Origin of the sequence: Brevibacterium sp. LS14, from assembly GCF_012027885.1 — a bacterium.
Classification (GTDB): domain Bacteria; phylum Actinomycetota; class Actinomycetes; order Actinomycetales; family Brevibacteriaceae; genus Brevibacterium; species Brevibacterium casei.
In genome coordinates this window covers 1-57,047 of the sequence record NZ_SJXG01000011.1, presented here as the reverse complement: position 1 = coordinate 57,047, position 57,047 = coordinate 1, and the positions used below count along the sequence as shown (strand labels likewise).

General features: G+C 68.2%; 50 protein-coding genes and 1 pseudogene (1 of these 51 running past the window's edge). 14 read left to right on the top strand and 37 right to left on the bottom strand.

What is annotated here, in order from left to right:
• The 3 genes from EZE58_RS01770 to EZE58_RS01760 form a co-directional block, all read right to left on the bottom strand.
• A protein-coding gene (locus EZE58_RS01770; protein WP_167559678.1) for a VOC family protein crosses the window boundary here: on the bottom strand, nt 1-107 show its 5' portion. Its footprint begins 325 nt before the window's first position; 107 of the gene's 432 nt are visible here — the first part of the coding sequence; the start codon lies at nt 105-107; the stop codon falls past the left edge of the window.
• Nucleotides 108-122: 15 nt separating this feature from the next.
• Nucleotides 123-836 (bottom strand): DJ-1/PfpI family protein, encoded by a 714-nt coding sequence (locus EZE58_RS01765; RefSeq protein WP_205772028.1) that lies wholly within the window; start codon nt 834-836, stop codon nt 123-125.
• A gap of 475 nt (nt 837-1,311) precedes the next feature.
• Complete coding sequence (locus EZE58_RS01760) at nt 1,312-1,533, bottom strand: hypothetical protein (protein WP_167559674.1); 222 nt, start codon at nt 1,531-1,533, stop codon at nt 1,312-1,314.
• 138 nt (nt 1,534-1,671) lie between these two features.
• Here EZE58_RS01760 and map point away from each other — a divergent pair, with 138 nt between their 5' ends.
• The 3 genes from map (at nt 1,672) to EZE58_RS01745 (ending at nt 4,305) form a co-directional block, all read left to right on the top strand.
• Nucleotides 1,672-2,439, top strand: a complete 768-nt coding sequence (map, locus tag EZE58_RS01755; RefSeq protein ID WP_063249262.1) for a type I methionyl aminopeptidase — start codon at nt 1,672-1,674, stop codon at nt 2,437-2,439.
• 35 nt (nt 2,440-2,474) lie between these two features.
• Nucleotides 2,475-3,851, top strand: coding sequence for a DNA repair protein RadA (gene radA, locus EZE58_RS01750; protein WP_095376681.1), 1,377 nt, complete (start codon nt 2,475-2,477; stop codon nt 3,849-3,851).
• Between the two features lie 61 nt (nt 3,852-3,912).
• Nucleotides 3,913-4,305 carry a VOC family protein gene (locus EZE58_RS01745; protein ID WP_223290026.1) on the top strand — a complete coding sequence of 131 codons (393 nt, stop codon included), beginning with the start codon at nt 3,913-3,915 and terminating at the stop codon, nt 4,303-4,305.
• Between the two features lie 56 nt (nt 4,306-4,361).
• Here the strand turns inward: EZE58_RS01745 and EZE58_RS01740 are convergent, their stop codons facing one another.
• A complete protein-coding gene (locus tag EZE58_RS01740) occupies nt 4,362-5,138 on the bottom strand; it encodes a hypothetical protein (RefSeq protein WP_240941046.1) in 777 nt (258 codons plus the stop codon).
• Between the two features lie 36 nt (nt 5,139-5,174).
• On the opposite strand from EZE58_RS01740, the gene EZE58_RS01735 reads away from it, so the two are divergent.
• Together EZE58_RS01735 and EZE58_RS01730 are read left to right on the top strand one after the other, a co-directional pair.
• Nucleotides 5,175-6,221 carry an A/G-specific adenine glycosylase gene (locus tag EZE58_RS01735; RefSeq protein ID WP_095376679.1) on the top strand — a complete coding sequence of 349 codons (1,047 nt, stop codon included), beginning with the start codon at nt 5,175-5,177 and terminating at the stop codon, nt 6,219-6,221.
• 125 nt (nt 6,222-6,346) lie between these two features.
• Complete coding sequence (locus tag EZE58_RS01730; RefSeq protein ID WP_095376678.1) at nt 6,347-7,222, top strand: alpha/beta hydrolase; 876 nt, start codon at nt 6,347-6,349, stop codon at nt 7,220-7,222.
• A 25-nt stretch (nt 7,223-7,247) separates the two neighbouring features.
• Here the strand turns inward: EZE58_RS01730 and EZE58_RS01725 are convergent, their stop codons facing one another.
• The 15 genes from EZE58_RS01725 to EZE58_RS01655 form a co-directional block, all read right to left on the bottom strand.
• A complete protein-coding gene (locus tag EZE58_RS01725; protein WP_009380675.1) occupies nt 7,248-7,826 on the bottom strand; it encodes an amino-acid N-acetyltransferase in 579 nt (192 codons plus the stop codon).
• 183 nt (nt 7,827-8,009) lie between these two features.
• Nucleotides 8,010-10,547, bottom strand: coding sequence for an ATP-dependent Clp protease ATP-binding subunit (locus EZE58_RS01720; protein WP_063249268.1), 2,538 nt, complete (start codon nt 10,545-10,547; stop codon nt 8,010-8,012).
• Between the two features lie 547 nt (nt 10,548-11,094).
• Complete coding sequence (locus EZE58_RS01715; RefSeq protein WP_009380677.1) at nt 11,095-11,430, bottom strand: Lsr2 family protein; 336 nt, start codon at nt 11,428-11,430, stop codon at nt 11,095-11,097.
• The gene (locus EZE58_RS01710) at nt 11,396-11,641 is read right to left on the bottom strand and encodes a hypothetical protein (RefSeq protein WP_095376677.1); all 246 of its coding nucleotides are present in this window, start codon (nt 11,639-11,641) and stop codon (nt 11,396-11,398) included. The genes EZE58_RS01715 and EZE58_RS01710 overlap by 35 nt, the downstream gene beginning before the upstream one ends.
• A 3-nt stretch (nt 11,642-11,644) precedes the next feature.
• Nucleotides 11,645-13,204, bottom strand: coding sequence for a lysine--tRNA ligase (gene lysS / locus EZE58_RS01705; protein WP_063249269.1), 1,560 nt, complete (start codon nt 13,202-13,204; stop codon nt 11,645-11,647).
• A 65-nt stretch (nt 13,205-13,269) separates the two neighbouring features.
• Nucleotides 13,270-14,160: a DUF2520 domain-containing protein gene (locus EZE58_RS01700; RefSeq protein WP_009380680.1), complete on the bottom strand. Its 891-nt coding sequence runs from the start codon at nt 14,158-14,160 to the stop codon at nt 13,270-13,272.
• On the bottom strand, nt 14,157-15,914 hold the full coding sequence (locus EZE58_RS01695; protein ID WP_095376676.1) for a PH domain-containing protein: 1,758 nt from the start codon (nt 15,912-15,914) through the stop codon (nt 14,157-14,159). Before EZE58_RS01695 ends, EZE58_RS01700 begins: the two co-directional genes overlap by 4 nt.
• Nucleotides 15,915-15,916: 2 nt before the next feature.
• The gene (locus EZE58_RS01690) at nt 15,917-16,399 is read right to left on the bottom strand and encodes a PH domain-containing protein (RefSeq protein WP_095376675.1); all 483 of its coding nucleotides are present in this window, start codon (nt 16,397-16,399) and stop codon (nt 15,917-15,919) included.
• Complete coding sequence (locus EZE58_RS01685) at nt 16,396-16,857, bottom strand: DUF3180 domain-containing protein (RefSeq protein ID WP_009380683.1); 462 nt, start codon at nt 16,855-16,857, stop codon at nt 16,396-16,398. The genes EZE58_RS01690 and EZE58_RS01685 overlap by 4 nt, the downstream gene beginning before the upstream one ends.
• Before the next feature lie 18 nt (nt 16,858-16,875).
• The gene (folK, locus tag EZE58_RS01680; RefSeq protein ID WP_197932344.1) at nt 16,876-17,775 is read right to left on the bottom strand and encodes a 2-amino-4-hydroxy-6-hydroxymethyldihydropteridine diphosphokinase; all 900 of its coding nucleotides are present in this window, start codon (nt 17,773-17,775) and stop codon (nt 16,876-16,878) included.
• Entirely contained in the window at nt 17,772-18,614 is an 843-nt protein-coding gene (gene folP, locus EZE58_RS01675) for a dihydropteroate synthase (RefSeq protein WP_095376674.1), read from the bottom strand. Before folP ends, folK begins: the two co-directional genes overlap by 4 nt.
• 3 nt (nt 18,615-18,617) lie before the next feature.
• Entirely contained in the window at nt 18,618-19,232 is a 615-nt protein-coding gene (folE, locus tag EZE58_RS01670) for a GTP cyclohydrolase I FolE (RefSeq protein ID WP_009380926.1), read from the bottom strand.
• Nucleotides 19,232-21,391, bottom strand: coding sequence for an ATP-dependent zinc metalloprotease FtsH (gene ftsH / locus EZE58_RS01665; protein ID WP_095376672.1), 2,160 nt, complete (start codon nt 21,389-21,391; stop codon nt 19,232-19,234). Before ftsH ends, folE begins: the two co-directional genes overlap by 1 nt.
• 189 nt (nt 21,392-21,580) lie before the next feature.
• Nucleotides 21,581-22,132 (bottom strand): hypoxanthine phosphoribosyltransferase, encoded by a 552-nt coding sequence (gene hpt / locus EZE58_RS01660; RefSeq protein WP_009380922.1) that lies wholly within the window; start codon nt 22,130-22,132, stop codon nt 21,581-21,583.
• 39 nt (nt 22,133-22,171) lie between these two features.
• Nucleotides 22,172-23,446, bottom strand: coding sequence for an MFS transporter (locus tag EZE58_RS01655; protein WP_095376671.1), 1,275 nt, complete (start codon nt 23,444-23,446; stop codon nt 22,172-22,174).
• 202 nt (nt 23,447-23,648) lie between these two features.
• Between EZE58_RS01655 and EZE58_RS01650 the strand changes: the two genes are divergently transcribed.
• Complete coding sequence (locus EZE58_RS01650; protein WP_217987204.1) at nt 23,649-25,022, top strand: amidohydrolase family protein; 1,374 nt, start codon at nt 23,649-23,651, stop codon at nt 25,020-25,022.
• Between the two features lie 162 nt (nt 25,023-25,184).
• Here EZE58_RS01650 and tilS read toward each other — a convergent pair whose 3' ends face one another.
• From tilS to dacB, 3 genes are read right to left on the bottom strand one after another with little or no spacing between them, the layout of a single operon-like run.
• Nucleotides 25,185-26,219 carry a tRNA lysidine(34) synthetase TilS gene (tilS, locus tag EZE58_RS01645; RefSeq protein ID WP_009380919.1) on the bottom strand — a complete coding sequence of 345 codons (1,035 nt, stop codon included), beginning with the start codon at nt 26,217-26,219 and terminating at the stop codon, nt 25,185-25,187.
• An 8-nt stretch (nt 26,220-26,227) separates the two neighbouring features.
• Nucleotides 26,228-27,244 (bottom strand): zinc-dependent metalloprotease, encoded by a 1,017-nt coding sequence (locus EZE58_RS01640; RefSeq protein WP_009380918.1) that lies wholly within the window; start codon nt 27,242-27,244, stop codon nt 26,228-26,230.
• Nucleotides 27,241-28,743 (bottom strand): D-alanyl-D-alanine carboxypeptidase/D-alanyl-D-alanine-endopeptidase, encoded by a 1,503-nt coding sequence (gene dacB / locus EZE58_RS01635; protein ID WP_205772020.1) that lies wholly within the window; start codon nt 28,741-28,743, stop codon nt 27,241-27,243. Before dacB ends, EZE58_RS01640 begins: the two co-directional genes overlap by 4 nt.
• 123 nt (nt 28,744-28,866) lie before the next feature.
• Between dacB and EZE58_RS01630 the strand changes: the two genes are divergently transcribed.
• Nucleotides 28,867-29,355, top strand: a complete 489-nt coding sequence (locus EZE58_RS01630) for an inorganic diphosphatase (protein ID WP_009380916.1) — start codon at nt 28,867-28,869, stop codon at nt 29,353-29,355.
• A 32-nt stretch (nt 29,356-29,387) separates the two neighbouring features.
• Here the strand turns inward: EZE58_RS01630 and EZE58_RS01625 are convergent, their stop codons facing one another.
• The 3 genes and pseudogenes from EZE58_RS01625 to lysX form a co-directional block, all read right to left on the bottom strand.
• A complete protein-coding gene (locus EZE58_RS01625) occupies nt 29,388-30,233 on the bottom strand; it encodes an alpha/beta hydrolase (RefSeq protein WP_009380915.1) in 846 nt (281 codons plus the stop codon).
• The gene (locus EZE58_RS01620) at nt 30,223-30,921 is read right to left on the bottom strand and encodes a DUF998 domain-containing protein (protein ID WP_009380914.1); all 699 of its coding nucleotides are present in this window, start codon (nt 30,919-30,921) and stop codon (nt 30,223-30,225) included. Before EZE58_RS01620 ends, EZE58_RS01625 begins: the two co-directional genes overlap by 11 nt.
• A gap of 50 nt (nt 30,922-30,971) precedes the next feature.
• Nucleotides 30,972-34,180: pseudogene (gene lysX, locus EZE58_RS17300) on the bottom strand (bifunctional lysylphosphatidylglycerol synthetase/lysine--tRNA ligase LysX).
• Nucleotides 34,181-34,389: 209 nt separating this feature from the next.
• Here lysX and EZE58_RS01610 point away from each other — a divergent pair.
• Nucleotides 34,390-35,034 carry a VOC family protein gene (locus EZE58_RS01610; protein ID WP_009380913.1) on the top strand — a complete coding sequence of 215 codons (645 nt, stop codon included), beginning with the start codon at nt 34,390-34,392 and terminating at the stop codon, nt 35,032-35,034.
• Between the two features lie 114 nt (nt 35,035-35,148).
• Here EZE58_RS01610 and EZE58_RS01605 read toward each other — a convergent pair whose 3' ends face one another.
• From EZE58_RS01605 to EZE58_RS01555, 11 genes are all read right to left on the bottom strand, one after another.
• A complete protein-coding gene (locus EZE58_RS01605; protein WP_167559670.1) occupies nt 35,149-37,674 on the bottom strand; it encodes a PhoX family phosphatase in 2,526 nt (841 codons plus the stop codon).
• A 232-nt stretch (nt 37,675-37,906) separates the two neighbouring features.
• Nucleotides 37,907-38,674, bottom strand: a complete 768-nt coding sequence (locus tag EZE58_RS01600) for a CPBP family intramembrane glutamic endopeptidase (protein ID WP_009380911.1) — start codon at nt 38,672-38,674, stop codon at nt 37,907-37,909.
• 21 nt (nt 38,675-38,695) lie between these two features.
• Complete coding sequence (locus EZE58_RS01595) at nt 38,696-42,259, bottom strand: efflux RND transporter permease subunit (protein WP_009380910.1); 3,564 nt, start codon at nt 42,257-42,259, stop codon at nt 38,696-38,698.
• A gap of 195 nt (nt 42,260-42,454) precedes the next feature.
• Nucleotides 42,455-43,708, bottom strand: a complete 1,254-nt coding sequence (locus EZE58_RS01590) for an MFS transporter (protein WP_167559669.1) — start codon at nt 43,706-43,708, stop codon at nt 42,455-42,457.
• Nucleotides 43,705-44,646: a nitroreductase family protein gene (locus EZE58_RS01585; RefSeq protein WP_009380908.1), complete on the bottom strand. Its 942-nt coding sequence runs from the start codon at nt 44,644-44,646 to the stop codon at nt 43,705-43,707. The genes EZE58_RS01590 and EZE58_RS01585 overlap by 4 nt, the downstream gene beginning before the upstream one ends.
• A complete protein-coding gene (gene msrA, locus EZE58_RS01580) occupies nt 44,647-45,177 on the bottom strand; it encodes a peptide-methionine (S)-S-oxide reductase MsrA (protein ID WP_009380907.1) in 531 nt (176 codons plus the stop codon).
• Nucleotides 45,178-45,219: 42 nt separating this feature from the next.
• The gene (locus EZE58_RS01575; RefSeq protein ID WP_009380906.1) at nt 45,220-46,410 is read right to left on the bottom strand and encodes a hypothetical protein; all 1,191 of its coding nucleotides are present in this window, start codon (nt 46,408-46,410) and stop codon (nt 45,220-45,222) included.
• Nucleotides 46,411-46,530: 120 nt separating this feature from the next.
• On the bottom strand, nt 46,531-47,196 hold the full coding sequence (locus EZE58_RS01570) for a peptide deformylase (RefSeq protein WP_167559667.1): 666 nt from the start codon (nt 47,194-47,196) through the stop codon (nt 46,531-46,533).
• Nucleotides 47,197-47,200: 4 nt separating this feature from the next.
• Nucleotides 47,201-48,004 carry a CoA ester lyase gene (locus EZE58_RS01565; protein ID WP_167559665.1) on the bottom strand — a complete coding sequence of 268 codons (804 nt, stop codon included), beginning with the start codon at nt 48,002-48,004 and terminating at the stop codon, nt 47,201-47,203.
• 11 nt (nt 48,005-48,015) lie between these two features.
• Nucleotides 48,016-48,615: a MaoC family dehydratase gene (locus EZE58_RS01560; RefSeq protein WP_167559663.1), complete on the bottom strand. Its 600-nt coding sequence runs from the start codon at nt 48,613-48,615 to the stop codon at nt 48,016-48,018.
• 86 nt (nt 48,616-48,701) lie between these two features.
• Nucleotides 48,702-49,877 carry an MFS transporter gene (locus EZE58_RS01555; protein WP_167559661.1) on the bottom strand — a complete coding sequence of 392 codons (1,176 nt, stop codon included), beginning with the start codon at nt 49,875-49,877 and terminating at the stop codon, nt 48,702-48,704.
• 152 nt (nt 49,878-50,029) lie between these two features.
• On the opposite strand from EZE58_RS01555, the gene EZE58_RS01550 reads away from it, so the two are divergent.
• From EZE58_RS01550 to EZE58_RS01525, 6 genes are all read left to right on the top strand, one after another.
• Nucleotides 50,030-50,614, top strand: coding sequence for a TetR/AcrR family transcriptional regulator (locus EZE58_RS01550; protein ID WP_009380901.1), 585 nt, complete (start codon nt 50,030-50,032; stop codon nt 50,612-50,614).
• A gap of 36 nt (nt 50,615-50,650) precedes the next feature.
• The gene (locus EZE58_RS01545) at nt 50,651-51,286 is read left to right on the top strand and encodes a histidine phosphatase family protein (RefSeq protein ID WP_009380900.1); all 636 of its coding nucleotides are present in this window, start codon (nt 50,651-50,653) and stop codon (nt 51,284-51,286) included.
• Nucleotides 51,287-51,415: 129 nt separating this feature from the next.
• Nucleotides 51,416-51,583: a hypothetical protein gene (locus tag EZE58_RS01540; RefSeq protein WP_162909042.1), complete on the top strand. Its 168-nt coding sequence runs from the start codon at nt 51,416-51,418 to the stop codon at nt 51,581-51,583.
• Nucleotides 51,580-53,022, top strand: coding sequence for a cytosine permease (locus tag EZE58_RS01535; protein WP_009380899.1), 1,443 nt, complete (start codon nt 51,580-51,582; stop codon nt 53,020-53,022). Before EZE58_RS01540 ends, EZE58_RS01535 begins: the two co-directional genes overlap by 4 nt.
• A 65-nt stretch (nt 53,023-53,087) precedes the next feature.
• Nucleotides 53,088-53,909, top strand: coding sequence for an HAD-IIA family hydrolase (locus tag EZE58_RS01530; protein ID WP_009380898.1), 822 nt, complete (start codon nt 53,088-53,090; stop codon nt 53,907-53,909).
• 190 nt (nt 53,910-54,099) lie between these two features.
• Nucleotides 54,100-55,482, top strand: coding sequence for a DUF2254 family protein (locus EZE58_RS01525; RefSeq protein ID WP_167559659.1), 1,383 nt, complete (start codon nt 54,100-54,102; stop codon nt 55,480-55,482).
• Between the two features lie 21 nt (nt 55,483-55,503).
• Here EZE58_RS01525 and cls read toward each other — a convergent pair whose 3' ends face one another.
• Nucleotides 55,504-56,943 carry a cardiolipin synthase gene (gene cls, locus EZE58_RS01520; RefSeq protein WP_346773167.1) on the bottom strand — a complete coding sequence of 480 codons (1,440 nt, stop codon included), beginning with the start codon at nt 56,941-56,943 and terminating at the stop codon, nt 55,504-55,506.
• Nucleotides 56,944-57,047 lie beyond the last annotated feature (104 nt).

Sequence of the window (57,047 nt, the reverse complement as noted above, 5' to 3'; positions counted from 1 at the left end):
TCCCAACCGAGTACGCGCTGATACCATTCAAGACTTCTGTCGAGGTCAGTGACAGTCAACGAGAGGTGATGGAGGCCGGTGACGGGTGGGGTGCTCTGATCGTCCATAGCGGGTGCCTTCTTTCAGGATTCGTGGGGGTCTGCAGCGGACCGGCGTTCGGAGAGGTATTCGACTGCGAGCCGACCAAGGGCATTTGCCGCCTGAGGGCTGTCTCCGGAGACGAAGTTGCGATCGCGGTGTACGAGACCGGAGACGTCATGGTTGATCACCGTAATGCCCTGTGCTTGCAGTGCTTCGCCGACGTACCAGGTCATCTCTCCCGGCAGATAGCCACTGGTGATGCTCGGTTCGGAATCGACTTCGTCGGGATAGGCTGCGGTCTCAAACCCCGCGAAGGGATTCTCCTGTCCGCCGAGACCCCCTGCCGCCAGAGCCGCGGGTCCATGACAGATAGCAATAAGGGTGCGGTCGCGATCCTGGATCCAGCGCAGTACGCGAGCGACTTCCGGGCTCTGCGGCAGACCGATCATCGCACCGTGTCCACCGGGGAAGTAGATCGCTGTGTACTCGTCGAGGTCACGATCGCTGATCTCGGAGAGCGTCAGCGGGTTCGCGAACTTGGACTCGAAGCGTTCGTAGATGCCCTCGACTGCTTCATCCTCGGACGGAAAGGCCCAGTGCTCGAATTTGACCATGCGGCCGGAGAGCGTAGCGACGTCGATGTCGTATCCCGCTGCCTCGAGATGGAGGAGCGGCACGAGTGTCTCGATCGGATGGTTGCCGGTCGAGAACCACATGTCTCCCTTGATCGGCAGGTACCGCTCGTCAGTGCCCACCATGAGGATCCGTCCGACCGATGGATTGTCCGGAGGTGAACTCGGACCATCGTAGTCAGTGACTTGCGGAGCATGGGCCAAGGATGTCGTCGAAGGAAAGTACGCTCGGCGTTCGGCGGGGTCCGGATTGTCTCGTGACGCCATCTCAAAGCTCCAATGCGTAAGGTCCGTTGCCCATCCACCTTAGGCACACCCGCATCCGGATGAAAAGGGCTCTTGCCGAATATCTGCACCGCTTCAAGGTGCGAACCGAATGGACGATGACAGGGGATCCTCGCGCAAATGTCTGGGCCCACCGGAGACCATGCCGATGGTTTCCGAGAATCCTTTCATCACCGGAACCCGACGCCAGGACGTCGCATGATCTGCGGTTGTCGTCTGGCTGGTCCTGACAGGCTGCACCGCGATCAGCATCCTCAGCTTGCGAACCGCTCTTCGCCCCCGGCGGGTTCGGACACGTGGTCGCTGACTTGCCTCAGCTGCTCATCGAGGCTGAGTCCTCGCCACGTCTCCGGCGGGAGTGGAAGCGCTTCCAATGGTCATAGAGAGTTGCGGCCAGGCCGCCCAGGGAAACGAGCGGGAAGACGATGAGCCACAGCGGCCACCACTGCTCTCCGTTGCGCAGCGCTTCCTCTCCGTTGAGCAGCGAGAGCGCCAACGACGTTCCGAGGGAGAAGGCGACGATGAGATTCCTCATGGTCGCGAACTTATCGGTGTCCACGTCTCGACTCAACCACCTTCGTTGACGCGATGATGCCACCGGCAACCCGCCGCGCCCGCATCTGCCCCGGAGAACTAGAATTGCCGGTGAGCACAGACGACAAGGAGCACACCCGTGATTGAGCTGAAGACACCCGCCGAGATCGACAAGATGGCGGTGACCGGTCGCTTCGTGGCGAAGACGCTGACCGAACTGTCTGAGACAGCCGAACCGGGCATGAATCTCATGCACCTGGAGAAGCGGGCGCGCAGACTCATCGAGGAGGCCGGCGCGAAGTCGTGCTATTGGGACTATGCCCCGTCCTTCGGCTCGGGCCCGTTCCGCAACGTCATCTGCCTCTCCGTCAACGACGGCGTCCTCCACGGCAAGCCGCACGACTACGTCATGCAGAACGGTGACCTCCTCACCCTCGACTTCGCCGTCTCCATCGACGGCTGGGTCGCCGACGCCGCCCGCTCGGTCGTCGTCGGCGAGGGCAGTGACGAGGACCAGCGCCTCATCGACTCGACTTGGGCCGGGCTGGAAGCCGGCATCGGCGCCGCCCAGCCGGGGGGCCGCCTCGGCGACATCTCGCAGGCGATCGGGGACGTCGCCGACGAACAGCGGATCCCGGTCAACCTCGACTTCGGCGGGCACGGGCTCGGGCACACGATGCACGAGGACCCCCACGTCGCCAACCGCGGCAAGGGCGGCCGGGGCATGGTGCTCAAGCCGGGCCTGACGCTGGCGATCGAACCGTGGTGGTCGTTCACCTCGAAGAAGCTCAAGGTCGACGAGGACGGCTGGACGCTGCGACTGGCCGACGGCTCGAACGGCGCGCATTCGGAGAACACCATCGCCATCACCGAGGACGGCCCGAGAGTGCTCACGACGCTCGACTGAGCGTCCGTGTCCGTGCCGCATGCCAGACTGATCCCATGTCCTACACCTGCACCGAATGCGGCTACTCGACCGTCAAATGGCTCGGCCGCTGCCCCGAATGCCAAGCCTGGGGAACGCTCGAGGAGAAGGGCCAGACCGCCTCGACGGTGAAGACGAAGGTGAAGAAGTCGAGCGGCGCGAAGTCGATCACGAAGGTCGACTCGACGCTCGCGGTGGCACGCAGGACCTACGTCGATGAGTTCGACCGCGTGCTCGGCGGCGGGATCGTCCCCGGCGGGGTCATCCTGCTCTCCGGTGAGCCGGGGGTCGGCAAGTCGACGCTGCTGCTCGACGTCGCAGCCCGGGCCGCGAAGTTCGAATCGACCGTCCTCTACGTCACCGGCGAGGAGTCGGCCGGACAGGTGCGCCTGCGGGCGAACCGGATCAACGCCCTCGAGGAGAACCTCCTGCTCGCCGCGGAGACGGACCTGGGAACCGTGCTCGGCATGATCGAAGCCGAAGACCCCGACCTGCTCATCGTCGACTCGATCCAGACCCTGGCCTCCTCCGAGGTCGACGGCGTTCCCGGCGGTGTCACGCAGGTGCGCGAAGTCGCCGCCGCCCTCATTCGCGAAGCCAAGGCCAGGTCGCTCTCCACGGTGCTCGTCGGACACATCACGAAGGACGGCACGATCGCCGGACCCCGTCTGCTCGAGCACTTGGTCGATGTCGTCTGCACGTTCGAAGGCGAGAAGCACTCCCGACTGCGCATGCTCCGGGCGGTGAAGAACCGCTTCGGACCCACCGACGAAGTCGGGTGCTTCGACATGGAGGAGAACGGGATCAGGAGCCTCGAGGACCCCTCCGGCCTCTTCCTCTCCCGCAGCACCGGCTCGAATCCCGCCGGAACGTGCCTGACCGTCACCCAGGAGGGCAAGCGTCCACTCCTCGTCGAGGTCCAATCCCTCGTCACCGAATCAGTCGCCGGGCAGGCGCGTCGATCCGTCTCCGGCGTCGACTCCTCCCGAGTGGCGATGATGCTCGCCGTGCTCAGCCAGAACATCTCGACGACGAGCTTCGCGAAGTCTGACGTCTTCACCGCCACGGTCGGCGGAGCCAGACTCGCCGAACCCGCCAGTGACCTGGCGATCTGCCTGTCCCTGGCATCGGCGGCGAAGGACAGCGCCCTGTATGCGAAGTTCGTCGCGATCGGTGAGATCAGCCTCTCCGGTGAGATCCGCAACGTGCCCAACATCGGCCAGCGGCTCAGCGAGGCGGCGAGACTGGGCATGAACCGCGCAATAGTCGCCCGCGGCGCCCTGCGCGGGGTAACCGTCCCCGACGGCATGGTCGTCAAAGAGTGCGAGCATATCGCCGAGGCGGTCGCCACCGTCGTCAAGGACAAGTCAGAGGACCCCGCGGACAGCAAGTGAGCTTGCCTCCGTCTCGAAGAAAGTCCGGGACAACGGAGAGAAAACAGGGCATGCTTGGAAGATGACGACCACAGTGTTTCCCACGCTGAGGACCACCGACATGGAGGCCACGACCACCCTGCTCGTCACCCTCGGCTTCACCGAGCGACTCACGGTTCGCGACGACGAGGACCCGAGTCTCATCCTCCACGCCGAATACGCACTCGGCGACACCGGAGGCATCATGGTCGGTTCGGTGCGCCACGACGGTTCGGCCCTCGACAGCGTCGGTGGAGCCTCCATCTACGTCGTCGTCGCGACCGAGAGGGAGGTCGACCGGCTCTACCGGGAGATCATGGAACTCGGCCATGCGATCGTCAGACCGGTGGCCACACAACCGCACGGCGGCAGGGAGTTCGACTTCCGTGACCACGACGGCAATTCGTGGGGCGTGGGGTCCTACCGCGGGGCTTGAGGCCCGTCCTGGACTAGAATCCTCAGACCCGTCCGGAAGCAGAACCCTCAGGCCCGTCAGGGCGAAGAATCCTCCGAGCCCGCAGTCTCTTTCGGAGAGGCGTCCTCGGACTTCTTCTTCTCCTCGTCCTTCGCCTTCTTCTCCTCGGCTTCCTTCTTCTCCTTGGCCTTGGTCGCCTCATCCTTCTCGAGCTCGAACTGCGCAGGAGCGCTCTCCTTGTCGCCGAGCTTGACGACGAGGGCGTACTTCCCCGGGGCGAAGCCCTTGTCCGTCTTGTTGCAGTTCTTGTCGACGCGGACCCGATTCCATTCGAACTGCGCAGTCTTCTGCGACTGCGGCGCGAACTCCGTCGGCGCCTCGGCGTTCTCGTCATCGTCGGCGGCGCAGTACTTCGACGACCAGACGACGTCGGAATCCTGCATGACGACGAATTCCTGCTGCTTCGTCCCCACCTCGATGAGGCAGGTGGCCGTGTGGTTGTTCGCCACCGTCATCTCGAACTTCGGCTTCGCGTTCTCGTCGTAGCTCTTCTTGTCGACCTTCGCGCTCACAGCGACGGCCTTCTCCGGGCACGCACCGCTGGCTGCCTTCTCGTCCGGCACGGGAGCCTGTGGGGTGGGTGAAACGGTGGTCGGGGCCGGCTCGGCCGTCCGCTCTCCCCCACCGCCGGTCAGAACCTTCGTGATCCCGACGACGCCCAGGACGAGGAGACCGATGACGACGAGGCTGAGCACACCGAGCGTGATCCGACGCCGACGGTAGACGTGCGCAGGCAGCTTCCCGCTAGACTGGCGGGGCTGCTTCGGCTGCGAACCACGATCGGAAGGAGTCATCGCAATGAGCCTAGGCAATTGCGAATGAGCATCCAAATGACACACCGCACCACGTCCCAAACTGGGATCACCCCCACAGATGCGGCCTTCCCGGACGTGCCCGAGGCTGACATCGCCGAGGTTCGGGCGACGATCATCGACTGGTTCGCCACCGCCGAAAGACCCCTTCCCTGGCGAGATCCTGAGACCACCGCCTGGGCGGTCCTCGTCAGCGAGATCATGTCCCAGCAGACTCCTGTCGCCCGCGTCGAACCCCGGTGGCGGGCGTGGATGGCGAAGTGGCCGACCCCGGCTGATCTCGCTGCCGCCCCCACCGCCGAGGTGCTCCACAGTTGGGATCGTCTCGGCTACCCCCGCAGGGCGCTGAGGCTGCAGGAGGCCGCCCGAGTCATCGCCGAGGAGCGGGACAACCGAGTCCCTGAGACCGCCGCCGAGCTCGAGGCCCTGCCCGGCATCGGGTCCTACACCGCGGCCGCGGTCGCCTCCTTCGCCCACGGCCAGCGCACGACCGTGCTCGATACCAATGTGCGCAGGGTCCTCATCCGGGTCTTCGCCGGCCGAGACCGGCCCACCACCTCACCGAGCAGGCGGGAGACTCAATGGGCCGAACAGTTCGTGCCTGCCGTCGACCATGTGCGGTGGAACGCCGGGGTGATGGAGTTCGGGGCCCTCGTGTGCACCGCCCGCAGTCCGAAGTGCGACGACTGCCCCCTCGCCGAGGTGTGCGCCTGGAATCGCTCAGGACGCCCCACTTCGGCGACGAAGCCGAGGACCCAGAAATGGGCCGGGACGGACCGACAGCTGCGCGGGGCGATCATGGACGTCCTCAAGGCCCGACACGAAGAGACCCTCGACGAGGCGGCGGACGATCGACACGACGGCGTCCCCTTCGACCTCCTCACCGCCCCCACGGCGGCCCTCGATGAGGACATGGTCGAATCCCTCGGAACGGCCACCTCGGCGAAGCTGAGGAGGATGCGCGACCTCAGCGCCGACGCAGAGCGGATCGCGCGGCTGGCAGCCGATCTCGTCTCGGACGGCCTGGCCGCACGACACGGGGATCGTCTCAGCCTGCCGCGGTGACGGACCGGCCGCCGGCCACGGTGCGGACACGGGACACGGACATCGGAGTCCTCGACTCCTCCGGACCCTCACAATTCCCTCAACGCACCTTGCCTCGTGCGCGGATCCTGTTGTTAGATGAGACCATGGACGCGCGCTTCATCACCGTCGACGACAATTCGTTCCACTGCCTGGTCAGCGAGCCTGCTGACGACAGCGCTGAAGCAGTGATTCTGCTCCACGGCTGGCCGCAGACCGCAGGTTGCTGGCGCGATGTCATTCCCAGACTGCACGGACCGGACGCGGATGCCCGGTACCGTGTCGTCGCACCCGACCTGCGCGGCTATGGGCTCAGCGACAAACCGGCGGACGGCTACGACAAGCGGAGCATGGCCTGGGACATCCTCGGCATCATGGACTCCCTCGGCATCGACCGCGCCCATTTCGTCGGCCATGACCGCGGCGGTCGAGTCGCCCATCGACTCGCCCTCGACTCGCCCGAGCGGGTCGCCACGCTCACCGTCCTCGACATCGCCCCCACCCATGCGATGTTCACCAACGGCCGGATGCGGACGGCTGAAGGCTACTTCCACTGGCTCCTCCACATGCAGAAGGACCTCCCGGAGGCGCTCACCGCAGGCAGGACCGCTGAGTACCTGCGCTACTTCTTCGAACGCTGGACGGTCCGCCGAGACCGGCTCGATCCGCACATCGACGACTACGTCCGCGCCTTCGAGCAGCCCGGGGCCATGCGGGCGGCCTTCGATGACTACCGCGCCACCCACGAGGATGTCGCCGTCGACGAAGAGGACTTCCGCGCGCAGCGGAAGCTGACGATGCCGGTGCTCGCACTGTGGGGTGCCGGCGGTCTGGCCGCGAACACGGACATCGCCACCGTGTGGGAGTCCTACACGGAGCAGGTCGACGGACGCGCCATCCCCGACTGCGGCCACTTCATCCCCGAGGAGGCACCGGAGACCCTGGTCTCCGAGCTCCGGGAGTTCTGGTCGCAGTCCCGCTGAGCCGCGACCCGGGATCGGCAGCTGCCTAGAGGTACTTGATCATCCGGGTGTTGCCCAGTGTGTTCGGCTTGACCCTGGCGAGGTCGAGGAACTCGGCGACGCCCTCGTCGGCGGAATGGAGGAGTTCGACGTAGACCTCGGGCGAGACGGGGATGCCCTTGATCGGCTCGAACCCGAGGGACCCGAAGAACCCGGTCTCGAAGGTGAGACAGAAGACTCGGTTGACGCCGATCTCGACGGCGTCGGCGAGCAGCTGGCGGATGAGCGCCTTGCCGACTCCCCTCCCCCGGTAGTCCGGGGAGGTCGCTACGGTGCGCGCCTCGGCGAGGTCGGCCCAGATGATGTGCAGTGCCGCGCAGCCGGCGAGGATCTCCGAACCGTCAGGCTGCTCGTCGACGACGAGCCAGAACTCCTGGAGGGACTCGAAGTAGGTCACGGTGTCCTTCGCCAGCAGGATCCGCTGTTCGGCCAGAGGCTCGACGAGCGCTTCGATGCCCTTGACGTCTGATGTCCTCGCCCGGCGCAGGCGCAGCCCGCTCGGCAGCCCATGCGGCTGGTGGTGGTCTGCGGCGACGAGTCCGTGGTCGAAGGCGGCTGAGCTCATGCCCTCATTCAACACCATCGTCGGCGCAGGACTCATCGTTGTCCGCACCCGAGGCGGGGGCGGGCTGAGCTCCTCCGCAGACAGCGAAGCGGCCTCGGGGCGAAGAACCGTGGTTCTTCGCCCCGAGGCCGCTTGCGGTGGGCGTCGGTTCGGTCAGCCGATCAGATCAGCCGACCGCTTCGCTCAGGACGCTGAGGATCCGGACGATCCGGCACCTGCGAGCTCCTCACCGGAGGTCGAATCATCGCCTCCCGACGTCGGGAACGTCTCCGTCTCGACGCCGTCGAAGGTGAACTTCGCATCCTTGCCTTCGCCCTCGATGTCGACCTTGATCGTCTGACCGCGGCCGATCTCCTTGAACAGGATCTTCTCCGAGAGCTGGTCCTCGATCTCGAGCTGGATCGTCCGACGCAGCGGACGGGCACCGAGCACCGGATCGTAGCCGCGATCGGCGAGGAGGTTCTTCGCCGCATCGGTGAGCTCGACCTTCATGCCCTGATCGGCCAGACGCGTGTCGAGGCGCTCGAGGAAGAGGTCGACGATCTCGATGATCTCCTCCTTGTTCAGCTGCGGGAACACGATCGTGTCGTCGACGCGGTTGAGGAACTCGGGACGGAAGTGCTGCTTGAGCTCTTCGTTGACCCGCTGCTTCATCCGGTCGTAGTTGGTCTTGGTGTCACCCTCGACCTGGAATCCCATCTGCAGACCGCTGGAGACGTCGCGCGTACCCAGGTTGGTCGTCATGATGATGATCGTGTTCTTGAAGTCGACCTCACGACCCTGCGAGTCGGTGAGTCGGCCGTCTTCGAGGATCTGCAGCAGCGAGTTGAAGATGTCCGAGTGGGCCTTCTCCACCTCGTCGAAGAGGACGACCGAGAACGGCTTCCGGCGCACCTTCTCCGTGAGCTGACCGCCCTCTTCGTAGCCGACATAGCCGGGAGGCGAACCGAAGAGACGCGAGACGGTGTGCTTCTCCGAGTACTCCGACATGTCGAGGCTGATGAGCGAATCCTCATCCCCGAAGAGGAACTCGGCGAGTGCCTTCGCAAGCTCGGTCTTTCCGACACCTGTCGGGCCGGCGAAGATGAACGAACCGGATGGCCGCTTCGGATCCTTGAGGCCGGCGCGCGTGCGACGGATCGCCCGCGAGATCGACTTGACCGCGTCGTTCTGGCCGATGATGCGCTTGTGCAGCTCGTCTTCCATCCGCAGCAGACGCGAGGACTCCTCCTCGGTGAGCTTGAAGATCGGAATGCCCGTGGCCGAGGCGAGCACCTCGGCGATGAGATCGGCATCGACCGTGGCAGAGGTGTCCTTGCCGCTCTTGCGCCACGCCTCGGTCTGCTCCTCCTTCTCGTGCTGGAGCTTCATCTCCGAGTCGCGCTCTGAGGCGGCGAGTTCGAAGTCCTGCGCGTCGATCGCTGCTTCCTTGCGGTGACGAGCCTCGAGGATCTTCTCCTCGAGGTCGCGGATCTCCTGCGGCACCGACAGACGCGAGATGCGCAGCTTCGCACCCGCCTCGTCGATGAGGTCGATCGCCTTGTCCGGCAGGTACCGGTCGTTGATGTAGCGATCGGACATGTTCACCGCCGCGGCCAGCGCACCCTCGGTGATCGTCACCTTGTGGTGGGCTTCGTACTTGTCGCGCAGACCCTTGAGGATCTCGATCGAGTGCGCGAGCGAGGGCTCGGGCACCTGGATCGGCTGGAAGCGGCGCTCGAGAGCGGCATCCTTCTCGATGTGCTTGCGGTACTCGTCGAGCGTCGTCGCACCGATCGTCTGCAGCTCACCGCGGGCGAGCATCGGCTTGAGGATCGAGGCGGCGTCGATCGCACCTTCGGCGGCACCCGCACCCACGAGGGTGTGGATCTCGTCGATGAAGAGGATGATGTCTCCGCGGGTGCGGATCTCCTTGAGCACCTTCTTCAGGCGTTCCTCGAAATCACCGCGGTAGCGGGACCCGGCGACGAGCGACCCGAGGTCGAGCGTGTAGAGCTGCTTGTCGGTGAGGATCTCGGGGACCTCGCCGTTGACGATGGCCTGGGCCAGACCCTCGACGACGGCGGTCTTGCCGACGCCGGGCTCACCGATGAGAACGGGGTTGTTCTTCGTCCGGCGGGAGAGGATCTGCATCACGCGCTGCATCTGCTCGTGGCGGCCGATGACCGGGTCGAGCTTGCCCTCGCGGGCGGCGGCGGTGAGGTTGCGGCCGAACTGGTCGAGGACGAGCGAACCCGACGGGGTGCCCTCCTCGCGTCCGCCTGCGGCCACGGGCTCCTTGCCCTGGTAGCCGGAGAGGAGCTTGATGACTTCCTGACGCACACGCCCGAGATCCGCGCCGAGCTTGACGAGGACCTGAGCGGCCACGCCCTCTCCCTCGCGGATGAGGCCGAGCAGGATGTGCTCGGTGCCGATGTAGCTGTGGCCCAGCTGCAATGCCTCGCGGAGGCTGAGCTCGAGGACCTTCTTCGCGCGCGGGGTGAACGGGATGTGCCCGCTCGGCGCCTGCTGGCCCTGCCCGATGATCTCCTGCACCTGATCGCGCACCTGCTCGAGGGAGATGTCCATCCCCTCGAGTGCCTTGGCTGCCAGGCCCTCACCTTCGTGGATGAGGCCGAGCAGGATGTGCTCGGTGCCGATGTAGTTATGCTTGAGGAGTTTGGCCTCTTCCTGGGCGAGCACCACCACTCGGCGGGCTCGGTCAGTGAACCGCTCGAACATATTCACCCTCCTGGAGTCTTCGTATTCTGTAGAGCGTAACGACCCGCCCCCTGGATCTATTGCACGTTTCGCCCTCAGCCGAAACCGTTCGGCTGAGGGCGAAATCGGTTGCCGAACACACCCGCGTTCCCGGCCGCACCCATGCGTCCTGCCGTCTTCCGGACACCGCCGAGGCGGTCGACCGATGTCCGATCCCTCACCGACCGTTCGGAGCGGGGATCCGAACGGATGCCCGCTGGATGATTTCACCGCTGTTCCGCATCCGGAACCGGGGTGACGACCGATCTTGCGGACTGGACTTAACTCGGCGGTAATGTCTGGCGACAGGTTCTATTTGACCGTTCGCGCTCAGCTCATTCACAAGAATCGTTGGAACTTCTCAAAACATTCCCATTCCCCGGATTCCCGAATTGCGAGACGATCGGGCACCGCGAATAACGCTGTAAACAGAGAACCGCGGGAACGACGATCCTCTCGTCGCTCCCGCGGTGCCCTTCTATTGTCCGCATCGGACCGACCGCCTTATCGGCGGAGTCCGACCGGGTATTCAGTTCTCGGCGGCTTCGTAGGCCTGCACGATCTCCTGCGGAATGCGTCCGCGGTCACCGAGCTGGTAGCCGTTCTCCTGCGCCCATTCGCGAATCTTGGCGGTATCGCGCTTGGGTCCGGAACTCGACGATCCTCCGCGGCGTCCACGTGAGCCGGGATTGGCCACGCGGCGCGCTTTGGCGATGTACGGGGCGAACGTCTCCCTCAGCTCTTCGGCGTTCTTCGTCGAGAGCTCGAGTTCGTACGTGCCCTGGTCGAGGCTGAAGCGAACGGTCTCCGCTGCTTCCGAGCCATCGAAATCATCCGTGAGGACGAGTCGCATCTCCCGTGCCATGTTCACCCTTTTCGTGTTCAGAAGACTTTACGGGTGTAAGCATAACATCTGTTTCCGCATTAGCGTCCAATTCGCTAACCTCATGTTCGGAATAGAATTTCTCGATCTGCTCGCGTTCGCGCCGATCCGCGCGAACAATGTTGCGCATCACGTACCAGAAGAGCAATCCGACGCATATCGAGGGAAGCAGGGCTTTGATGAGGTCGAGCACGACTCAGCCTTCCTCTCGGGATTCCGAATTCGCGGTCGCGATCGGTTTGGTGAAGGGGAAGAGAATTGTTTCTCGAATACCGAGCCCGGTGAGCGCCATGAGAAGTCGGTCGAGACCCATTCCCATTCCGCCCGTCGGGGGCATTCCATGCTCCATGGCCATGAGGAACTCCTCGTCGAGGCCCATCGCCTCGTCGTCGCCGCGGGCGGCGTCGGCGGCCTGGGCTTCGAAGCGCTCGCGCTGGATGACGGGGTCGACGAGCTCGGAGTAGCCGGTGGCGAGTTCGAACCCGCGCACGTAGAGGTCCCATTTCTCGACCACGCCGGGCTTCTCACGGTGTTCGCGCACCAGGGGTGAGGTGTCGACGGGGAAGTCGGTGACGAACGTCGGCGCCCAGAGCCTGTCCTTGTAGAAGTGCTCCCACAGCTCCTCGACGTATTTGCCGTGGGACCGGAAGACCCCGCCGAGGTCGACGTCGTTGTCCGCTGCGATCTTCTCGAGCTCCTCGATGCCCGTGAGCGGGGTGACCTCGACCCCGGACTCAGCGGAGAGGGTCTCGTACATGCTCACGACCGCCCACTCGCCGCCGAAGTCGTATTCGGTTCCGTCCTCGAGGGTGACCTGGAGGGAGCCGGTGGCGTCCTGGGCCGCGTTCTGGACGAGCGTCTTCGTCAGCTCGGCGATCGAATGGTAGTCACCGTAGGACTGGTAGGCCTCGAGCATCGCGAACTCGGGCGAATGCGTCGAATCCGCTCCCTCGTTGCGGAAGTTGCGGTTGATCTCGAAGACGTTCTCGATGCCGCCGACGATCGCCCGCTTGAGGAAGAGCTCGGGGGCGATGCGCAGGTACATGTCGATGTCGTAGGCGTTCATGTGGGTCTTGAACGGCCTGGCCGCCGCTCCGCCGTGCATGACCTGGAGCATCGGGGTCTCGATCTCGATGAAGTCCTGCTCGGCGAAGGTCCGGCGCAGGGAGGCCATCACCTGGGCGCGGGTGCGCATCGTCTCCCGGGCGGCGTCGCGGGTGATGAGGTCGAGATAGCGCTGGCGCACGCGGGTGTCCTCGGCGAGCTCGGTGTGCAGTCCCGGCAGGGGGCGCAGCGCCTTCGAGGCCATCGCCCACGAGTCGGCGAGCACCGAGAGCTCACCGCGCTTGGACTTGATGACCTTACCGTGGAGGAAGAGGAAGTCGCCGAGGTCGACGTCGGCCTTGAAGTCCGCGAGACGGTCCTCGCCGACCTCGCGCAGCGAGAGCATGCCCTGCAGGCGGGTTCCGTCACCGGACTGGAGGGTGACGAAGGCGAGCTTGCCGGTGGTGCGGACGAAGACGACACGGCCGACGACGCCGACGACGTCGTCGGTCTCGTCTCCGGCCTCGAGATCGGGGTGGGCGGCGTGCACCTCGGCGAGGGTGTGGGTGCGGGGCACCGAGACGGGGTAGGCCTCGGTGTCGGAGTCCAACATCCGCTGCCGCTTGTCCTTGCGGATCCGGATCTGCTCCGGATCGAGGTGCTCCTGCTGGGATTCTGCGGCTTCGGGGGCGATCGACTCAGTTTCTGCCATGGGATCAAGGCTACCGTGCGCCCGCCCCGCGGGGGAATTCGCGTGAGCCCGACGAGACCCCGGTCTCAGTCGAGGAGAGCGAGGATCTCCTGGGCCTGCGCCTCGGTGATCCGACCGAGTGCAAGCGCCTTCGCCGTCGTCGACCGGGCCAGTGCGATGTAGCTGTTGCGGGTCGCCGGACTGGAGACGCTGAGACTGTATTCGCTCAGGGCGGCCAGGTGCGCGGCCAGGGTTCCCGCGTCGCCCCGGCTGACCGGACCCGTCAGGGCCTTCGCACCGTTCTGCAGGGTGTTGGCGACGCTGGCGTCGACGAGGGCGGTGAGGACCCGGGAGGGATCGTCGACCCCCGCCTCGGTGAGCATGTCGAGGGCTTCGGAGATGATCGTGATCGTGTGGTTCGAGGCGTGGGTGATCGCGGCATGGTAGAGCGGACGGTCGGCCTCGGCGATCTCGATCGGCTCCGCTCCCATCTCGACGACGAGGGCCTCCCCGACCGGGCGAATGGGTGCCGGGGCGGTGACGGCGACCGTCGACTGCCGCAGCCGCGGCAGGTCGAGGGCGGTGCCGGTGAAGGTGAGCGAGGGGTGGAGGGCGATGGGCAGGGCTCCGACGCCGGTCGCGGGTTCGAGGACGTCGGTGCCGAAGCGTCCGGCGCAGTGGACGATGATCTGTCCGGCATGGATGCGCCCGAGGGCGGCGAGACCGGAGACGAGGGAGGAGATCTCATCGTCGGGGACGGCGACGAGGAGGAGCTCGGCGCGTTCGGCGATCCGGTCGGGTGGGAGGACCGGAACCCCGGGCAGCATCTCCTCGGCCCTCTCCAGGCTCGTCGCCGAGGTGGCGCTCACCCCGATGATCGCGTGCCCGGCCGCCCGCCAGGCGGCCCCGATCACGGCACCGACCCGCCCTGCGCCGATGATGCCGATGCCCAGCCGCGGTGCGTCGGGGACGCTCATCGGCCGATCCCCGTCCCGCTGCGGACCTGCTCGTCGTAGCGCTGCCGGGCGATGCGGGTGCGGTCGGCGTGCTCGGCGAAGAACGCCAGAGCATCCTCGGTGGCCTGATGGGTGACATGGGGTTTGATGGGCCCTGCCGTCGAATGGACGGCGACCGTGGCGAGCCCGAGGGCCCGCTGGAGGGGCCCCTGCTGGAACTGCATCGACTGCACGCGCTCATGCGGGACGAAGTCGACTCGGCGTTCGAAACGGCCGAGGCGGATGATCAGCAGCGCATCGGTGAGCGCGAAGGCGCGACGCCTCCACACGAGCGGATCGATCCACCGTGAGGACCGCGGCTGCCGATGGAACTCCGCCTCGGCGGCGGCTGCCTCAGCACCGTCCGCGACCGGACCGTGCATCGCGGCGAGGATGAGGCTGCGCACGCTCACTCCACCGGAAACCCGGGGTTCGGGCAGCGCGAGGCCGATCATCGTCAGCGCCTGGTCGAGGTCGCCGACGGGCAGGAGCAGGTTCGACTCACCGGACTCGCCGGAGCTGGCGATGTTGTACTCGGCCTTCCACCATCCGGCCTTCCGCCACAGGAGCGGCTGGTGGAGCGCCACGGCCTGCACCCGGTCGAGCGGGATGACCTTGCGCGAGGTCGAGGCGAGACCGTGGCTGACGGCGAGCCCGGAGTCGGTGAGGCGGACGACGAAGTTCGCATTGTTGAGGTCCTTCTTCACCGAGGCGAAGGCGGCGATGCCGGCGGGCAGGACGCCGAAGAGCATCGGCACGGCGGCTTCGCGGACGCCGCTGATGAAGAGGATGATCGCTGCGACGATGACGGCGACGAAGATGAGGACGCCGATGAGGAAGTCCGTCTTGAGCAGGGAGGCGATGACCACCCGGTGGACGGGGACGCGGATGATCTCGCCCTCGTCCTTGACCTGGGCCGACACCCCATAGGGAGCGAGCATGTCGTTGAGGCTGCCTTCGGCCTCCCCGAGCGCGTCGCCGGCCATCGTCGAGAGCCGTTTGGTCAGCCGCACGCCGACGCTGTCGCCGGCGCGTTCGGGGGCTGAGAGGTCGATCGTCGGTGCGCGGGTTCCGTCTCCCCCGTCACCGGGAATTCCCTCGCCGAGGCTGTCCCCCGTCTCCGTCGCACCCTGGCCCTCCCCGGGGCCCGGGGCATCGGCGGGCGCGGCGGCCTGTTTGACGTCGCGAACGGCGGCGAGAAGTTCATCGCGCAGCAGGTCGGCGCGCTTCCTGCTGAGGTACTTCAGCGACACGTTCGATCCCTTGCCTCCGGCGACGTCGAAGACGAGTTCGGCGAGTCCGAGGAGGCGCGGCAGGAGCTTCTGCTGGAGGTCGATCGACTGGACGCGGTCGAGGCGGGCTTTGCGCACCTTCTTCGCGAGCAGACCGGAGCGCGCGTAGATCGCCTCGTCGTCGACGCGGTAGCCCATGACCCGCCACGCGAGCCAGCTGTAGAGGGCGCCGATGAGGACGATGAGGACGATTCCGCCGATGACGGCGAGGAGCACGAGCTGGTGGGAGCCGAGCCAGGCGGCGAAGGAGAGGTCGATCGCGTCGCCGCTGGCGAGGTCGCTGATGGCCTGCTGGATGAAGTTCTGACCCACGTAGCCGCCGGTGACGATGATGACGACGATGATGCCGAGGCTCTCGAGCAGCGGCGTGAGCGGGTGGACACGGTGCCAGACGTCGGGGGCGGCCACCTCGGCGAGGGTGTCGGTCCCGTTCTGCGATGCCATGCTCACAGGCCTGCCAGGTTCGCCTGCCCGAGGCCCGCGAGACTGTCGCGCAGGCGGTCGGCGTCGGCACGGGGCAGGCCGGGGATCGTCGCATCGGTGGCGGCTGAGGCGGTGTGGAGCTTGACGGTGGCGAGGCCGAACATCCGGTCGATCGGGCCGGTGTCGACGTCGACGAACTGGAGGCGCCCGTAGGGCACGACGGTGGTGCGTCGGAAGAGGATCCCCCGGCGGATGAGGAGGTCGTCATCGCGTTCGGCATAGCCGATGACCTTGGCCTGACGGTAGAGGACGACGAGGTAGACGATCGTCCAGATGAGGACGGCGACCCACGGCAGGTGGAGCCACGGCTGGTCGCGGATGAGCACGGGCAGCGCGATCGCGGCGGCAAGGAGCGGGACGAAGAAGCACAGGGAGGCGATGGTCTCTTTGAGCCAGTACTTGGGGCTGACTCGGGTGAAGACGACGGCGTCCGGAGTGGCTGTCATGCGGCTTCGGCTCCTGGAGGGTCTTGGGGCGGGAGAGTACAGAAGATCTCGACGATGATGCCGACGATCATCAGCGCGGCCGCGGCCGCCATCGCCAACAGCATACCGGCAGCCAGATCGTTGCGGATGCCGGGCGCGGAGAGGAAGTAGTACGCGGCGTTGCCCACGTACCATCCGGCCAGTCCGGCTCCGGTCAGGGCGCTGGCCTTGGCCATCACCGCCACGCGCGCAGCCTGGAGGGGGTCGATCTCGCGGGTCCGGTCACCGTCGTTCCATCGCTTGATGGGGTACCCGAGGACGAGGAGGACGGCGGAGAGGATGAGCATGCCGATGATCGCGAACCACGGCTGACCGGGCAGGGCGAGGCCCTGGGATTCGAGCAGGACGTCGACGACGACGCCGAGCAGGGTGCCGGCGGTCGCCCAGAGGACGAGGGTGCCCGGTGTCGTTCGCTGCATGTATCCCAGTCTTGCAGATCAGGCGTCTGCGCGCTCGATCCCCTGGTCGTCGAGGGAGGCGATGGCCTCGGCGATCGGTCGCGGCCCCGTCGGTGAGTCGACGACGGTGTCCGGGGCGATCTCCGCCCAGGGCACGAGGACGAAGGCCCGCTCGTGGGCGCGCGGGTGCGGCAGGGTGAGGGCGGCGGAGTCGAGGACGACGTCGACTCCCCGGACGGTGTAGGCGATGACGTCGATGTCGAGCGTCCTCGGCCCCCATCGCAGCTCACGGGTCCGTCCGCAGGCGACCTCGATGCCCTGGCAGACGGCGAGCAGTTCGCGTGGGGGCAGGGTCGTCTCGACGATGACGCCGAGGTTGAGGAAGTCGTTCTGCTCGACCCCGCCCCACGGTGCGGTGCGGTAGAGCGAGGAGCGGGAGGCGACGCTGATGCGCGGGTGCCGGTCGAGGGCGGCGACGGCCTCATCGAGGGTGGTCGCGGCCTCGCCGAGGTTGGCACCGAGGCTGAGGTAGGCGCTGGCCGACGCGGGGTCCGATCCGTCGGCCCGCGCTGCCGTCTCCCGGGACCGGTCGACGGTGACGGTCACGTCGGCGAAGGTGCGTTCGATCGGGGCACTGGGTTTGTGGACGACGACCTCGACACGCTCGGTCAGGGTCAGGCAGTGGGCGGCGATCGCCTCGGCGAGGGTCTCGATGAGGTCGAACGTGTTGTCCTCGACGATGCGGGCGACATCCTCGGCGAGTTCGCCGTAGTGGATGGTGTCGGCGATGTCGTCGGTGGCCGCAGCCGCCGCCGTCGACGCGTGGAGGGTGACGTCGATGACGAAGTCCTGGCCGTCGCGCTTCTCGAAGTCGAAGACGCCGTGGTTGCCGCGCACGGTGAGTCCGCGCAGCGCGATCCGGTCCGGCAGCCCGCTCACCGCTGCGTCCACGGTGAGGGCGCGGAACCGGAGTGGTCGGCGATGGCGCCTGCGACCCGGCACGCCAGCGCCGAGGAGGCCGGGTCGTGGACGCGCACGGCCCACGCTCCGGCCTGGGCGGCGAAGGCGGAGATCACGGCGGTCGCCTCGTCCTTCTCAGCCTCTCCGGCCTGGGCCGGATCCTCAGGTGAGACGAGAGAGGCGATGAAGCGCTTGCGGCTCGCGGCCACGAGCAGGCGCTGATCGAAGACGGCGAACTCGCTCAGCCCGGCCAGAATCTGCCAGTTGTGCTCGGCGTTCTTCGAGAACCCCAGACCCGGGTCGACGATGATGTCGGCGGGGTCGACGCCGGCGGCGACGGCGGCGTCGATGCGGGTGCGCAGCTCGGCGATGACCTCGGCCACGACGTCGTCGTAGTGGAAGCTCGCATCCGCCCGGTCGAGGTAACCGCGCCAGTGCATGAGGACGATGGGAACGCCGGTGTCGGCTGCGACGGAGAGCATCGCGGGATCGGACAGGCCTGCCGAGACGTCGTTGATGATCTGCGCCCCGGCGTCGATGGCGGCCGCGGCCACGCGTGCGCGCATCGTGTCGACGCTGATGCGGGCCCCTGCGCCGGCGAGCTCGCGGACGACGGGGATGACGCGACGCAGCTCCTCGGCCTCATCGACGCGGGTGGCTCCCGGCCTCGTCGACTCTCCGCCGATGTCGAGGATGTCGGCTCCGGAGGAGAGGAGGTCGAGCCCGTGGGCGACGGCCGAGGACTGGTCGAACCAGCGGCCGCCGTCGGAGAAGGAGTCGGGCGTGACGTTGAGGACGCCCATGATCTGCGTCGCCATCGCTCAGCCTCGGAGGATGAGGCTCATCGCCTCCGCCCGGGAGGCCGGTTCGCGCAGCTGGCCGCGCACCGCCGAGGTGATCGTCGAGGCACCGGGTTTGCGCACGCCGCGCATCGTCATGCACAGGTGCTCGGCTTCGACGACGACGATCGCGCCCTGCGGTTCGAGGTGCTTCATCAGGGCGTCGGCGATCTGACTCGTCAGCCGCTCCTGCACCTGCGGGCGGCGAGCATAGACCTCGACGAGGCGGGCGAGCTTCGACAGACCCGTGACTTTGCCGTTCTTCGCCGGGATGTAGCCGACATGGGCGACCCCGTGGAAGGGGACGAGATGGTGTTCGCACATCGAGTAGAGGTCGATGTCGCGGACGAGGACCATCTCCTCGTGGCTGATGTCGAAGGTCACCGAGAGGATCTCGGCGGGGTCCCGGTGGAGGCCGGCGAAGATCTCCTCGTACGCCCGGGCCACGCGGGCCGGGGTCTCCTGCAGTCCCTCACGGTCGGGGTTTTCGCCGACGGCGAAGAGGATCTCGCGCACGGCCGCGGCGATGCGGTCATGGTCGATCGTCGGTCGTTCCTCAGCGGTCTCGCCGAGGTCGCTGAACACGTAGTCGGTCATCAGCGGTCGCTTCCTGGGTCGTAGCCTCCACCCGTGGACGGACCGATCGGGCCGGTGGGCCCGGTCGGTCCCGAGGGGCCGGTCGGACCGTTCGGGTCGACGGGTCCCGGCGGGTTGTGCGGAACGTCGGGGCCGTTGGTGCCGGTGGGTCCGGCCCCCGGCAGGTCGGTCGTGTCGGGACCGGGTCCGCCGCTGTGGCCCGTCTCGCCGTTGCCGCGGCCGCTGGCGGGCGCCGGCGGGACGATGGGTCCGCGGTCGGAGACGGGACGCTCGTCGTTGGCCAGCCACACGTCGCGGCGGGGGCGCTTGACGACGGTGGCGAAGATCGCCTCGAGTGCCGCCTGGTCAAGGGTTTCGCGTTCGAGGAGCTGGTAGGCGAGGCTGTCGAGGACGTCGCGGTTGTGGGTGAGCACCCAGTAGGCGTCGGCGTGGGCGGTGTCGATGAGCAGCCGCACCTCTTTGTCGATGGCCGAGAGCGTCGAATCGCCGTACTCGTCGCCGCCTCCGTAGCCGCGCCCGGCGAAGGGCTCGGACTGGTCGTCGCCGATCTTGACCATGCCGAGCTTCTCGCTCATCCCGTACTGGGTGACCATCTTCCGGGCGATGTTCGTCGCCTTCTCGATGTCGTTGCTCGCCCCGGTCGTCGGGTCGTGGAAGACGACCTCCTCGGCGACGCGTCCGCCCATCGCATAGGCGAGCTGGTCGAGGAGTTCGTTGCGGGTCGTCGAGTACTTGTCCTCGGTCGGCAGCACCATCGTGTAGCCGAGCGCGCGACCGCGCGGGAGGATCGTCACCTTCGTCACCGGGTCGGTGTCGTTCATCGCCGCCGCCACCAGCGCGTGCCCGCCCTCATGGTAGGCGGTGACGAGGCGCTCCTTGTCGTTCATCAGGCGTGTGCGCTTCTGCGGTCCGGCGATGACGCGGTCGATCGCCTCGTCGAGGATGCGGTTGTCGATGACCTTCGCGTTCTCCCGCGCGGTGAGCAGGGCGGCTTCGTTGAGGACGTTGGCGAGATCGGCGCCGGAGAAGCCGGGCGTGCGCTTGGCGATCTGTCCGAGGTCGACGTCGGGGGCCAGCGGCTTGTCCTTCGCGTGGACCTCGAGGATCCGCTTGCGGCCCTTCATGTCCGGGGCCTCGACGGGGATCTGCCGGTCGAAGCGGCCCGGGCGCAGAAGCGCGGGGTCGAGGACGTCGGGACGGTTGGTCGCGGCGATGAGGATGACGTTGGTCTTCACGTCGAAGCCGTCCATCTCGACGAGGAGCTGATTGAGCGTCTGCTCGCGCTCGTCGTGGCCACCGCCCATGCCGGCGCCGCGCTGGCGGCCGACGGCGTCGATCTCGTCGATGAAGATGATACAGGGGGCGTTCGCCTTCGCCTGTTCGAAGAGGTCGCGGACGCGGGAGGCGCCGACGCCGACGTACATCTCGACGAAGTCGGAGCCGGAGATCGAGTAGAAGGGCACTCCTGCCTCGCCGGCGACGGCCTTCGCGAGCAGGGTCTTGCCGGTTCCGGGCTGGCCGTAGAGGAGCACGCCCTTGGGGATCTTCGCGCCCACGGCCTTGAACTTCTCGGGTTCGGCGAGGAACTCCTTGATCTCCTCGAGCTCTTCGAGCGCCTCGTCGACTCCCGCGACGTCCTTGAACGTGACGTCGGGGTTCTCCTTGTTGACGAGCTTGGCCTTCGACTTGCCGAAGTTCATCATCTTCCCGCCGCTCATCTGGGAGATGAGGAACCAGAAGACGATGAAGATGATGACGAAGGGGATGAGTGTGCCCAGCAGCGACATCAGCCAGCTCTGCTGCGGCACCTCGTCGGTGTAGCCCTGCGTCGGGTTCGACTCGGTGATGGCCTCGACGACCTCGTCGCCGCGCTGCTCGACATAGTAGAACTGGACCTTGTTCCCGAAGTCCTGACCGTCGATCTTGAGGTCGTCCTTGAGGGTGAGGTCGACGCGCTGGTCGCGATCGACGATCTTGACCTGTTCGACCTTGTCGTCGGCGAGGAGCTTGAGTCCCTGTTCGGTGTCGATCTGGCTGAACCCGACCCGACTGAAGAGGAGCGCACCGATGGAGACGACGAGGAGTGCCATGACGATCCAGATCAACGGACCCTTCGTCGCCTTGGTGAGCAGGGGACGTCGCTTGTTGGACTCGGCCATAGATCCTCTCAGGAATTCAGTCTCGACAGCCCGGCCAGGCCGCCGCGGCTGCCTGGGAGCATCCCCCACAGCCTAGTACGTACCTCTGGGATAGCGGGAATCCGTGAGGTTTTGTTCCCAGGCCAGGTCAGCTGTCAGCGAACGCGGGGTTCGCGTTCAGCTGTGTGCGTCGACCGGCGGCGGGTTCGCTCAGCTGTAGACGTGCTGGGCGAGGGTCGCGACGAACGGGACGTTGCGGTACTTCTCCGCGTAGTCGAGCCCGTAGCCGATGACGAACTCGTTGGGCACGTCGAAGCCGACGTACTTGACGTCGATGTCGACCTTGACGGCTTCGGGCTTGCGCAGCATCGTGCAGATCTCGACGTCGGCGGCTCCGCGCGAGCGCAGGTTCTGCACGAGCCACGAGAGGGTGAGGCCGGAGTCGATGATGTCCTCGACGATGAGGACGTGGCGTCCGGTGAGGTCCGTGTCGAGGTCCTTGAGGATCCGCACGACGCCTGAGGACTTCGTGCCCGACCCGTACGAGGACACCGCCATCCAGTCCATCGTCACCGGGGAGTGCAGGGCGCGGGCGAGGTCGGCCATGACCATGACCGCTCCCTTGAGGACGCCGACGAGGAGGATGTCCTTGTCCTTGTAGTCCTCATCGATGGCGGCTGCCAGTTCAACGAGTCGGGCGGCTATCTGTTCTTCCGAGACGAGCACTTCTTCGATGTCATTGCCGAGATCGTTGATGTCCACTGCAGTCGGTTCTCCTCGTGTGGGATGGGTGTGCCTCCATTATGGGTGACGGACGTCCCCTACAGCCACCTCGTCCTGGCCGGTCTCGGCGAGTTCGTCGTCGACGGTGCCGGGCGCGGCCGAGAGGTACCCGGTGACCCCCATGAGGGCGGAGACGACGATGAGGAGGACGAGCGGAGGCGTCCACGATCCGCTCGCTCCCAGCAGGGCGCCGACGGCGAGCGGGCCGAGGGCGGCGAGGACGTACCCGGTGGATTGGACGAACGCCGAGGTGCGCGCCGTGATCGAGACGTCACGGGTGCGGCTGGTGATGAGGGCCAGCGCGGCCGGGAACGCGAATCCGCCGTAGGAGAGCAGGACCGCCCAGAGGACCGGCGCCGAGGCGGGGGCGAGGAGGAGGCCCGTGTAGCCCGCGACGGCGCTGGCTGAGAAGGAGACGAGGAACGCCCGCGGGGCGAGGCCGCGCATGATGATCTGCGGGGCGAGGAAGCCGCCGGGCAGACCGCCGAGGGTGACGATCGTGAGCATGATTCCGGCGGTCACGGCGTCGAGGCCGGCGTCACGGTAGATCTGCGGCAGCCACCCGAACTGGACGTAGGCGTTGACCGACTGGAGGCCGAAGAACATCGCCATGTACTTCGCCTTCGCCGTCGAATGGATGTGCCGCCTCGGCGCGGGTGTCTCCCCCCGCTCACGCCGCGGACGAGGGAGGACGGGCACCGAGCCCGTCGCGCGCAGGACCGCCCACGTCGCCAGGGCGGCGAGCGGGACGAGCATCCATGCGCCGAGTCCGATCCGCCAGTCGCCGAAGTGCTCGGCGAGCGGCGCGGTGAGGAAGGCGGGGACCATCGCGCCGAGGCCGAGGGAGACGGTGAAGGTCGTCGCCCCGAGGTGGACGCGGTGCGGGAAGCGGGTCTTGACGAAGACGGGGAGGATGACGTTTCCGAACGACATCCCGGCCAGTGCGGTGACGGTGAGGAGAGCGAAGGGCAGGGATGAGTCGACGAGGACGCGGGCACCGATCCCTGCGGCGATGAGCGCACACGAGACCGCGAGCGAGGCGAAGAGGCCGACGCGGCGCAGCAGCGGCACGGCGAGGAACCCGCACAGGGCGAAGATGAGGCCGGGCAGGGCGGTGAGCAGGCCGGTCTGCCATTCGGCGAGGCCGTAGGCGGTCTGCACCTCGGCGAGGACGGGGCCGAGTGAGGACGCGGCGGGGCGCAGGGATGAGGCGATGAGGACGAGACAGGCGAGTGCGAGGATGTCGAGCCCGGGACCTGTGCGCGGATGCTCGGTCCAGGGGGTGCTCGTCATGCGCTCATCCTCTCACTCGGTCTCGTCTCGGGTCCGCGGCGTCCGCGCTCCGGCACGGGGGTCTCCGGCGGTGCCGGATCCGGGGTGACTGCCGGGACGTTCGGCGGGGGCCGGTGCCGGGATGTTCGGCGGGAGCCGGTGCCGGGCGCAGGCGGTGCCCACCGCCGGTTCCCACCGAACCGAATAATGGTATACCGTTTGGGTGGATGCGTCGAACGCAGTCGCCGCAGCGGCGACGGGCCCGAGCTCGACGCCGGTTGCCGCCCCGACGAACGAAACGGAGTCCCCGATGCCCATCACCGTGAGGAATGTCAGGATCGCCCCCCGTCGCCCCGACGAGGCGGCCGTCGACGTCGTCGTCGACGACGGCCGGATCGCCGCGGTCGTCCCGAGCGACGGGGCGCCCGGTTCGGGCGACGCCGGTGCCGCATCGGATACGGGCGACGCCGATGCCGCATCCGCGCACGAGATCGTCGACGGGAGGGGCCGGGTGCTGCTGCCCGGGCTCGGCGACGTCCACGCGCACCTCGACTCGAACCGGATGGGGCAGACGTTCCGCCCGCACACAGCCGACGGAACCCTGCACGGCTACATCATGAACGACCGGCGGAACTGGCGCGACGGCGAACGGACGGTGCGCGACCAGGCGAGCTATGCGATCGCTGCGATCATCGCCTCGGGCGGGTCGCGGATCCGCTCGCACGCCCAGGTCGACTCCGACACCGGACTCGAGCGCTTCGCCGGGGTCCGCGACGCCCTGTCCGCGCATGCTGACGTCCTCGACTCGCAGATCGTCGCGTTCCCGCAGGCCGGAATCGTCCGGGAGAAGGGCGTGGCCGATCTGCTCGACGCGGCACTGCGGGAAGGGGCCGATCTCGTCGGCGGCCTCGACCCCGTCCAGTACGACCGCGACCCGGTCAGGCACCTCGACATCGTCTTCGGTCTCGCGGAGAAGCACGGCAAGGGCGTCGACATCCACCTCCACGAGGGCGGGACCGCAGGCGTGTACTCGTTCGAGGAGATCGCCCACCGGACGACGGCGCTCGGCCTGCAGGGGAAGGTGACGATCTCCCATGCGTTCGCGCTCAACACGAACCCCGAACCGGTCGTCCGTGACCTCGTCGAACTCCTCGCCGAGGCGGGAGTGTCCCTGACGACGGTCGCCCCGGCCAAGGGGAGCCTGCCGCAGAGCCTGCTCTCCGCGCATCGGGTCGCCGTCGGCCTCGGCGAGGACGGTCAGCGCGACTACTGGAGTCCCTACGGCGACGGTGACCTGCTGCGGCGGACATGGCAGCTCGCCTTCACCAACGGCTTCCGCCGCGATGAGGACATCGAGCACTGCCTCGACATCGCCTCCCGCGGTGGAGCGCAGGTGATGGCCGGTGCCCGCCCCGATGGCACCGCACTGGTCGACGATGCGACCTTCGGCCTCGGCGTCGGGGCGCCCGCGGACTTCCTGCTCGTCGATGCGGACACGGTCACCTCGGCGATCATGGACTGCCCGACCGATCGGGACGTCTTCAAAGGCGGGCGCCTCGTCGCCTCCGGCGGGGAGCTCCTCGGCGGCCTTCGCTGACCGCCCCCGCGCGGCTGAGCCTCTCCGCGCATCCCGCACCCGCAGCGTCAAATCCACCGTCTGCACATGTAGGACGTGACGCTCCGTGGAGGACGTGCGGCGCTCAGGGTTGTCTGTGACGTTGCGGGTTGTCCGTGACGCCGCAGGCGCGGATTCCTGGCGTCAGCCGCGGGCGGCCTTCGCGGCCGGTCCGAAACGCACAGTGCCGGCTCCGCCACCGCCGCCGACGACGACCTCGGTGTCGCCGGGCAGCGAAAGGTGCCTCCCCGCTCCCCCGCCGTGTCGCGCATCGGCACCCTGCCGGATGAGCGAGGTGAGCTCGGCGATGCGTACCGCGCCGAAGCTCTGCGCGGGCACCCCGAGGGAGATCAGCCATTCGCGCAGGACGCGGGTGAGCAGAGCATCGTCGAGGTCGGCGAGCTCGGCCAGCCGGAGTTCGCGGCGACCACGGACGGCTGCGACCGCCTCGGCGGCGGATGCGTCGAGGAAGTCGGCGTCTGCCCGGCACAGCTGCGCGGTCCGGGCGAGGTTGTCGGTCACCGGCTGACCGAGATCGGCCTCGAGGGAGGTGAGCAGGGACCGGACGCGGACGCGCGCATAGGCGCGGTCGGCGTTCATCGGGTCGTCCCAGACGGTGATGCGCTGTGCTGTGCACGAGGCCTCGGTCGTCGCCCGGTCGATGTCGAGCAGCGGTCGCAGCACGGACCCGGTGCGCACCGCCATTCCCGCCAGCGAGCGTGTCCCCGAACCGCGCAGCAGCCCGAGCAGCACCGTCTCGGCCTGATCGCTGCGCGTGTGCGCGGTGACGATCCATGCGGCGCCGACCCGCGCCCGCACCTCCTCCAATGCCGCGTACCTGGCGTCGCGGGCGGCGGCTTCGAGGCCTTCGGGTCCGGCGGTGACGTCGACCCGCACCGCCTCGGCAGGCACGCCCCACGACTCCGCGGTCGCCACGACCTCGGCGGCCACCTCGGCGGATCCGGGCTGGAGTCCGTGATCGACGGTCACGGCACGGGCCTCGACCTCGCCGCGCCGGTGGAGGAATGCGCACGCGTGGAGGAGCGCCATCGAATCCGCTCCCCCGGAGACGGCGACGACGATCCGGGGCACGGAGCCGGCACCCAGCCCGGCGCGCACGACGTTGCGGATCGCCCCGCTCGCCGGATCGAGGGTCGGACGGCGTGCGTGCTCAGCCATCGCGGGCCTCACCCGTGGACGCGGTCGAGCCACAGCCGAGGCGTGTGGATCTCCGCGCTCGTGGGCAGGTTCGCCGGGCTCGAGTAGACGGCGCCGAAGCCGGTCTGCCCGACCTCGTTGCGGACCTCGCGGACGAACTTCGCCCCGTCGCGGTACTGTGCGAGTTTGAGGTCCATCCCGAGCAGGTTGGAGAGGAACCCGCCCTGTCCGGCGTCGCGGCGCGCCTCGAAGCGGCGGCGCAGCTTCCGCACGCTGGGGATGGCGCTGAGGCCGACTTCGTCCATGACGACGTCGGCATGTCCCTCGAGGAGGCTGAGGATCGCCGAGGCGTCGGTGAGTGCCGTGCGCATCCCCTCGTCCCGGATGAGATCGACCATGCTCGCCTGTCCGCGCACGATCCGCCCGAGGACGGCGAACACCTCGGCGAGCGTCGAGAGTCCCGGGGCCGAGAGCGGGGTGGCCACCAGCTGGGAGAGCAGACCCCGCATGTGCTCGCGCAGCCACGGTGCGGTGGCGAACTGGACCTGGTGTGTGGCTTCGTGGAGGGCGACCCACATCCGGAAGTCGCGGGGTCTGACCTTCATCGCCTCCTCGGCGATGAGGATCGAGGGCGCGACGAACATCAGGCGACCGGCGTCCGTGGCGAACGGATCGTACTGGCCGAGCACCCGCGTCGAGAGCAGGGAGAGGACCCCGGCGACCTCGGCTCCGGCCGCCCTGCGCGCCGCCGGACCGGGGGCGACCGGCAGCGCGGAGACGTCGACCATGCCGTTGAGGGACTCGGCGTTGGCCTTGATCCAGCCGACCTGGTCGAGGACGAGCACCGCACCCGCCCCGAGCCTGCCCCGCACATCGTCGGCGTGGGCGGGGTCGAGGAGGAAGGCGTCGACGACGAGGTCCTGGGCGGTGAGCGCGTTCTCCTTCATCTCCGCCACGAGCGCCTCGACCTCTCCAGGTGCAGGCAGCTTCGCGGCGGAGACGACCTCCTTGGCCGTCCGGACGGCGAACCTCTCGTCGACGATCATCGGCACCCGCAGTCGGCGAGGGCGGAGACGAGATCGTCGACGGTCTTTCGGGCCTCGAGGATCTTGTCCTTGTCGACGCCGTCGATCTGGACGCTGAAGACGAGGTACCGACCGTCGGCGTCGAGGACTCCCCCGGCCAGCGAGGTCACCGTCGAGAGCGTCCCGGTCTTCGCGTGCACCGTCCCTGCGGCGTTGACGTCGTCGCCGAAGCGGTCGGTGAGCGTGCCGGTCAGGCCCCCGACCGGGAAAGAGCTGATGAGGCTCGAGAGCGAGTCCTTCGCCGTCACCGAGGACTGGAGGACCGTGGTGAGGTCGTGCGGGCTGATCCGGTTGCCGTAGTCGAGCCCGGAGGTGTCGTTGAGCTGGGTCTGCCCGAGGTCGACGGTGTCCTCGAGGGCGGCGATGACGCCCTTGGGTCCGTTCTCGAGGCTGCCGGGCATCCCCTGCGCGATCGCGACCTCGTTGCCGAGCACCTCGGCGACGACGTTGTCGCTGTGGACGAGGGCGTACTCGACGATCTCGGAGATCGTCGCGGACTCGACGGACGCGAGCGTCTCCGCGGATTCCCCGGACCCGGCGGTCTCCCCGGACCCAGCGGATTGCTCCGACTCAGTGTTCGCCTCGGCGGGGGCAGCCCCGGTGACGGTGATCCCTGCGGTTTCGAGCTCGGTGCGGAAGGCGTCGAAGGCGACCTGGGCCGGCTTGTCGCTGCGCGCCCGCCACGCGTTGTTCGGGTCGCCGAGGTATCCGCTGTCGACCATGAGCGGCTGGATCGGGGTGATGACGCCCTTGCCGATGTCCGCGCGCTCCCAGCCGGGGCTGAAGTCGGTGCCGGGGTATCGACTCGTGTCCAGGCGCAGTGCCACCTCGGTGGTCTTCCGCTCCTTGAGCGCCGCCGCAGTCTCCTGGGCCAGGGTCGTCAGTCCGGCATGGCCGTTGACGGATCCCGGCTGGGACACGCCGCCGCCGAGGAGGACGTCCCCGCCTCCGACGAGCGAGACCGTCCCCGTGGCCGGGTCGAACGTCGTCGTCGTGGTCAGCCGCTCGTCTCCGCCGATGGCCAGCAGCGCCGCCGAGGCGGTGAGGACCTTCGTCACCGACGCCGGCGTCCGGGCCCTGTCCCCGTCGGCGGCGAAGAGGACCTTGTCGGTGAGACCGTCGCGGACCTCGACGCCGAAGCCCTTGACCTTCGAATCGCCGAGGATGCGCTCGACCTCCGGTCCCACCTTCGTCGGGATCGGTGCGGTGTCGTCGAGCGCCGAGGCGGGGGCCGGGACGTCGCGTCCCTGCGCTTCGGGTGTGGGAACGGGGTCGACTTCGATCGCGGGCTCGGTGGTGAGGAATCCGGGGACGACGTCGGCGGCGTCGGCGACGCCGTAGCCGAGCGCTCCGGCGAGGAGGACGCCGGCACTCACCCCTGCTGCGATCCGACCCCGCCTGCGCGTGCGGCGGGGACCGTCCGCGGAGTCCTGCGGACGGTGATCGGAGGTGGGGTTCAAAAGCGGGCTCCCATTCGTCTCGGCGGCGGGCCCTCTCTGGGCCGAGGAGGAGGGCTGAGGATGTCTCGGCGGGGACTTGTAGGCTCTATCCTAGTGATGCCACCCTAACGCGTAAGGAGCACTATGGAACTCTTGGCCACCATCGAGATCCCTCGAGGTTCGCGCAACAAGTACGAAGTCGATCACGAGACCGGCCGGGTCAAGCTCGACCGCTACCTCTTCACGTCGATGCAGTACCCCGCGGACTACGGTTTCATCGAGGACACTCTCGGCAACGACGGTGACCCCCTCGACGTGCTCGTCCTCCTCACCGAACCCCTGTTCCCGGGTGTGCTCGTCGACGTCCGCCCCATCGGCATGTTCCAGATGGAGGACGAGGCCGGCGGCGACGACAAGGTCCTCGCGGTTCCCGCCGGCGACCCCCGCTGGGACTCCTACCAGGACATCGGCGACGTCGACAAGTTCACCCTCGACGCGATCGAGCACTTCTTCACCCGTTACAAGGATCTCGAGCCGGGCAAGTTCGTCAAGGGGTCGAATTGGGTCGGCCGGGAGGCCGCCGAGGCCGAGGTGACCGCCTCGATCGAGCGCTTCAAGAAGGACGCGCACTGATCGGCCTCTGAGCCTCTGGAGCCGAGCTCACCTCAGCTCACCTCATCGACCGCCTCGACGATCATGTCGGGGCGGTCGATCATCATCAGGTGCCGGGAATCGCGGATCTCATGACGGACGAGATCGGCGAAGGCCGCCTCGAGGATGCGGGAGCGGCTCCGGCTCGGCAGAGGAGGTGCGAGCAGCGCCGAGGTCCTGGCCCGGACCGGCTCGATCCGGCCCCGCAGCGATTCGAGGTCGGCGGCCTGGCTGCGGTAGCTCAGCCATTCGGCGATCGCGGCCCTGAGCGTGTCCGGATCCGTGTACGGATCCTTGAACGCCTCGGGATCGAGGGCGCGACCCGAACCGCTCTGCCGGAGGAATCCCTGATGAGAGAGCCAGGAGGCGGCCTCACCGATCTGCTCACGGGTGACGAGCGCCCCGAGGACCGGCATCCATGTGGCGAGCGAGAAGCGGCCGGCCGGGCCCCGGAACCGGTAGTCCTCGATCGAGGGGTCGACGAGGACGATGCCCGCCACGCGCTCGGGACGCAGCCGGGCGAAGGCCTCGGCCCGGAACGCCGCCATGGAATGGGCGACGATGACGACCCGGGAATGGCCCGCGATCGCCCGCTCCATCGCGGCGAGCTCGCCGGCGAGGTCGGGCAGCGTGCCCGGCCACCGGGTGCCGGCGAAGCCCGGACGGTCGAGCGCGATGACGTCCCGGTCGGGCATCTCCGCGATGACGGGCAGCCAGCCGGCGGCGGCGAGCGCACAGCCGTTGAGGAAGAGGACGGGATCCTTCCCCTCCCCCGCCGAGGCGGTCGCCGGGCGCTGGTAGACGGTGAAGCCGTCGACGACGGCGCGCGACCACCGCGCGAACTCCGGCTCAGCCGACATCGCTCGCCTCTCTCCGCTTCTCCGGGGACCTGTCGGCCTCGCCTCGGCCGACGACGGCGAGGTAGCCCAGGTGCGCGCTCCACGCGGCGATGGTGAGCACGGCGATCGCCTGCACATAGCCCTGACCGGAGCGCCACACGGCCTCGATGATCACCGAGGCGAGGTTGGTGACGAGGAGGACGACGAGCACGGCGACGACGCCGCGACCGTAGGGTGTGCCCAGTCTGCCGCGACGACGCAGGGCGATGACCGCGATGACCATGCTCGCCAGGGCGGCGAGCGCGACGATCGTCGAGGCGATCGTGTGGAGGAGGAAGTCGGCGCGCAGCGGGTTCGCCGTGTACTCGGCGTAGCAGACCGGATCGAAGGTCTGCGTGCACGGCAGGGCGGCGATCGCGTCTCCGATCGTGGCAAGCCCCGTGAGGCCGATTGCGATGGCGAGCGGCACCGTCGCCCGACCGAAGCGGGAGCGCCACCCGCGCACACCGAGGACGGCGATGAGGACCATGAGGGTCCCGGCGATCGCGTCCCCGCTGCGGAAGACCCAGGAGGCGGGCTGATCCATCGCGGCGAGCTCGGAGAGGTAGCCCGACAGCGGCTGCGGGTGAGGGCTGAGGAAGAGCAGCACCCACGAGTCGTAGGTGATGAGCACCCCTGCCGCGAGCAGGATTGCGAAGATCCGGCGCATCTGTCTCCGTTCGTCTCTCTGCGGTCCGGGCAACCGTCGTCGGGCGCGGCTCAGTGGCCCTTGGGCTTGGCCAGCGGGAAGGTGATCGTCGAGCGGATAGTCTGCTCGGTGAGCAGCATGACGAGCCGGTCGAGGCCCATGCCCATGCCGCCGGCGGGCGGCATCCCGTATTCGAGGGCCGTGAGGAAGTCCTCGTCGAGCTGCATCGCCTCGGGGTCGCCGCCGGCTGCCGCCAGGGACTGCGCGGTGAGCCGCTCACGCTGGAGGACGGGGTCGACGAGCTCCGAATAGGCGGTGCCGAGCTCGGAGCCGAAGATGATGAGGTCCCACTTCTCGGCGAGCATCGGGTCGGTGCGGTGCTGCCTGGTCAGCGGGGAGGTCTCGGCCGGGAAGTCCGTGTAGAACGTCGGCGCCACCGTCGATCCCTCGGCGACCTCCTCGTAGATCTCCTGGAGCAGCATGCCCCAACCCCACTTCGGATTGACGGTGAGCCCGGTTCGCGCTGCGATCCTCCGCAGGGTCTCGATCGAGGTGGCCGTCGAGACCTCCTCGCCGATCTTCTCCGAGATCGCGTCGGTGAGCGAGACGGTCCGCCATTCCTCGGCGAGGTCGATCTCGTGTTCGACGCCGTCGACGGTGCCGCGCACGACCGTGGTGCCCAGGGCCGCCTCGGCGGCGTTGATGACCATCGTGCGGGTGAGCTCGCGCATCGTGTTGTAGTCGCCGCCGGCCTGATAGGCCTCGAGCATCGAGAACTCGGGGTTGTGGGTGGCGTCGACGCCTTCGTTGCGGAAGTTCCGGCCCATCTCGAAGACCCGGTCGAACCCGCCGACGAGGAGGCGCTTGAGGTAGAGCTCGGGGGCGATGCGCAGGTAGAGGTCGAGGTTGTAGGCGTTGATGTGGGTGAGGAACGGCCGCGCGTTCGCGCCCCCGTGCACCGTCTGGAGAATCGGGGTCTCGACCTCGAGGAAGCCGCGGGACTGGAGGGTCTCGCGGATCGTGCGGAACGTGTTCGAGCGGATGACCATGAGGTCGCGCTGGCCGGTGTTCATCGTGAAGTCGAGGTAGCGCTGACGGACCTTCGCCTCGGGATCGCTCAGTCCCTGCCACAGGCTCGGCCAGGGCTGCAGGGACTTCGCCGACATCGTCCATGAGGTGACGAGGAACGACGGGGTCCCGTTGCGAGAGGTGCCCTCGCGCCCGCTCACGGAGATCCGGTCGCCGCGGGAGACCCACGCGGACAGTCGCCTCAGCGACTCCTCACCGAGCACCTCGCGTTCGCACACGAGCTGGTGGTCATGTCCCTCGCTGCGCAGGTCGAGGAAGACCACGCCGCCGTGATCGCGGATGCCGAGCACCCGCCCGGTGAGGACGGTGCCTTTCGCCGCCGCCGGTGCCGCCTCGGCGGGGTAGGGTTCGACCCCGGCCTCGAGCATCGCATCGCGCACGCCGAGGCGGTGCCTGACCTGGTCGGAGACCCGGACTCTGCCCGTGGGCGCGGGTTCGGGCGGGGCGATGTCGAGGAGCGGCGCCGCCTGCTCACGGGTGTAGATCGGCTGGCTCTCATTGCCCTTGGTGAACATCTTCGGCGGGGAGAGGAAGCCTTCGGCGATGCTCACGGCCAGACCGATGCGGGCGAGGTCGGATCCCTCCGGGTAGCAGAGCATGCGCGGCACCCACTCCGGATCGTACTTCTCGTTCGACCGATAGAGGGATTCGAGCTGCCAGAACCGGGAGAGGTAGAGGAGGATGTTGCGCACAGCCGCTTGAGCGGTCCCGCCCCGAGCTCCTTGCCCTGCTCGAACGCGGAGCGGAAGACCGCGAAGTTGAGGGAGACGGCTGCGATCCCGAGGTCTCCTGCCTCGCGCATGAGACCGGCGACCATGAATTCGGTGACGCCGTTCTCCGCGAAGGGGTGTCGGCGCATGACGTCGAGCGAGACTCCCGAGGCGCCCCACGGCACGAAGCCGAGCAGTCCGGCGGTGGTCCCTGCCAGGGTTCCCGCGTCGGCGGGGAAGAGCGCCTCGACGAAGAGGTTTCCGCCGTCGGCCGGGTCGCCGAAGCGACCGAGGGCCATCGAGAAGCCTCGTTCGTTCTCTCCGTCGCGCCATTCGTCGGCGAAGATCGCGAGCTCCTCGAGCTCAGCGGCGGGGATCTCGGACTGGTGACGGATGCGGATCGTGTAGCCGAGACCGGTCAGCTTGGTCACGGCCCGTTGGACCTCCGGCAGCGCGGAGAGCGTGAAGTCCTTCGTGTGGAGGACGGCCTCGTCGCCGACGTGGAGGACTTTGAGGCCGGCATCGTGATAGGCCTGAGCGCCCTGCTTCGAGGCGGCGAGGACGGCCGGCACCCAGCCGAAGGACTCGGCGTGCGCGACGAAGGACCGCGCGGCCGCCGCCCACTGCTGCGGCGGTCCGACCGGGTCGCTGGCGACGAGGCAGACGCCGGCGTGGACCTGGTAGGTGATGACGCAGTCGTCGGCGAAGAACGCCGAACGGTCGCGGCGGGTGCCGAAGTAGCCGAGTGAGTCCGAGGAGTGTGCGGCCAGACCTTCGCGGATCCTGCGCTCCTGATCGATGTCGATGCGCTCGGCGTCCCTGGCCGAGCGCAGGCCAGTCCAGAACGCGAGGATGATGCTTGCGCCGGTGCCGAAGCCGAAGACCGAGAGCATCCAGCTCGCCTCCGTGCTCTCCTTGAGTCCGGCGAGTTCGGCGATGATCTGGCGCGCCTGGACTCCGGTGAGCCCGCCGATGAAGTACTGGACGACGAGGATGATCGCGGCGGTGATGACGATGCCCAGCGCGAGGACACCGATGGCCTTGAGGAATCCCCGCGGCTGGGTCTTCGCGTTGTACCACCTGCGGTGGACGATCAGGCCGATGAAGACGATGACCGGCAGGATCATCCCGGTGAAGAGGTCACCGGTCATCTCGTCGGGGGCGAAGACGATGAAGCCGTAGAGGATGACGGCGTAGAGAGCGAAGATGATGGAGAGGAAGACCAGCGTGATCCACCACGCCGCCCGCTTGCGGATGGCCAAGGCTGCGGCGAGGACGATGAAGACGACCGAGGTGACGAAGTCGACCGGAGTGAATGGCACGAACCATCGCCACATGAACTCGAAGAACCGGTCGAGCCAGCTTCCGGCCGGGGTGATGAGCTGGACGAGCATGAAGACGGCGACGATCGTCAGCACTCGCGGCAGCCACCGCACGAAGAGCGGGGCCTCGGACTGGGTGGGGACGGGTGTGGGAGGCATAGGGAGAATCCTGTCATACCCATCTGAACCGAGGCTCCAGGTGAAGGGCTCACGGAGCCGCGAGAGCGGCCTTCTGCTGCTGCGTTCCCTTACCCTGTCAAGTGATCCTGCCCTCGGCTGATCCCGCCCCGAGTCCGCCTCCGGGAGCGAAACCGGAGCTTAGGTGAGCCTAATGAGAAGTGTGAGCCAGGTTATGCGATTCTCGTGACATGAAACTCGACCATGTGTCCTTCGCCAGCGAACCCGACGGTTACAGAGCAACCGCCGAGCGCATCTCGGAGCAGCTCGGAGTGGTTCCCTACGACGGTGGAGTGCATCCGCGTTTCGGTACCAGGAATCTCATCTTCCCCCTCGCGGGCGGCCATTACCTCGAAGTCGTCGAAGCCTTGGAGCACCCGGCCGCTCTCTCCACCCCCTTCGGTCAAGCCGTGCGGACCCGGTCCGAGCTCGGCGGCGGCTGGATGGGCTGGTGCGTGTCCGTCGACGACCTCTCGGAGGTCGAGACGCGCCTCGAGCGCAAAGCCGTCGACGGCAACCGCACTCCGGAGTCCGGCGAGGAGCTCAAGTGGCTGCAGATCGGAGTCAAGGGGCTCATCGCCGACCCCCAGCTGCCGTTCTTCATCAAGTGGTCCGCCGATTCGTCCCAGCACCCCTCGTCGTACAAGACCAATGAGGATGTCTCCATCGACACCCTGCAGATCGCCGGCGACCGCGATCGCCTTCGCGACTGGCTCGGCACCGACGACGCCAAGCCGATCCCGGAGATCCACATCGACTGGTCCGCGCCGCACGGTGCCCCGGGCATCATGTCGGTGACGTTCGCGACCGAGCGCAACGGTCTCGTGACGATCTGAGGCCCTGCGCCTCAGCTGTGGTCACAGAACCGAGGCGGAACCGCCCTGTGAGCGATTCCGCCTCGGTTCTGTGACCACTGTCGTCTGCGGCCGGACTCCTCCAGCCCGGCCCGGTCAGACCGGGGTCGGACCCTGGGATCCGTCTCCTGCCTCGGCGACGTCATCGCCGTCGGCGGCCCTCCTCCGTCGCAGGTGCGCGGCGGTGGCAAGTGCACCGCCGGCCGCGAGCAGGCCCGCTCCCCCGCCGAGGAGGGGCAGCGTCGCGTCTGTGCCCGTCCGCGGCAGGTCGCCTCCCGCACCGCCGGATCCGGAGCCTCCGCCGTTCGCGCCTGCACCCGAACCGCCGTTCGCGCCTGCACCGCCGGATCCGCTGCCGCCCGAGCCGGAGCCGCCTGAGCCGGAGCCGCCGGCGTCACCGGCCGCACCGGCTCCCGCCGCGGCGGCGTCCTTCGCCGCGTCCTGCGCGCCGCTCTTCGAGCCCGACGAGTCGTCCTGCGCGTTGTCCTCGTCCTCGTTCGCCCCGTCCTGGTCGCCTTCGGCTGCGGAGTTCGCGTCCTCGTCGGCGTCCCCCGGGTCCTCGGTCGGCGTCTCGGTCGGCTCCTCGCCAGCGCCCTTGATCACCTGGACGACAGTCGGCCTCGGCAGGGCGGCGAGACCCGCGTCGACATCGGTCTCATCGACGTAGTCGGGGAAGCGCGAGTGCTGGTTCGACCACTCACCGTCCTCGCCGGGGTGCTGGACGGCGACGAACGCCGAATCGTACGCGTCGTGGACGAGCGGTCCGCACACCTCGCTTTCGCGGGGAACGGAGAGGAACTGCTCGACCCGGCCGCGCTGGTCGCCGTCGATGGTCACCTTGAACAGACCGTCGCAGTACCCGATTCCCGACGGCGCACCGTCGGTCGAGATCCACAGGTTGCCCGCGGAGTCGAAGGTGACGTTGTCCGGACACGAGATCGGCGAGACCTGGTCGGCGGGGAACCCGGAGAAGTAGGTCGCGTCCCCCTGCTTCGGGTCGCCGCACACGAGCAGCAGCGTCCAGTCGAACTCGGTGCCGGTGTGGTCGCCGCCGCGTTCGGTGATCTCGACGATGTGCCCGTCGCGGTTCTCCGTGCGCGGGTTCGCCTCGTCGGCTGCTGCCTTGCCGTCGACGCCGCGGTCGGAGTTGTTCGTGCACGCGACGTAGATCCGTCCGTTGACCGGGTTCGGCTCGACGTCCTCGCAGCGGTCCATCTTCGTCGGCCCCACCTTGTCGGCGGCGAGACGGGTGTTGACGAGCACCTCGGCGACGGTCATGCCCGAGACCTGGGACTTCCCGCCCTTGACCAGCGGCAGCCATTGTCCGGCACCGTCGAACTCACCGTCGGAGGGGACCGTTCCGCTGCCGTCGATCTCACTCTTGGGCGAGTTGCCGGTGAACTTCGCGACGTAGAGATCGCCCTCGGAGAGCAGGCGCATGTTCGCAGCCCGGTCGCCCTCGACGTAGCGGTCCTTCGAGACGAACTTGTAGAGGTAGTCGAACTTCTCGTCGTCGCCCATGTAGGCCACAGCGTGCCCGGAGTCGGCGATCGTGATGTTCGCGCCCTCGTGCTTGAAGCGGCCCATGCTCGTGTGCTTGAGCGGCGTCGAGGTGGGATCCCACGGGTCGACCTCGACGATCCAGCCGAACCGGTTCGCCTCGTTGGCGAAGCCGTTCGAGTTCGTGTCGAAGCGGTCGAGGTCGGCCTCCCAGCCGTAGGCGGAGTCCTCGTTCGTCAGCCCGTAGCGCTTGTCCGCCTCCGAGGTGCCCTGCGCCCTGAAGTAGGAGTTGAAGTTCTCCTCGCCGGAGACGAGGGTTCCCCACGGAGTGAGCCCGCCCGAGCAGTTGCCGAGCGTGCCCTGGACCTTGTCGCCCTGCGGGTAGTCCTTGGTCCGCAGCAGGTCGGTGCCGGCGGCGGGTCCGGTGAAGGCGTATTCGGTGTCGATGAGGAAGCGGCGGTTGCGCTCGCCGTTGACGTCGACCTTCCACGGGGTCGTCTCATTCGCCCGGGTGAGTTCGACGACGGTGAGTCCGTGGGCGTCTCGGCTGATCGCCCGCTTCGTCGCACCGTCCATGCTGTCGGGGTACATGATGGCGTCGTTGGTGTATTCCTGGTTGGCGAAGAGCACGGCCCGGCTGCCGTCACCGGACTCGTCGATCTGGATCTGGAGGAAGTCGTTGTTGTAGCCGAACTGACGTCGCTGCGCCTCGACGCTCTGGTTCTCGGGATCGAACTTCGGTGAGTCGGGGAAGATCGGATCTCCCCACCGGATAATCGGATGCCACGAGTAGCCGTCGGGAACGATGAGGTCGTCGACCTCGGCGGGCACCGGGTCGATCGCGGAGAAGTCGAGGGTCCCGGCGGGGGCCGCTGCCGCCCGACGGGCGGTGGGACTCGGTGCCGTGGTCACTGCGATGGCCAGCGCCCCGGCGGCCGAGGCGCCGAGCACGGCCCGGCGGGAGAGCTGCGCCCCGACGATGTCACGGAAGTAGCCGTTGGACGAGGTGTTGCAGATCGCCTTGCTGCACGCGTTGTCGCATTTGAGCGCGCAGGTCACAGGACTCCGCTTGCCACGCACGTGTCCGGCCATGGGCAGCAGTTCGCGCAGTGGTGCCATCATTCGTCTCCTCGGGGGTCGATGTCAGGGTCCGCACCGGCATCCGGCGCTCACCCGGTCGAGGTTTCCAGGGGAGGTTTTCCCTGGCCCGACCATATGGTGAACCGGGGATGAACCGGCGCTGACCAGTGCATTTCGTCATGGAGAACTGACCTAAATGCCCGGGGCCGCTTCCCGGCAGGGCTCGTTCCCCCACCCTCCGCCGGGACGTCAGGTGGTCCCGTTCCGTGCGGACTCAACCAGGGTCGACGAGGCTGAGCACCCCGGGGGCGAGGAACCCGACGACATCGATGAGCGTGTGCGCCCACACGATGGGCATGAGCCGGCGGGTGCGCATATAGAACCAGCCGAAGATGATCCCCATGGCGACATTGCCGATGAACGGCCCGATCCCCTGGTAGAGGTGGTAGCTGCCGCGGAAGAGCGCGAGGGCGATGATGATCGTCCACGGGCCGTATCCGAGCTGTCGCAGCCGCTCGGCGCCGAAGCCGAAGATGAGCACCTCTTCGAGGACGCCGTTCTTCGCCGCCGCGAGCAGGAGGACGGGGATCGTCCACCAATGATCGCCGAGGTTGGCCGGCTGGACCTCGGCTGTGATCCCGAGTGCCCGGCCGCCCGCGTAGACGGCGAGGGTGCCGAGACCGATGACGAGGAAGAGGAGGACGCCCTGTCCGAAGTCGTGCACCGCCTTCCCCTGCACTCCGAGACGCTGGGCGAGCGGCTTCGGGTCGGGATCGCGGGTGAGCAGGTAGAGGGCGAGGGCGACGGGGACGAGGCTGAAGCCGATGTCGAGGAGCTGGTAGACGAGGTCGAAGATCGGTCGGGGGTTGAGGGAGGTGTTGAGTTTGGCCTCGGCGTCGCTGATCGGTCCGCGGGTGACGATGTCGAGGAGGCGCACGACGGCGTAGACCGCCGACTGCCCGAGCGAGAGTGCGGCGACGAGCCCGAGTTCGAACCACAGGCGTCGCCGCTCCTTCGGTGCGAGTTCGCTCGCTGTGCTCATCGCTCCTCCTCGCCTCTGGGCTCAGTGCTTCGCTTCATCGCCTCGCGCATCGCCGCCGTCATCGGTGCGCGCTCCGGGACCGCCGCCTGCCCCCGCACCGGTCGTCGCGGTCGCCGTCTCCCTCTCGGCACGCGCCTCGGCGGCGTCGAGGACTTCTCCGCGGGCCATGTTCTTCACCCGCCTCTTCTCGGCTCGGCGCTCCTTCGCCCCCTCGAGGAGGAGATAGAGGACGGGGACGAGGATGAGGGTGAGGATCGTCGAGCTGACGAGGCCGCCGATGACGACGATCGCCAGCGGCTTGGAGATGAACACTCCCCCGCCGGTGAGCCCGAGCGCCATCGGCACGAGCGCGAAGATCGTCGCGGCCGCGGTCATGAGGATCGGCCGGTAGCGCAGCCGGGCACCCCCGACGATCGCCGGTCGCAGCTCGACGCCGCGGGCGCGGAAGTGGTTGATGAGGTCGATGAGGACGATCGCGTTCGTCACGACGATGCCGATGAGCATGAGCAGGCCGATCATCGCCGTCAGCCCCATCGCCGTGTCCGTGAGGAGGAGCAGGGCGATCGATCCGGTCGCTGCGAAGGGGATCGAGACGAGGAGGATGAGCGGCTGGAGCAGCGACTTGAAGGTCGCGACCATGATGACGAAGACGATGAGGATCGCAGCGAGCATGGCGAGGCCGAGCTGCGAGAACGCGTCCTGCTGCTCCTCGGTGGCGCCGCCGGTGTCGACGGAGACCTCGTCGGGCACATCGACCTCGCCCAGTGCCGACTGCACCGCGGCCGACACCGCACCGAGGTCGTCGCCCTCGGGGGTCACGGACACCGTCGTCGACCGCTGGCTGTTCGTGTGCCGGATGTTCGGCGCGGTCGTGACCTCCTCGACGTCGGCGACGTCGTCGAGATCGATGAGACGCGGCTCAGCGGCCGGCGCAGCACCCGCGCCCGCCCCGGCGCCCGTGCCAGCACCCGCACCGGTGCCTGCACCCGCACCAGCACCAGCACCGGTGCCTGCCCCGGCTCCCGCGCCGGAGCCTGCCCCGGTCGGTGCGTCGGGGGTCTCCGGCTTTCCGGGGATCTGCAGGTCGCGCAGCTCCTCGACGGTGTTCGCCTCCCGGTCGAAGAGGAGGACGGAGTGGGTGACGTCGTCGATGATCACCTCTCCGATGCTCTGGCCTCGCATCGCGCGCTGGACGTACTGACCGATCGCCGCCTCGGTGAGGTTCTCCTCGGCGGCCTTCTCCTGGTCGACCTTGACCTCGATGACGGGTTGGACGGCTTCGACGTCGCTCGTCACCGACTGCGCTCCGGGCACATCCTCGAGGCGTTGGGCGACCTTCTCCGTGGTGTCCTCGAGGACGGCGGTGTCGCTCGAGGTCAGGGTCACGTCGATGGTCTGCGCGCCCGGTGCCGAGCTCTGGTCCTGGAGTTCGACCTGTCCGACACCCTCGAGGGCATCGAACTTCCTCTGCAGCTCCGCGCTGATCGACTGCGCGGAGGTGCCCGGCTTCGCGTTGACGATGAACGTGCCGCTCAGCTCGGAGTCGTCGGCGAACCCGAACGTCGAGCCGCCGATCGAGACCTGGTAGGACTCGATGCTGTCATCGGCGACGAGGATGTCCTCGACCTGCTGCGACTGCTCGGAGGCCTCGTCGAGGTCGGTGCCCGGGTCGAAGGTCTGCGTGACCTGCAGCTGCTCCTGCCCGGTGTCGCCGAAGAGTTCGGTCTTCAGCTGCGGGACCATCGCCCCGGTGCCGGCGAGGATGATGAGCGCGGCGACGATCATGAGCACCGGGTGCTTCGTCGAGAACGAGATCACCGGGAGGTAGGTCCTCTGCAGTCGTGTGACCGGTGAGCGCAGGGCGGCGAGCTCATCGACCTCGGCGGCCCCCGACGCTCCCGCTGCGGCGCCGAGCCCGGCGGCTCGGCCTGCGGGGACGACCCCTTCGTCGGTCTCGACGTCGCCGCCGGCGTCGTGGCGGCCGGCGGCGGTGATGCTCTGCTTCTTCGCAGCCTTGCGCGCGGCCCTCTTCTCCGCCCGCCACTGCGTGAGCATCTGCCTGCGGCTCTGCCTGATCTCCGCCTTCTCCTCCCGCGTGAGCCTGACCTTGGCCTCCCGCTGGCGAAGGAACCAGTACGCGAGGACGGGGACGATGGTGAGCGCGACGAAGAGGCTCGAGAGCAGCGCGATCGTCGCGGTGAGCGCGAACGGGCGGAACATCTCCCCGGTCTGGCCGGTGACGAAGGCGAGTGGGAGGAAGACGGCCACCGTGGTCAGGGTCGAGGCGGTGATGGCTCCGGCCACCTCGGCGACGGCTGCGAGGATGTTGGCGAACTTGTCGCCGCCGGCCGCATGCCGCCTGCGGATGGCCTCGATGACGACGATCGAGTCGTCGACGACGCGGCCGACGGAGATCGTCAGCGCCCCGAGGGTGAGCATGTTGAGCGTCTCCCCGCCCATCCACAGGCCGATGAGGGCGATGAGGAGGGAGAGCGGGATCGAGATCGCAGTGATGATCGTCGCGCGCACGGACAGGAGGAAGACGAGGATGACGAGGACGGCGAAGACGAGGCCGAGCATGCCCTCCTTGAGAAGGTCGTCGATCGACTGCTCGATGAACGGGGCCTGGTCGAACGCGGAGACGAACTCCGTGTTGTCGCCGAGCGTCTTCGCGAGCTCCGGCAGCTTCGCCGAGACCGCGTGGGAGACGTCGACGGTGTTCGCATCCGACTCCTTCATCACCGACAGTGACAGGGAGGGTTTGCCGTTGGTGCGGGAGATCGATTCGATTGGGGCGTCGGCGATCGCGACGTCGGCGACATCGGAGAGCTTGACCGGACCGTCGGTGCCGGAGACGACGAGGTCCTTGATCGCGTCGACCGATCGGATGCGGGACCCGACCTCGACCGGGGCTGTCCCGTCGCCGCCTTCGAGGTCGCCCGCCGAGGTGGGGACGCCGTTGGCCTGGAGCACGCCGGCGATCTCGTCGATGCTCGCCCCTTCGTCCTCGAGGTCGTCCTCGCGGATGCGGATCTCGACCTGCTTGGTCTTCGCGCCGGCGATCTGGACCTGGGAGACGCCGTCGACCTTGGAGAGCTCGGGTTCGACGAAGTCGTTGAGCTCTGCGGCGAGCTTGTCCTCGTCGGCGTCGGAGGTCACGGAGAGGGCGAGGACGGGTATGTCGTCGGTGCTCAGGGTGAGCACATTGGGTTCGACTCCGTCGGGCAGCTGGGGCTGGACCTGGGAGACGGCGCGTTGGAGGGACCGGACGATGTCGTCGGAGTTCTCGCCGTACTTCGTGCTCACGGTGATCGTGGCGCTGCCGGCCGAGGACACCGAGGTCATGTCCTCGACCTCCGGCAGGGGTGAGAGCGCTGCTTCGAGCGGGTCGGTGACCTCACTCTCCACGGCCTGCGGCGTGGCCCCTTCATAGGTCGCGGTGACCGTGGCCTGGGGATTGTCGAGGGAGGGGAAGAGCTCCTGCTTGAGTGCTCCTGCTCCGATGACGCCGAAGATCACGGCGACGACGGAGATGAGGGCGATGAGCGCTCGGTTCTTCAGACTCAGGCGGGTGAGAAAGCTCACGTGGGCTCTTTCTGCTCGGGTGGCCGGCTGGGTCACCGGCGCTCGGCGACACCACGCTCATCTTAGTGACCCGGCGCCGCGCATTCTCCTCAGTGCACCCTGTGCAGGTTCTGCGAACCCTCAGCCGCACCGACGCGGTCATCCGACAAATACGCGGTTAGCAGACCGCGTATTTGTCGGTTCACCGCGTCGGAGTCAACGCAGCTCTCGCGGGCGGGTCTCGCGTCCGGTGAGCCAGTACGCGGCGGCGATGACGGCGAGTGCCCCGGTGAGCGCGAACGCCCACGAATAGCCGGCGTGGTCGACGATGACTCCGGCGAGGACGGGCCCGAGGATCGCACCCCCGTCGAGCGCCATCTGGTACTTCGCGAGTACCCGCCCGCCTTTGCGCTCACGGCCGACGACGTCGGCGACCGTGGCCTGCTGGGCGGGATTGGCCAGCCCGGAGCCGATTCCGGCGAGTATCGAGAGGGCGAAGAAGACCCAGAGCGCATCGGTGAAGGCGAGCGCGGCAGTCGAGAGGCCGAGCGTGAGCAGACCCCAGATGATGAAGGGCCTGCGTCCGTAGGTGTCGGCGAAGCGGCCGACGAGTGCGACGGCCGCCGCGTTGCCGAGGGCGAACATCGTCAGCGCGAGTCCGGCCGCCGCAGTGTCGGCGCGCAGCGCCTGGATCGCGAACAGGGGGTAGATCGCCACCCGGATGCCCATCGCCGACCAGCCCTGGACGAACGCGGAGACGAGTGCGGCACGGTACGCGGAGTCCCGCCACGCCTGCCGGAACGTCATCACCTCCTGCGCGGGCTGATCCGCGGCTGCGGCGATCCGCGCCCGGCCGAGCCTCGTCGCCGATCCCGCCGAGGCGGTCGAGGCGAGGAAGATCCGCACGACGACGGCGGCGACGACGAGGCCTGCGGCGTAGATGATGAACGGCACGCGCATCCCCCACCCGGCCATGAGTCCGCCGAGGACCGGTCCGGCGATGTTGCCGACGAGGAACGCCGTGGCGTACGTGCTCGACGCCTTCGCGCGGGCGTCGACGGGGGCCAGTCGGATGATGAGCGCCATCGCGGAGACGGTGAACATCGTCGATCCGATGCCGCCGAGTCCCCGGAAGACGAGGAGCTGCCAGTAGTTCTGGGCGAAGGCCACGGCCGCGGTGGAGGCGGCGACGATGAGGAGACCCGTGATGTAGATCCGACGTTCGCCGAAGGCGTCGACGAGGCGACCCGATGTGGGTGAGAAGACGAACCGGAAGAGGGCGAAGGAGGAGACGACGATCGACGCCGCGGTCACCCCGAAGTCGAAGCTCGCGGCGAACTGCGGGAGGACGGGGGCGATGATGCCGTAGCCGAGCGCGACGATGAAGGCCGCAGCGACGAGGACGTAGATCTCGGTAGGCAGCCGCCTCGTCGTCGACGGGTTCTCGGCTGCCTGGTCCTCGCCCTTCACAGGGTGTCGAGGAACTGGTCGGGGTCCGGCCGGGGTCGGGTGCCCGCGGCGAGCCGCGCGCGGTACCGTTCGGGGACCGAGCCGATGTAGAACCAGCCCATGAGCAGCTCGCCGTCCCTGAGGCGGTGGAGCCTGCGCACGGCCGGCGCGTTCGTCAGGTGCCCGCTGCGCCACATCACTCCCCATCCGGCCTGCCAGAGGGCGAGTTCGAGGAGGTGACCGGCTCCCGCCGCGGTCGCGTGCTGCTCCCATTCGGGGACCTTCGGGTGCGGGGTCGGCGACGAGACGAGCGCGAGGAGCAGTTCGGCCCGCAGCGGCTTCGTATTGAACTCACCGTCCTTGCGCGTAATGCCGTCGGCTTCGTCGAGGGCCTCACCGAGGCGGATCCGGTCGTCTCCCCGGAGGATGAGGAAGCGCCACGGTTTGAGAGCCTTGTGGTCGGCGACGGTGGAGATGATGCGGATGATCTCTCGGAGGTCGGAGTCGCTCGGCGTCTCCGGGCCCACCTTGGAGATCGAACGCCGGGTGGCGATCGCGTGGAGCACCGGATCGGTGAGTGAGTCGATCGAACTCGGGGCGGAGTAGTCCGGTCCGGTGCGCCCTCTGTCCGCCTTCGCGGGAGCGAGACGGGCACCGTCGGCGGCAGCGGGTGATTCGCCGGCGGAGCCGAAGCCGCCGCCCGCGGCGTCACCGACGTTCGTCTCGTCGCCGACACTCGTCCCGTCGCCGATCGCAGCACCGCCGACGACCGTGCTGTCCTCGACGGCTCCCGCGCCGAGGCGAGTGAGGGATTCCCTGGCCGCGAGCTTCATCGCCCACGGACCGGTCTCACCGTCGAGGAAGTACGCCCGTGTCAGCTCCCGTTCGTGGTCGGGCCGCTCGCGTTTCCTCCGGCGCTTGTCCTTCTTCGCGCACCCGGACTTCTTCCTGCTCCCCATTCAGCTCACCCAGTTCGCATAGGCCTTCCGTGCCTGCGAGAGTTTGGGGTCGATGATCACCCGGCAGTAGCCGTTGTCGGGATTGTTCGAGTAGAAGTCCTGGTGGACCGTCTCAGCGGGGTAGAAGACACCGAGCGGTTCGAGGGTCGTGACGATGGGCTTGTCAAAGTACTCCTGGGCCGCTTCGATCGCCTCGGCGAACCGGGCCTTCTCCTCCTCGTCCCGGTAGAACATCGCCGAACGGTACTGTGTGCCGACGTCGTAGCCCTGCCGGTTGAGGCTCGTCGGGTCGTGCCCGGTGAAGAAGAGTCCGAGGATGATGCTCTCGGGCACGATCTCGGGATCGAAGGTGACCTGAAGGGCTTCGGCGTGACCGGTCGTGCCCGAGCACACCTCACGGTAGTGCGGGTCGGTGGTGTGACCGCCGGTGTATCCGGAGATCACCGAGGTCACGCCCGTGGTGCGCTGGTAGACGGCGTCGAGGCACCAGAAGCAGCCTGCGCCGAGGGTGAGAGTGCGGAGTTCGCTCATAACAGGTACAACGACGTCCGTGTCCGCTTATTCCCGCACCGCTCAAGCACCGTCGGTGCGGAAGGTGAGGTCCTCGGGTGCCGGCCAGTCCGCGAGCGTGAGGGGCGCTTCGATGCTCACCGCCGCGAGGTCAGCGTCGTCGACGTCCTCGCCGTCGATGACGTCGGGCTCCACCCACCCTTCGATCCCCTCGGGGTGAAGGGTTCCCGGTGCTGAGGCGCCGAGGTTGTCGGCCGTCATCGCCGCGACCTCGGCATCGAGCTCGGCATCGACTCCGTAGAGGTCGATGCGGTCGAGGAGTCCGTCCCGGATGTCGAGGCTGAGTTCGTAGAGTGCGGGGTCAGCGCTGGATCCGGACCTGTCCGCGTCCCGCTCGAAGAGCGCACTGACCGGGTAGGTGTGGTTCGCCGGGATCGCCCTCGGAGCCTCTGCGTCGAGGTACACGTCGATGCTCGAGACGTCCTCTTCGGCGAGCAGAGCGGAGAGGTCGGCATCGGAGAGCTCGATCGGATCATCCCCGGGGAACTGCTTCCTCGAGTAGGGCACCGTGATGAAGAAGCGGCCGTGGTCGAGCTGGGCGCGGATGACCTCGGCGACGTCCTGGGACTGCGGGTGGGGTTCGTCGAGGAGGGCGTCGAGGGAGGCCCGCACGTGTGCGGGGAGTTCGATCTCGACGGGGGCGACGTCGATGTGCCCGTCGAGGGCTTCGCGGGCGACGAACTCCTCGGCTCTGTCGACGGCGAAGGCGGTGCCCGCGACGACCGAGGAGTTGATGACGGCACCCAGTCCGCGACCGAGCCCGTCGGGCAGCTTCTCGTCCCAGGAGTCCTTGAGGTTCTGGATCGGTCCCCAGAGCATCCAGCTCGCAGCACCGGCCGCGGCGGCGGCTGCGAGGTTGAGGAACGCCCGCGACCTCCACGTCGCATCCTCGATCCACCAGGCCTCCGGATCGCCGCCGTCGACGTATCCGAACGGTTCGTCCTCGGCGTAGCGGGCAGGCTCTCCCGCCTCGGTGCCGCCGGGGGCGACGAGGTCGACATCGGTGTCCGCGAAGGCCCTCGTCCCGCCGAGCCACGTCATCGCTGCGGTGGCGACGGCGTAGGCGGCCCGTGCCGTGTTCTGGTGCTCGGCGGCGAAGTCGCGGCGGCGGACGATGCTCAGCGCACCGGAGCCGATGGTCGAGACGGTGCGGACGAGGAGACGGTGGCGTGCTGGGATGTCGGGAAGGCGCATGCCCTCATCGAATCATGCGCACCTGAGGTGCGCGTGTGAGTCTCCCGGCCACGACCCGAACCGCCCCGGCGCACCGTGCGCCGAGATTCCGGCAGCGTCGTCAGAGCACCGGCAGCGTCGTCAGAGCAGCAGGCCGCTCGGCAGGGTGAACCCGAGTTCCGTCGCAGCCCGCTGGGTCGAGGGCTCGTTCCACAGTCTCGCGACCGCCGCGTTCGTCGACAGGGACCGCATCTCGGCCTTGTCGAGGAAGAGGATGCCGTCGAGGTGGTCGGTCTCGTGGGCGACGATTCGCGCCGACCAGCCGGTGACCTCCTCGTCGATGGGCGCACCGGTGAGGTCGACTCCGCGCAGCCCGATCGTGCGGGGCCGGGCGACGACGGCCTGGTAGCCGGGGATGGACAGGCACCCTTCGTAGAAGGCGGCGAGCTCACCGGTGACCGGTTCGTACTGTGCGTTGAGCACGGTGCGCAGCGGCAGCGGCTCGCGTTCGCGGACGGCGGCGACCTCGGCGCTCACGGCTGCGGGATCCTCGGCGACGAAGATCGAGAGTCCGACGCCCACCTGGGGGCCTGCGAGTCCGACACCGGGGGCCTCGCGCATCGTCTTCGCCATCACCTCGGCGAGGCGGGCCAGGGTCGCGTCGTCGACCTGACCGGAGTACGGCAGCACCGGGGTGCGGAGGATCGGATCGCCGGCCCCGACGATCGGGGCGATGCCGTCGTGGGCGTCCGCCGCGGCGAGGACCTCGTCGATCTGCTGAGCGACGATCGCGTCGGTGAGGTGCATGGGCTCAGCGGGCGCGGGCGACGATGAGTTCGGCGTGCTTGAGCAGCGGCGCGTCGATCATCTTCCCCTCGTAGGCGAACGCGCCCTTCTCCGATCCGGCGCGGTCGAGGACGCCACGGGCCCATTCCAGCTGCTCGTCGCTGGGGCGGAAGGCCTCGCGGACGACCGGGACGTGGTTGGGGTGGATGGAGACCTTGCCGCTGAACCCGGATTCGACGGCGTCCTCGGCTTCCTCGCGGAGGCCGTCGAGGTCGGGGATGTCGGCCCAGATCGAGTCGAGCGCGTGCTTGCCGTGGGCGCGCGCGGCGAGCAGCGTCGAGCTGCGGACATGGGAGACGACGTCGCGCCACGTGCCGTCGGCGCGGCGTGAGGATCCCCCGCCGAGGTCGGCGATGAGGTCCTCGGAGCCCCACATCAGCCCGTAGACGTTGGGGGCGGCGGCGATCTCGGCGGCGGCGAGCGCCCCGCGGGCCGTTTCGATGAGGGCGATGACCTCGAAGCCGGAGAGGATCGTGAGGTCGGAGGCGGATTCCGCCTTCGGCAGCATCACGGCGGTGTAGTCGGTGCGCTCGAGCATCCGCAGGTCCTCGCCGAGGTGGTCGGAGTCGCGGGGGTTGACGCGCACGACCGTGCGGGTCGGGTCGAGCGGGTAGTCGACGATCGCTTCACGGGCGTCTGACTTGTCCGCGTCGTTGACCGCGTCCTCGAGGTCGAGGATGACGATGTCGGAGCGTTCGGCGGCCTTCTGGAACCGGTCGGGCCGGTCGCCGGGGACGAAGAGCCAGGCGGGGGCGAATTCGAGGGCCATGGGTGCTCTCCTCACTCTCCGGTCGACGACTGCTGGGACTGGGCGCTCGCGTCCGCGGCGGTGGACGCGGAATCCGAGGTCCCGGACTGCGCTGTCGCGTCCGCGGCGGGGGCCGCGGACTCAGCGGCCACCTCGGCGTGGGAGGAGTCGAACATCATCGTCTGGCGCACGGCCTTGGCAACGAGTTGCCCGTTCTGGTTGTACCCGCGGTGTTCGAGGGTGACGATGCCCTGCCCGGGACGGGACTTCGAGGCGCGCTTGTCGAGGATCGTGGTCTCCGCGTAGAGGGTGTCGCCGTGGAAGAGCGGGGCCGGGAAGCTCACCTCGGAGAAGCCGAGGTTGCCGACGATCGTGCCCTGCGTGAGCTGGGAGACGGAGAGGCCGATGAGCGTGGCGAGCGTGAACATCGAGTTGACGAGGCGCTGGCCGAAGGGCTCGGTCTCGGCGAAGGCGGCGTCGAGGTGGAGGGCCTGGGTGTTCATCGTCACCGCGGTGAACCACGTGTTGTCCGCCTCAGTGATGGTCCGGCCCGGCGCATGCTTGTACACGGTGCCGACTTCCATCTCGTCGAGCCACAGTCCGCGCTGCTCGACGACCTTGCTCTCGCTCATTCTCCGCTCCTTCGTCGTGATGGTCTTCACCTTACCGTCCGCCGATGACGCGGCCGTCGCCCGGTGGGAGGTCGACGGTCCCCGGCTCAGGGGCGACGCGGGAGGACGAGCGCGCCGAGCGCTGCGGCTGCGGCGGCGACGGCGAACGCAGGGACCGCGCCGGCGGCGGTGATGAGGACACCGACGAGCGGGGCGCCGAGCGCCTGCCCGAGGGCGAGGACGAGGAAGCCGAGGCCGACGCCGGCAGCCGGATCGTCGGGACGCAGCTCGGTGCCCCAGAGGAGGAGCAGACCGGTGAGGACGATGTAGACAGCACCGAAGACCGCTGCCGCCGTCCAGGCGGCTGGGAGGAGGCCTGGGACGAGGGCGAAGGCGATGGTGACGGCGGCGAGGACGAGCATCGACAGCGTCCAGGCAGGGCGCAGGCCCAGCCGCGACACGGCATCGCCGGTGACCGCCCCGACGAGTCCGCACACCCCGAGCAGGATCCAGGCGATCGCCGAGGCGGTCGGACCGATCCCCTCGGCCCCGCCGAGGAGGTCGCGGCCGAACGTCCACACCGCTGAGCTGGCGAGCCCCATGAGTGCGGCGGCCGCGATGAGCCGGGCACTGCCCGGTCGCAGCAGCGGCCGAGGCAGGAAGGACCGCTGACGGGTCGGCTCACGGTCCGCGGGAGCCTGTCCGGCGCCCCGACCCGGTACGGCGAGATACGTCCAGACGGTGACGACTGCTGCGACGAGCGCGAACGCGAGCCACGCGAGTCTCCACTCATCGACGGTGAGGAGAGCGACCGGTCCGGCGACGGCGACGCCGGCGCCCGTGCCGGCGTTGATGACCGTCTGCGTCCGATCGCGGACGGGAGCTCTCACGGCTCGGGCGACCGCGCCGGCGAGCGGTGGGGAGGCGACTCCGGTGCTCGATCCGGCGATGAGGACGCCTGCCGCGAGGACGATCGCATTCGGCGCGAGGGCGACAATCGCGATGCCGAGCGTGGCGATCGCACCGGCGCTGACGGCGACGAGACGAGCGCCGAGGCGAGGGGTGAGGATCGTGGAGGCGACGATCGCCGCGCAGTAGGCGACGTACGAGCCGGCGGCGATGGTGCCGGCGAGCTGCGCATCGAGGCCGAACTCGGCGCGGAACGCGGGCAGGAACATGCCGTATGCGAACCGGGCCAGTCCGTAGCAGACGGCGATGAGGCTCAGCCCTGCCGCCGTCAGCCACAGGGTGCGGCGACGGCTGAGGAACGTCGTCGATGCCATCGTCGGCCTCCTCGGGGTGTCGATGACGGAACTTCACAGGTCTGTGAAACAGTCTGCAGGCAGGTACACTGATCTGTAAAGTCTCGGTGCAGGCGAACCGGACGGCGCGGGCCACGTTCGTGGCCACCTACAGAGCAGGGAAGGGAGCAGCGATGAGGCCAGACCCGCACGACGACCTCACTCCCCCGCAGCTGACCCCGGGGGCGCGACGGATCCTCGAGACGGCCGCCGAGCTCTTCTACTCCCACGGCATCCACGCCGTCGGCGTCGACACGATCGCCGAGGAGTCGGGTCTGACGAAGCGGACGCTCTATGACCGCTTCGGGTCGAAGGACGCCCTCGTCGCCGCCTACCTCCAGGTCAGACATGAGGTCTGGTGGGCTCGCCTGGAGAAACGCCTGGCCGCGCTCTCGGCGGAGTCGACACCGGGCAGCCGCGCGCTCGCGGTCTTCGACTCCTACACGCTCGACTCCGATTCGACCGATCGCGGCTGCGCCTTCGTCAACGTCTCCGCCGAGCTTCCGCCCGAGCATCCTGGGCGCGGCGTCATCCGCGCGCACAAGCGCGCGGTCGAAGCCCTGCTCGCGGACATCCTTGCCGGCAGCTCCGATTCCCGGTCGCTCGCCGAGCACGTCTTCCTTCTCCTCGAGGCAGGCATCGTCCATCGCGGCATCGACGGCGACGACCGCCGCCTGGTCCGGGCGCGCCGCCTCGTCGAGGACCTCGTGACTCCCTGAGCGCCCGAGCACAGTTCGGCTAGAGTCGACACCATCATGGCTGTCATCCGCTCGCTCTTCGTCGTCACGCACCCTGAGGCGGAGCATCACCTCGAGGGCCGGGTCGGCGGCTGGCATGACTCCGCGCTGACTGAACGAGGTCGCCGGCACGCGCGTGCGATCGGAGCAGAGCTGCGCCGCCGGATCACCGGACCCGCCGAGGTGATCTCCTCCGACCTCGCCCGAACGTGGGAGACGGCCGAGGCCATCGCCGCGGAGCTCGGCACAGCCGCCCTGGCCGATCCGCGCTTGCGTGAGATCTCCTATGGCATCGCCGAGGGCCGTGAGCAGTCGTGGCTCGATGAGCGCTTCGTCTTCCCGCCCGCCGTCGGCGATCGCCTCGACCACGATGTCGGCATCGACGGCGCCGAGACCCGACGCACCGCCGGTGAGCGCGTGTACGCGGCCGTCGACGAGGCGCTGACCCGGGAAAGCGCCTGCCAGGTCATCGTCACCCACGGCTTCGCCCACACGTTCGTCGTCGGCCGGTGGCTCGAACTCCCCCTCGAGGCGATGGGCCGGGCCACGTTCGCCACCCGACCGGGAGGGATCACCGAGCTGCGCGAGGACGATGCCTTCCGCAATCGGACGGTGCATTCCCTCGCCGAGGTGGGCCACCTCGGCGGGGACTGAGAGTCGGCGCCCTGTCCGCTCTGTGACGATCTCCACGACAGAACCGTCCGGACGGTATAGAGTCGCATCTGCGCATGGCTCTCAGCCGGCGCGCAGCGCAGGACGAACGGTCAAAGGAGACCACAGCCGATGATGGACAGGGACTTCCGCACAGAACTCGACCGCCGCCTCGACCTCTACGAGGACCCCGAGAGCGACGAGGGCATCCTCGATCCCCTGCCGTGGCGCGACCTCGGCCTCTCCGTCGCCGTCCTCGCCGTCCTCTCCGCAGCCCTTCTCGCGTGGTGCCTGCTGTGAGCCGGGCACCGCGCCGCTTCCAGCGCACCGCTCTGGCCGACGCCGGATCGACGAGCGATCTGCCGCTGCTGACCAAGGATCGGATCTGGAGCTTCTGGGACTTCTCGGCGGCGAACATCGGCCTGGCGATCGCGACCTGGGCCTTCCTCCAGGGCGGGGCCGTCGCCTACTACGTCGGAGCGAAGGAGGCCGTGGCGAGCATCGTCATCGGCTACGGGATCTCGATCTTCCTCGTCGCCCTCGCCCCGTGCATCCCCGCTATCCGCTACGGGATCGAGCAGTTCGTCTCCCTGCGCTCGGCCTTCGGCACCGGCGGCGCCCGGGCGATCATGCTCGCCCTCTCCGCCCTGCTCGCCGCCGCGTGGGCCGCGGTGCTCGCGATCATGTGCGGCCACGCGTTCGCGAACGTGTGGAATGCGCTCTTCGGCACGGACTTCGCGACCGACAGCCTCACCGTCAAACTCATGGGGCTGTCCGCGGTCGTCGTCTCGTGGGTCATCCTCATGCGCGGCCCGACCTCGATCGAGACGGTCAACAAGATCGTCGCGCCGGGGCTCGTCGTCGTCACCCTCGTCATGCTCGTCCTCATCTTCACCCAGGTCGGGTGGTCCGAACTCGTAGCCCTCCCGCCCCTGGCCTCCGACGTCGACCGGCACATGGCGTTCATGCTCGCGATCGAGCTCAACATCGCCGGCGGCCTCGCATGGTGGCCGAACGTCGGCAACCTCGCCCGCCTGACGAGAAGCTCGCGGGCGGCGTACTGGCCGAACATGATCGGCCTCTTCCTCGCCTCGGTCATCGCCGCGGTCGTCGGTGCGTTCTCGGCGCTCGCACTCGGCTCGGACGACCCGACACAGTGGATGATCCCCCTCGGCGGCTTCGTCCTCGGCGGACTGGCGCTCGTCTTCGTCGGCTTCGCGAACATCACCTCGATCGTCGCCCAGGGTTATGCCGCACTCGTCGCTGTGCGCGGAGGCACCGGCAACATCGGCCGGAGGATGCCCTGGCCGGTGCTCGGGGCGGTCATCCTCATCCCCGCCGTCGTCCTCGTCTTCTTCCCCGACGCCACCTACAACAACTATGGTCGGTTCGTCTCGTGGGGTGCGATCGTGCTCGGACCGCTGTGCGCGATCCAGCTCGTCGACTTCTTCGTCCTGCGCAGGCAGCGCCTCGACATCCGCGCGATGTACGACAACCGATCCGGCTCCCCGTATCACTACACCGGCGGGTTCAACCTCGTCGCCTTCGCCTCGATGGCCGCCGGTGCGCTCGTCTACGCGCTCCTCCTCAACCCGGTCGACTACGTCCCGTCCGAACCGTTCCGTTGGCTCACGGCGTCCCTGCCGTCGATGGCGGTCGCCGGCGGCCTCTACTGGGTGCTGTCGAGAACCGTCTCGATGCGCCTCGGACAGGGAGGATTCACCTCGTCATCCGACTGAAGCGTCGAAAGCCGACTAGGCTAGGAGGCAGGCGCTTCGGCCCCCGGACTAGCACGAGGAGAGTCATGGATCGCGAATCGATCGAATGCTGGCTGACCGACATGGACGGTGTCCTGGTCAGGGAGAACAGCGCCCTGCCCGGTGCCGCCGAGCTGCTCGCCCAATGGCGGCGGGCCGACATCCCGTTCCTCGTGCTCACGAACAATTCGATCTACACGGCCCGGGACCTCTCTGCGCGCCTGCGCTCGAACGGGCTCGAGGTCCCCGAGGCGAACATCTGGACCTCGGCGATGGCCACGGCCGATTTCCTCTCCCACCAGGTCGAGCACGGCACGGCCTACGTCGTCGGCGAGGCGGGACTGACGACGGCCATCCACGAGGCCGGGTTCATCATGACCGAGCACGACCCCGACTTCGTCGTCGTCGGCGAGACCCACAATTACTCCTTCGAGGCGATCACGAAGGCGATCCGGCTCATCGATGCGGGCTCGCGCTTCATCGTTACCAACCCCGACGCGACCGGCCCGAGCCCCGAGGGCGTTCTCCCGGCGACCGGCGCGATCGCGGCCCTCATCACGAAGGCGACGAACCGGGTGCCCTACGTCGTCGGCAAGCCCAATCCGATGATGTTCCGCTCGGCGCTCAACAAGATCGGAGCGCACTCGATCAGCACGGCGATGATCGGCGACCGCATGGACACCGACATCATCGCGGGCATGGAGGCCGGCATGCACACCGTCCTCGTCCTCTCGGGGATCTCCACCGCCGAGGATGTCCGGAAGTATCCGTTCCGCCCCGACGAGATCCTCGACGGCGTCTACGACCTCCTCGACGTCCCACTCGAGGAGCAGGGCAGCCTCGGCGCAGACGTCACCGGTTCCGCGTAGGCGCCGGTCGTATCGCGGCGCCCCCGAGGCGGATCCGGTCCGATATCCGGCCCGATTTCGCATCGGATCCTCCTCGGGGAGGCGTTCCGCACTCCGCGCGCCGCGCTAGACTCGCAACTGCCCCTGCTCCGCCCGAGGCCGCAGCACCGCGTCGACGGCGACCGACACCGGATTTCCAAGGAGGCAGCCGATGGCGCAGGCCCACCCCCATCCTTCCGCGACCGGCGAGTCGAGCTCCCCGTCACAGAAGACCGGTCCGACCCGGGAGAGCGCTGCCGACCGCCGGGAATGGCGGAAGATGCGCCGGCACATCCGGCCGACGACGATGTGGGACGTCCCGCTGCGCCTTCTCATCGCCTCGGTGGTCCTCGGTCTGCTCACCCCGCTCGTCGACCGCGGACTCGCCCAGGTCTTCTCCCCGTATCCGGATCTCGACTCCGGCAGCGTCGCCTCGCTGCTCGGGATCATCTCCGGTGCCATGGTCACGCTGGCCGGTCTCGCATTCGCCGCCCTGACGACGGCGATGAGCCTGGGGATCACGACGATGTCCGTGCGCCTGGCGCCCCTCCTCCAGAGCGACCGCGTCGTTCAATGGGCCCTGGGCTCCTTCGTCGCCACCTTCGTCTATTCGCTGCTCATCGCCCTGAGCATCGCCCTCGGCGAGGACAGCTACAAGCCGTGGACGGGCACCGTCGGAGCCGTCCTCGTCACCCTCGCCTGCGCGGTGATGTTCCTCGCCTTCGTCGTGCGCGTGTGCACACTGCTCAACTCCGGGGCACTGCTGCGCCGACTCGCCCGTGACGGGTGGAAGGCCCTGCGCTTCTCCCCGGACCGGTTCCACACCCACGCCGTCGCCGTCTCCGAACGCTCGGTGCCCGACGGCCACCTCGTCCGACGTCGACACTACGGCTCCGGCGGCGACGCTCTGCTCGCCGTCAACACTCCTCGTCTGCTCGACTTCGAGGACGCGTGGGGATGCACGATCGAACTCGTGCCCACGGTGGGAACCCCGGTGCCCGTCCACACCCTGCTCTTCCGGACGAGTGAGGCGCTGACGAGCAGACAGGAGGACGAACTCGAGAAGGCGGTGGCCTTCGGCGACATCGAATCTCCGGAGAACGGTCCCTTCGGGGCGATCCGGACGATCTCCGACATCGCGCTCAAGGCGCTCTCGCCGGCGGTCAACGACCCGTCCCGGGCAGTCCAGGCGCTCGACCAGATCGAGGCGATCCTCATCCGGCTCTCACCGATGATCGACGTTCAGGAGAAGGAGCTCGCCTCCCGTCCCGACGCGTCGGTGCTGCGCGACTGGATGCGCAGCTGGGCGGAGTACGTCGCCGCCGCCACCGACGAGATCCGCCAGTTCGGAACGACCTCGATCCAGATCCAGCGCCGTCTGCGCGCGCTCTTCGCCGACCTCGCCTCGATCTGCCCGGGATCCCAACAGGAGGCGCTGAGCGAACGTGTCGCCGTCCTCGACCGGGGCATCGACCGGTGGTGGGACGATCCGCTCGATCGTCGGCTCGCCGCCGTCGTCGACCCCGAGGGCATCGGCGGGGCCGAACGGGACTGAGCGGCCGCCTCGGCGAGGGAGCTACGCGAGCGCCGACATCAGCCTCATCGCCGACTCCATGTACTTCCGCGTCCACGGCCGCTGCATCCATTCCTCGAGGGTGAGCTCGTGGCTCTTCTCCCGGTAGTCATCGATGACCGCGGAGATGTCGCCCACCAGGTCGCCGCCGGTGGTGAGCAGGCTGATCTCGTAGTTGAGCCCGAAGGAGCGCATGTCCATGTTCGATGAGCCCATGACCCCGTACTTCCCGTCGACGACGAAGCACTTCGTGTGGAGGACCGCGGGCTTGGGGTAGAGGAAGATGCGCACGCCCGCCTCGAGCAGTGCCTGGTAGTACGAGGCCTGGGCGCGTCCGACGACGTACTGGTCGGCCTCCTCGCTGACGTAGAGCTCGACGTCGACGCCCCGGTAGGAGGCGGTGTTGATGGCCGCGAGCAGCGACTCGTCGGGGATGAAGTAGGGACTGACGATCGAGAGCTTCTCCTGCGCGAGGTAGAAGAGGGAGTTGAAGACCTTGAGGTTGGGCTCGGTGGTGAACCCCGGCCCCGAGGGCACGAGCTGCATCCCGCAGACGTCTCCCCCGACGTCGGGGACCTCGACGCCCCACACGTAGTCGCGGATGCCGAGCTCCTCCCCGCTCTCGGTGTACCAGTCGGTGGCGAAGACGGCTTCGATCGTCGCTACGATCTCCCCGCTGACCTCGACCATGATGTCGTGCCAGTGCCGCCCGACCTTGATGTTCGCCTTCATGTCGTAGCTCGAGTCGATCATGTTCTGCGAGCCCATCATCGCCCGCTTGCCGTCGACGACGAGGAGTTTGCGGTGGTTGCGCAGGTCGATGCGCCGCGCCTTGCCCTGCCACGGGATGAACGGGAGCATGAGGTGCCATTCGATCCCGGCCGCGGTCAGACGCTTGCCGAGCGAATGGAATCCCGGGTACTTCCGCGATCCGATGTGGTCGTAGAGGACGCGCACGTGCACTCCGCGGGCGGCTGCCCGCTTGAGCGCTTCGAAGAAGACGTCCGTCGTCCTATCCCAGGCCATGATGTAGATCTCGACGTGGACGTAGTTCTCGGCTCCGTCGACGAGTTCGGCCATCCGCTCGATCGTCCGGTCGTAGTCCATGCTGATGCCGTGGTTGGTCCCGGTGACCATGGGCAGTTCGGTGAGGTTGCGGGCGAGTTCGGCGATGAGGTCGAAGTCGCGCGGCGCCTTGAGCGACGGCGGGACATCGGGCAGGTCGTCGGCGCCCTTGTGCATGAGTTCGTTCGCCATCGCCTGGATGCGCGCCCGCCTGCGGTTGATGTAGGGGCTGCCGATGAGCAGGAAGAGGGGGATGCCGACGATGGGCAGGAAGAGGATGAGGAGCAGCCACGCCGATGACGACGACGGCCGCCGGTTCTCCGGGACGACGCCGATGGCGATGATCTTGACGATGTACTCGATGACGATCCAGGTCACCGACAGCACCGTCGTCCAGTTTATCGACGACCAGTCGATGGGCTCCATCCGCGACCTCCGTTCCTCGGTTGAGGTCCACCCTAACCGGACGAACCCCTCGCCGA

Excerpts from the sequence above, each read along its gene's own strand:
- EZE58_RS01630 (WP_009380916.1), top strand. The coding sequence starts at position 28,867 with ATGGAACTCTTGGCCACCATCGAGATCCCTCGAGGTTCGCGCAACAAG.
- EZE58_RS01730 (WP_095376678.1), top strand. The coding sequence starts at position 6,347 with ATGGACGCGCGCTTCATCACCGTCGACGACAATTCGTTCCACTGCCTG.
- EZE58_RS01620 (WP_009380914.1), bottom strand. The coding sequence starts at position 30,921 with ATGCGCCGGATCTTCGCAATCCTGCTCGCGGCAGGGGTGCTCATCACC.
- EZE58_RS01695 (WP_095376676.1), bottom strand. The coding sequence starts at position 15,914 with ATGGCATCGCAGAACGGGACCGACACCCTCGCCGAGGTGGCCGCCCCC.
- folE (WP_009380926.1), bottom strand. The coding sequence starts at position 19,232 with ATGACCGACTACGTGTTCAGCGACCTCGGCGAGACCGCTGAGGAACGA.
- lysS (WP_063249269.1), bottom strand. The coding sequence starts at position 13,204 with ATGGCAGAAACTGAGTCGATCGCCCCCGAAGCCGCAGAATCCCAGCAG.
- EZE58_RS01720 (WP_063249268.1), bottom strand. The coding sequence starts at position 10,547 with ATGTTCGAGCGGTTCACTGACCGAGCCCGCCGAGTGGTGGTGCTCGCC.
- EZE58_RS01530 (WP_009380898.1), top strand. The coding sequence starts at position 53,088 with ATGGATCGCGAATCGATCGAATGCTGGCTGACCGACATGGACGGTGTC.
- folP (WP_095376674.1), bottom strand. The coding sequence starts at position 18,614 with ATGGCGACGCAGATCATGGGCGTCCTCAACGTCACGCCCGACTCCTTC.
- tilS (WP_009380919.1), bottom strand. The coding sequence starts at position 26,219 with ATGGCTGAGCACGCACGCCGTCCGACCCTCGATCCGGCGAGCGGGGCG.
- EZE58_RS01655 (WP_095376671.1), bottom strand. The coding sequence starts at position 23,446 with ATGACGAGCACCCCCTGGACCGAGCATCCGCGCACAGGTCCCGGGCTC.
- EZE58_RS01570 (WP_167559667.1), bottom strand. The coding sequence starts at position 47,196 with ATGCACCTCACCGACGCGATCGTCGCTCAGCAGATCGACGAGGTCCTC.
- EZE58_RS01625 (WP_009380915.1), bottom strand. The coding sequence starts at position 30,233 with ATGTCGGCTGAGCCGGAGTTCGCGCGGTGGTCGCGCGCCGTCGTCGAC.
- EZE58_RS01605 (WP_167559670.1), bottom strand. The coding sequence starts at position 37,674 with ATGATGGCACCACTGCGCGAACTGCTGCCCATGGCCGGACACGTGCGT.
- EZE58_RS01725 (WP_009380675.1), bottom strand. The coding sequence starts at position 7,826 with ATGAGCTCAGCCGCCTTCGACCACGGACTCGTCGCCGCAGACCACCAC.
- EZE58_RS01550 (WP_009380901.1), top strand. The coding sequence starts at position 50,030 with ATGAGGCCAGACCCGCACGACGACCTCACTCCCCCGCAGCTGACCCCG.
- EZE58_RS01545 (WP_009380900.1), top strand. The coding sequence starts at position 50,651 with ATGGCTGTCATCCGCTCGCTCTTCGTCGTCACGCACCCTGAGGCGGAG.
- msrA (WP_009380907.1), bottom strand. The coding sequence starts at position 45,177 with ATGAGCGAACTCCGCACTCTCACCCTCGGCGCAGGCTGCTTCTGGTGC.
- EZE58_RS01600 (WP_009380911.1), bottom strand. The coding sequence starts at position 38,674 with ATGAGCACAGCGAGCGAACTCGCACCGAAGGAGCGGCGACGCCTGTGG.
- EZE58_RS01555 (WP_167559661.1), bottom strand. The coding sequence starts at position 49,877 with ATGGCATCGACGACGTTCCTCAGCCGTCGCCGCACCCTGTGGCTGACG.
- EZE58_RS01610 (WP_009380913.1), top strand. The coding sequence starts at position 34,390 with ATGAAACTCGACCATGTGTCCTTCGCCAGCGAACCCGACGGTTACAGA.
- EZE58_RS01740 (WP_240941046.1), bottom strand. The coding sequence starts at position 5,138 with ATGACTCCTTCCGATCGTGGTTCGCAGCCGAAGCAGCCCCGCCAGTCT.
- radA (WP_095376681.1), top strand. The coding sequence starts at position 2,475 with ATGTCCTACACCTGCACCGAATGCGGCTACTCGACCGTCAAATGGCTC.
- EZE58_RS01760 (WP_167559674.1), bottom strand. The coding sequence starts at position 1,533 with ATGAGGAATCTCATCGTCGCCTTCTCCCTCGGAACGTCGTTGGCGCTC.
- EZE58_RS01525 (WP_167559659.1), top strand. The coding sequence starts at position 54,100 with ATGGCGCAGGCCCACCCCCATCCTTCCGCGACCGGCGAGTCGAGCTCC.
- EZE58_RS01745 (WP_223290026.1), top strand. The coding sequence starts at position 3,913 with ATGACGACCACAGTGTTTCCCACGCTGAGGACCACCGACATGGAGGCC.
- EZE58_RS01640 (WP_009380918.1), bottom strand. The coding sequence starts at position 27,244 with ATGATCGTCGACGAGAGGTTCGCCGTCCGGACGGCCAAGGAGGTCGTC.
- EZE58_RS01700 (WP_009380680.1), bottom strand. The coding sequence starts at position 14,160 with ATGAGCGTCCCCGACGCACCGCGGCTGGGCATCGGCATCATCGGCGCA.
- EZE58_RS01585 (WP_009380908.1), bottom strand. The coding sequence starts at position 44,646 with ATGGGGAGCAGGAAGAAGTCCGGGTGCGCGAAGAAGGACAAGCGCCGG.
- EZE58_RS01540 (WP_162909042.1), top strand. The coding sequence starts at position 51,416 with ATGATGGACAGGGACTTCCGCACAGAACTCGACCGCCGCCTCGACCTC.
- ftsH (WP_095376672.1), bottom strand. The coding sequence starts at position 21,391 with ATGGCCGAGTCCAACAAGCGACGTCCCCTGCTCACCAAGGCGACGAAG.
- EZE58_RS01735 (WP_095376679.1), top strand. The coding sequence starts at position 5,175 with ATGACACACCGCACCACGTCCCAAACTGGGATCACCCCCACAGATGCG.
- EZE58_RS01560 (WP_167559663.1), bottom strand. The coding sequence starts at position 48,615 with ATGAGCGAGAGCAAGGTCGTCGAGCAGCGCGGACTGTGGCTCGACGAG.
- EZE58_RS01575 (WP_009380906.1), bottom strand. The coding sequence starts at position 46,410 with ATGCGCCTTCCCGACATCCCAGCACGCCACCGTCTCCTCGTCCGCACC.
- EZE58_RS01715 (WP_009380677.1), bottom strand. The coding sequence starts at position 11,430 with ATGGCACGGGAGATGCGACTCGTCCTCACGGATGATTTCGATGGCTCG.
- EZE58_RS01565 (WP_167559665.1), bottom strand. The coding sequence starts at position 48,004 with ATGGCCCTCGAATTCGCCCCCGCCTGGCTCTTCGTCCCCGGCGACCGG.
- EZE58_RS01690 (WP_095376675.1), bottom strand. The coding sequence starts at position 16,399 with ATGACAGCCACTCCGGACGCCGTCGTCTTCACCCGAGTCAGCCCCAAG.
- EZE58_RS01685 (WP_009380683.1), bottom strand. The coding sequence starts at position 16,857 with ATGCAGCGAACGACACCGGGCACCCTCGTCCTCTGGGCGACCGCCGGC.